The 57157-nt window shown below is 71.9% G+C and carries 54 protein-coding genes and 1 other RNA gene (1 of these 55 cut by a window edge); 30 read left to right on the top strand and 25 right to left on the bottom strand.

All coding sequences use genetic code 11. The features are described 5' to 3' along the window. From FXO23_RS15820 to FXO23_RS15840, 5 genes are all read left to right on the top strand, one after another. Positions 1–1010 (top strand): hypothetical protein (locus tag FXO23_RS15820; protein WP_343034485.1); only part of this gene is annotated, 1010 nt, incomplete at its 5' end. Further along, complete coding sequence (locus FXO23_RS15825) at positions 1007–1651, top strand: DUF4129 domain-containing protein (RefSeq protein ID WP_158885456.1); 645 nt, start codon at positions 1007–1009, stop codon at positions 1649–1651. The genes FXO23_RS15820 and FXO23_RS15825, both read left to right, overlap by 4 nt. Beyond that, a complete protein-coding gene (locus tag FXO23_RS15830) occupies positions 1648–2784 on the top strand; it encodes a DUF4350 domain-containing protein (protein WP_179956782.1) in 1137 nt (378 codons plus the stop codon). Before FXO23_RS15825 ends, FXO23_RS15830 begins: the two co-directional genes overlap by 4 nt. Continuing rightward, entirely contained in the window at positions 2781–3758 is a 978-nt protein-coding gene (locus FXO23_RS15835; RefSeq protein WP_179956783.1) for an AAA family ATPase, read from the top strand. Before FXO23_RS15830 ends, FXO23_RS15835 begins: the two co-directional genes overlap by 4 nt. Before the next feature lies 1 nt (position 3759). Further along, complete coding sequence (locus FXO23_RS15840; protein ID WP_158885458.1) at positions 3760–5055, top strand: DUF58 domain-containing protein; 1296 nt, start codon at positions 3760–3762, stop codon at positions 5053–5055. On the opposite strand, the gene FXO23_RS15845 is transcribed toward FXO23_RS15840, so the two are convergent. The 7 genes from FXO23_RS15845 to FXO23_RS15875 all read right to left on the bottom strand — a co-directional run bounded on the left by FXO23_RS15845 (position 5033) and on the right by FXO23_RS15875 (position 9413). Beyond that, positions 5033–5896 carry a helix-turn-helix domain-containing protein gene (locus FXO23_RS15845; protein ID WP_158885459.1) on the bottom strand — a complete coding sequence of 288 codons (864 nt, stop codon included), beginning with the start codon at positions 5894–5896 and terminating at the stop codon, positions 5033–5035. The two genes, FXO23_RS15840 and FXO23_RS15845, sit on opposite strands and share 23 nt — an antisense overlap. Further along, a complete protein-coding gene (locus FXO23_RS15850) occupies positions 5896–6456 on the bottom strand; it encodes a DUF6879 family protein (RefSeq protein ID WP_158885461.1) in 561 nt (186 codons plus the stop codon). Before FXO23_RS15850 ends, FXO23_RS15845 begins: the two co-directional genes overlap by 1 nt. Continuing rightward, positions 6443–6634, bottom strand: coding sequence for a hypothetical protein (locus FXO23_RS15855; protein WP_158885463.1), 192 nt, complete (start codon positions 6632–6634; stop codon positions 6443–6445). Before FXO23_RS15855 ends, FXO23_RS15850 begins: the two co-directional genes overlap by 14 nt. A gap of 82 nt (positions 6635–6716) precedes the next feature. Further along, positions 6717–7724, bottom strand: coding sequence for an isoaspartyl peptidase/L-asparaginase family protein (locus FXO23_RS15860; RefSeq protein ID WP_158885465.1), 1008 nt, complete (start codon positions 7722–7724; stop codon positions 6717–6719). Positions 7725–7821: 97 nt separating this feature from the next. After that, complete coding sequence (locus FXO23_RS15865) at positions 7822–8085, bottom strand: hypothetical protein (protein WP_158885467.1); 264 nt, start codon at positions 8083–8085, stop codon at positions 7822–7824. 16 nt (positions 8086–8101) lie between these two features. Continuing rightward, complete coding sequence (locus FXO23_RS15870; RefSeq protein WP_158885469.1) at positions 8102–8359, bottom strand: hypothetical protein; 258 nt, start codon at positions 8357–8359, stop codon at positions 8102–8104. A 46-nt stretch (positions 8360–8405) separates the two neighbouring features. Further along, the gene (locus FXO23_RS15875) at positions 8406–9413 is read right to left on the bottom strand and encodes a stage II sporulation protein M (RefSeq protein ID WP_158885471.1); all 1008 of its coding nucleotides are present in this window, start codon (positions 9411–9413) and stop codon (positions 8406–8408) included. A 187-nt stretch (positions 9414–9600) separates the two neighbouring features. On the opposite strand from FXO23_RS15875, the gene FXO23_RS15880 reads away from it, so the two are divergent. Further along, positions 9601–10590 carry an RDD family protein gene (locus FXO23_RS15880; RefSeq protein ID WP_158885473.1) on the top strand — a complete coding sequence of 330 codons (990 nt, stop codon included), beginning with the start codon at positions 9601–9603 and terminating at the stop codon, positions 10588–10590. A 13-nt stretch (positions 10591–10603) separates the two neighbouring features. Here FXO23_RS15880 and FXO23_RS15885 read toward each other — a convergent pair whose 3' ends face one another. Both FXO23_RS15885 and FXO23_RS15890 read right to left on the bottom strand, forming a co-directional pair. Further along, the gene (locus FXO23_RS15885) at positions 10604–11917 is read right to left on the bottom strand and encodes a neutral zinc metallopeptidase (protein WP_343034486.1); all 1314 of its coding nucleotides are present in this window, start codon (positions 11915–11917) and stop codon (positions 10604–10606) included. Between the two features lie 108 nt (positions 11918–12025). Beyond that, entirely contained in the window at positions 12026–13141 is a 1116-nt protein-coding gene (locus FXO23_RS15890; protein WP_246257307.1) for a neutral zinc metallopeptidase, read from the bottom strand. A gap of 328 nt (positions 13142–13469) precedes the next feature. On the opposite strand from FXO23_RS15890, the gene FXO23_RS51045 reads away from it, so the two are divergent. The 6 genes from FXO23_RS51045 to nudC all read left to right on the top strand — a co-directional run bounded on the left by FXO23_RS51045 (position 13470) and on the right by nudC (position 20973). Then, positions 13470–13676: a hypothetical protein gene (locus tag FXO23_RS51045; protein ID WP_218952066.1), complete on the top strand. Its 207-nt coding sequence runs from the start codon at positions 13470–13472 to the stop codon at positions 13674–13676. Positions 13677–13903: 227 nt separating this feature from the next. After that, the gene (locus FXO23_RS15895; protein WP_246257309.1) at positions 13904–15664 is read left to right on the top strand and encodes a DUF2207 domain-containing protein; all 1761 of its coding nucleotides are present in this window, start codon (positions 13904–13906) and stop codon (positions 15662–15664) included. A gap of 3 nt (positions 15665–15667) precedes the next feature. Further along, positions 15668–17275, top strand: a complete 1608-nt coding sequence (locus FXO23_RS15900) for a DUF2207 family protein (RefSeq protein WP_158885477.1) — start codon at positions 15668–15670, stop codon at positions 17273–17275. A gap of 10 nt (positions 17276–17285) precedes the next feature. Continuing rightward, entirely contained in the window at positions 17286–18569 is a 1284-nt protein-coding gene (locus FXO23_RS15905) for a M16 family metallopeptidase (protein ID WP_158885479.1), read from the top strand. Between the two features lie 2 nt (positions 18570–18571). After that, entirely contained in the window at positions 18572–19957 is a 1386-nt protein-coding gene (locus FXO23_RS15910; RefSeq protein ID WP_158885481.1) for a M16 family metallopeptidase, read from the top strand. After that, entirely contained in the window at positions 19954–20973 is a 1020-nt protein-coding gene (gene nudC / locus FXO23_RS15915; protein ID WP_158885483.1) for an NAD(+) diphosphatase, read from the top strand. Before FXO23_RS15910 ends, nudC begins: the two co-directional genes overlap by 4 nt. A 247-nt stretch (positions 20974–21220) precedes the next feature. Here the strand turns inward: nudC and FXO23_RS15920 are convergent, their stop codons facing one another. Continuing rightward, on the bottom strand, positions 21221–22588 hold the full coding sequence (locus FXO23_RS15920; RefSeq protein WP_158885485.1) for a GntT/GntP/DsdX family permease: 1368 nt from the start codon (positions 22586–22588) through the stop codon (positions 21221–21223). Next, positions 22585–23082, bottom strand: a complete 498-nt coding sequence (locus FXO23_RS15925) for a gluconokinase (RefSeq protein ID WP_158885487.1) — start codon at positions 23080–23082, stop codon at positions 22585–22587. Before FXO23_RS15925 ends, FXO23_RS15920 begins: the two co-directional genes overlap by 4 nt. A 126-nt stretch (positions 23083–23208) precedes the next feature. On the opposite strand from FXO23_RS15925, the gene FXO23_RS15930 reads away from it, so the two are divergent. Further along, positions 23209–23877 carry a FadR/GntR family transcriptional regulator gene (locus FXO23_RS15930; RefSeq protein ID WP_158885629.1) on the top strand — a complete coding sequence of 223 codons (669 nt, stop codon included), beginning with the start codon at positions 23209–23211 and terminating at the stop codon, positions 23875–23877. A gap of 35 nt (positions 23878–23912) precedes the next feature. Next, positions 23913–24848: a cobalamin biosynthesis protein CobD/CbiB gene (locus tag FXO23_RS15935; RefSeq protein ID WP_158885489.1), complete on the top strand. Its 936-nt coding sequence runs from the start codon at positions 23913–23915 to the stop codon at positions 24846–24848. A 337-nt stretch (positions 24849–25185) separates the two neighbouring features. Here FXO23_RS15935 and FXO23_RS15940 read toward each other — a convergent pair whose 3' ends face one another. The 4 genes from FXO23_RS15940 to FXO23_RS15955 are packed head-to-tail and all read right to left on the bottom strand — an operon-like array spanning position 25186 to position 27948. Continuing rightward, positions 25186–26022, bottom strand: coding sequence for an SURF1 family cytochrome oxidase biogenesis protein (locus FXO23_RS15940; RefSeq protein WP_158885491.1), 837 nt, complete (start codon positions 26020–26022; stop codon positions 25186–25188). 32 nt (positions 26023–26054) lie between these two features. Then, positions 26055–26915, bottom strand: a complete 861-nt coding sequence (locus tag FXO23_RS15945; RefSeq protein WP_158885493.1) for a fructosamine kinase family protein — start codon at positions 26913–26915, stop codon at positions 26055–26057. Next, complete coding sequence (locus FXO23_RS15950) at positions 26912–27370, bottom strand: low molecular weight protein-tyrosine-phosphatase (protein ID WP_158885495.1); 459 nt, start codon at positions 27368–27370, stop codon at positions 26912–26914. Before FXO23_RS15950 ends, FXO23_RS15945 begins: the two co-directional genes overlap by 4 nt. 11 nt (positions 27371–27381) lie before the next feature. Further along, entirely contained in the window at positions 27382–27948 is a 567-nt protein-coding gene (locus FXO23_RS15955) for a chorismate mutase (RefSeq protein ID WP_158885497.1), read from the bottom strand. A gap of 32 nt (positions 27949–27980) precedes the next feature. Between FXO23_RS15955 and FXO23_RS15960 the strand changes: the two genes are divergently transcribed. From FXO23_RS15960 to FXO23_RS15970, 3 genes are read left to right on the top strand one after another with little or no spacing between them, the layout of a single operon-like run. Continuing rightward, positions 27981–28793: a Nif3-like dinuclear metal center hexameric protein gene (locus tag FXO23_RS15960; protein WP_158885499.1), complete on the top strand. Its 813-nt coding sequence runs from the start codon at positions 27981–27983 to the stop codon at positions 28791–28793. A 16-nt stretch (positions 28794–28809) separates the two neighbouring features. Further along, positions 28810–29547: a zinc ribbon domain-containing protein gene (locus FXO23_RS15965; RefSeq protein ID WP_158885501.1), complete on the top strand. Its 738-nt coding sequence runs from the start codon at positions 28810–28812 to the stop codon at positions 29545–29547. Continuing rightward, on the top strand, positions 29544–30641 hold the full coding sequence (locus tag FXO23_RS15970; RefSeq protein ID WP_158885503.1) for a bifunctional RNase H/acid phosphatase: 1098 nt from the start codon (positions 29544–29546) through the stop codon (positions 30639–30641). The genes FXO23_RS15965 and FXO23_RS15970 overlap by 4 nt, the downstream gene beginning before the upstream one ends. 87 nt (positions 30642–30728) lie before the next feature. On the opposite strand, the gene sfnG is transcribed toward FXO23_RS15970, so the two are convergent. Beyond that, on the bottom strand, positions 30729–31868 hold the full coding sequence (gene sfnG, locus FXO23_RS15975; RefSeq protein WP_158885505.1) for a dimethylsulfone monooxygenase SfnG: 1140 nt from the start codon (positions 31866–31868) through the stop codon (positions 30729–30731). Between the two features lie 113 nt (positions 31869–31981). Between sfnG and rnpB the strand changes: the two genes are divergently transcribed. From rnpB to FXO23_RS16020, 9 genes are all read left to right on the top strand, one after another. Further along, positions 31982–32383: RNase P RNA component class A (rnpB, locus tag FXO23_RS15980), an RNA gene on the top strand. A 58-nt stretch (positions 32384–32441) separates the two neighbouring features. Beyond that, positions 32442–33305 (top strand): SCO6745 family protein, encoded by an 864-nt coding sequence (locus tag FXO23_RS15985; RefSeq protein WP_158885507.1) that lies wholly within the window; start codon positions 32442–32444, stop codon positions 33303–33305. 791 nt (positions 33306–34096) lie between these two features. Further along, entirely contained in the window at positions 34097–34363 is a 267-nt protein-coding gene (locus tag FXO23_RS15990) for a hypothetical protein (protein ID WP_158885509.1), read from the top strand. A gap of 18 nt (positions 34364–34381) precedes the next feature. Then, positions 34382–34843 (top strand): hypothetical protein, encoded by a 462-nt coding sequence (locus tag FXO23_RS15995; protein WP_158885511.1) that lies wholly within the window; start codon positions 34382–34384, stop codon positions 34841–34843. Positions 34844–34846: 3 nt separating this feature from the next. After that, complete coding sequence (locus FXO23_RS16000) at positions 34847–37774, top strand: ATP-binding protein (protein WP_246257314.1); 2928 nt, start codon at positions 34847–34849, stop codon at positions 37772–37774. Continuing rightward, positions 37771–39846 carry a magnesium transporter gene (locus FXO23_RS16005; RefSeq protein WP_158885513.1) on the top strand — a complete coding sequence of 692 codons (2076 nt, stop codon included), beginning with the start codon at positions 37771–37773 and terminating at the stop codon, positions 39844–39846. Before FXO23_RS16000 ends, FXO23_RS16005 begins: the two co-directional genes overlap by 4 nt. Positions 39847–39849: 3 nt before the next feature. Continuing rightward, the gene (locus FXO23_RS16010) at positions 39850–40446 is read left to right on the top strand and encodes a hypothetical protein (RefSeq protein ID WP_158885515.1); all 597 of its coding nucleotides are present in this window, start codon (positions 39850–39852) and stop codon (positions 40444–40446) included. A 5-nt stretch (positions 40447–40451) separates the two neighbouring features. Next, a complete protein-coding gene (locus tag FXO23_RS16015; RefSeq protein WP_158885517.1) occupies positions 40452–41450 on the top strand; it encodes a C40 family peptidase in 999 nt (332 codons plus the stop codon). A gap of 28 nt (positions 41451–41478) precedes the next feature. Next, positions 41479–42840, top strand: coding sequence for a hypothetical protein (locus FXO23_RS16020; RefSeq protein ID WP_158885519.1), 1362 nt, complete (start codon positions 41479–41481; stop codon positions 42838–42840). A 30-nt stretch (positions 42841–42870) separates the two neighbouring features. On the opposite strand, the gene FXO23_RS16025 is transcribed toward FXO23_RS16020, so the two are convergent. Both FXO23_RS16025 and FXO23_RS16030 read right to left on the bottom strand, forming a co-directional pair. Then, positions 42871–43056, bottom strand: coding sequence for a DUF397 domain-containing protein (locus tag FXO23_RS16025; RefSeq protein WP_158885521.1), 186 nt, complete (start codon positions 43054–43056; stop codon positions 42871–42873). 11 nt (positions 43057–43067) lie between these two features. Further along, positions 43068–44033 carry a helix-turn-helix domain-containing protein gene (locus FXO23_RS16030; protein WP_246257317.1) on the bottom strand — a complete coding sequence of 322 codons (966 nt, stop codon included), beginning with the start codon at positions 44031–44033 and terminating at the stop codon, positions 43068–43070. A gap of 16 nt (positions 44034–44049) precedes the next feature. Here FXO23_RS16030 and FXO23_RS51575 point away from each other — a divergent pair, with 16 nt between their 5' ends. Genes FXO23_RS51575 through FXO23_RS16045 form a run of 3 tightly spaced genes read left to right on the top strand, consistent with a single transcriptional unit; the run spans position 44050 to position 46925 of the window. Further along, positions 44050–44382: a hypothetical protein gene (locus FXO23_RS51575; RefSeq protein WP_246257319.1), complete on the top strand. Its 333-nt coding sequence runs from the start codon at positions 44050–44052 to the stop codon at positions 44380–44382. Then, positions 44379–44792, top strand: a complete 414-nt coding sequence (locus FXO23_RS16040) for a hypothetical protein (protein WP_158885523.1) — start codon at positions 44379–44381, stop codon at positions 44790–44792. The genes FXO23_RS51575 and FXO23_RS16040 overlap by 4 nt, the downstream gene beginning before the upstream one ends. Positions 44793–44846: 54 nt before the next feature. After that, a complete protein-coding gene (locus tag FXO23_RS16045; RefSeq protein WP_158885525.1) occupies positions 44847–46925 on the top strand; it encodes an ATP-binding protein in 2079 nt (692 codons plus the stop codon). On the opposite strand, the gene FXO23_RS16050 is transcribed toward FXO23_RS16045, so the two are convergent. Genes FXO23_RS16050 through FXO23_RS16060 form a run of 3 tightly spaced genes read right to left on the bottom strand, consistent with a single transcriptional unit; the run spans position 46912 to position 49362 of the window. Continuing rightward, positions 46912–47856 carry a carbohydrate kinase family protein gene (locus FXO23_RS16050; protein WP_158885527.1) on the bottom strand — a complete coding sequence of 315 codons (945 nt, stop codon included), beginning with the start codon at positions 47854–47856 and terminating at the stop codon, positions 46912–46914. The genes FXO23_RS16045 and FXO23_RS16050 overlap by 14 nt on opposite strands. Then, the gene (locus tag FXO23_RS16055) at positions 47853–48161 is read right to left on the bottom strand and encodes a hypothetical protein (protein WP_158885529.1); all 309 of its coding nucleotides are present in this window, start codon (positions 48159–48161) and stop codon (positions 47853–47855) included. Before FXO23_RS16055 ends, FXO23_RS16050 begins: the two co-directional genes overlap by 4 nt. Then, positions 48151–49362, bottom strand: a complete 1212-nt coding sequence (locus tag FXO23_RS16060; protein WP_158885531.1) for a hypothetical protein — start codon at positions 49360–49362, stop codon at positions 48151–48153. Before FXO23_RS16060 ends, FXO23_RS16055 begins: the two co-directional genes overlap by 11 nt. A 221-nt stretch (positions 49363–49583) precedes the next feature. Between FXO23_RS16060 and FXO23_RS16065 the strand changes: the two genes are divergently transcribed. After that, complete coding sequence (locus tag FXO23_RS16065) at positions 49584–52556, top strand: ATP-binding protein (RefSeq protein ID WP_158885533.1); 2973 nt, start codon at positions 49584–49586, stop codon at positions 52554–52556. Positions 52557–52790: 234 nt separating this feature from the next. Here FXO23_RS16065 and FXO23_RS16070 read toward each other — a convergent pair whose 3' ends face one another. From FXO23_RS16070 to gabT, 4 genes are all read right to left on the bottom strand, one after another. Continuing rightward, positions 52791–54194 carry an RNB domain-containing ribonuclease gene (locus FXO23_RS16070; RefSeq protein ID WP_158885637.1) on the bottom strand — a complete coding sequence of 468 codons (1404 nt, stop codon included), beginning with the start codon at positions 54192–54194 and terminating at the stop codon, positions 52791–52793. A gap of 85 nt (positions 54195–54279) precedes the next feature. Then, entirely contained in the window at positions 54280–54486 is a 207-nt protein-coding gene (locus FXO23_RS16075; RefSeq protein WP_158885535.1) for a hypothetical protein, read from the bottom strand. Positions 54487–54887: 401 nt separating this feature from the next. Beyond that, positions 54888–56315, bottom strand: coding sequence for an aldehyde dehydrogenase family protein (locus FXO23_RS16080; protein ID WP_158885537.1), 1428 nt, complete (start codon positions 56313–56315; stop codon positions 54888–54890). Continuing rightward, positions 56312–57157, bottom strand: partial view of a 4-aminobutyrate--2-oxoglutarate transaminase gene (gene gabT / locus FXO23_RS16085; RefSeq protein WP_158885539.1) — the 3' portion only. The gene runs 498 nt beyond the window's last position; 846 of the gene's 1344 nt are visible here — the last part of the coding sequence; its start codon lies beyond the right edge, outside the window; it ends in the stop codon at positions 56312–56314. Before gabT ends, FXO23_RS16080 begins: the two co-directional genes overlap by 4 nt.

Raw genomic sequence — 57157 nt, forward strand, 5'->3', positions numbered from 1 at the left:
AGCCCGAACAACCTGCTCAGCCGGGGCAGCCCGGTCCACCGGGCCAGTTCGCTCACCCGGGCTACCCCGGTCAGCAACCGCCGCCGGGTCAGCCGCTGCCCGCGGCGCCCCCTCCCGCGCAACACGGGGGCTGGGGGCGCCCCGGGTACGGCAAACCGGGCGTCATCCCGCTGCGCCCGCTGAACCTCGGCGAGATCTTCGACGGCGCGATCAACACGATCCGCCGCCACCCGGCCCTGGTGTTCGGGGTCTCGGCCGCGGTGGCCGTGGTCAACGCCGCCCTCAGCTTCGTCGCCCAGCTGTTCACCCTGGACGATCTGCGGAACCTCGCGGACCGGACGAACTCCGCGATGACCCCGGACGAACAGCTGGACGCGGCCATGTCCACGCTGGGGCAGACCGCGCTGAACACCAGCCTGCCCCTGGTCGTGACCGTGCTCACCACCGCGTTCCTCGCCGGATTCCTCACCGTCGTGGTGGGCCGGGCGGTGCTCGGCCGGCCGATCGGCTTCGGCGAGGCGATGGCCGAGATCAAACCGCGGCTGCTGCCGCTGCTCGGCCTGGCCGTCCTGCTCACGCTGATGACGGCCGTCGGCCTGTTCCTGTGCATCGTGCCGGGGGTGTGGGTCTGGGTGCTGTTCGGCCTGTCCACCCCGGCCCTGGTGCTCGAACGCGGCAAGGTGGGCACCTCGCTGACCCGGTCGCGCCTGCTGGTGAACGGCTCCTGGTGGCGGGTGTTCGGCATCCTGCTGCTCGCCGGGATCATCAGCTACATCATCACCTCGGTCATCCAGATCCCGTTCGACGTGAACGGTTTCCTGGACGCGTTCTCCGGCCGGGTCACCGTGCCGTCGGTCGGCACGCTGCTGCTGCAGCAGGTCGGTGCGCTGGTCGCCACCACGCTCACCGCCCCGTTCGTCGCCTCGGTGACCGCGCTGCTGTACATCGACCAGCGCATGCGCAAGGAGGGCATGGACATCCAGCTGGCCCGCGCGGCGGGAACGGCTTGAGAATCCCGTTCCCCGCGGACGTCCCGGTCGGCATCGACCGGGACGACGCCCGCGCGGCCGCCGCGGCGGAACTCGCCAAGCCGGAGTACCGCGCGGCGGAGCCGTCGCCGCTGGACCAGGCGCTGAACTGGATCGTCCGGAAGTTCCTGGAGTTCCTCGACGCGACCTCCGGCGTGGTCCCCGGCGGGCCGCTGGGCCTGCTCGTGCTGCTGGTTCTCCTGGTCGTCCTGGTGGTCGTGATCCGGCTCCGGGTGGGCCGGACCGCCCGCGGCGCGCGGGAACGGCACGTGGTGTTCGCGGAGACGTCCCGTTCCGCGAGCGACTACCGGCGGGCGGCCGGGGAGGCGGCGGCCGCGGGCGAGTTCGCGGTGGCCGTCCGGGAGCAGTTCCGGGCGGTGGTGCGCGGCCTCGAGGAACGCGGTGTGCTGGACGAACGGTCCGGTCGTACCGCCGACGAAGCCGCCGCCGAGGGCGGGCGGCGGCTGCCGGGGTGCCGCGACGAACTCGCCGCGGGCGCGGCCCTGTTCGATCGGGTGCACTACGGCGGGCACCCCGCCACCGAGGAGACCTACCGGCGCCTGGTCGCCCTGGAGCAGCGGTGCCAGGCGGAACGTCCCGTGCTCGCGGGAGTGTCCGGGTGAGCACGACCTCGGTTTCCCCGGATGCCCGCCGGATCTGGCGCGCCGCCCGGATCCCGGTCGCGATCTTGGTGGTGCTCGTGCTCGGCGCGGTGTTCCTGGTGCTCGTGCGCGGCGACGCCGACCACGGCGCACTGGAGCCCGGCGCCGCCGATCCGCAGGGGTCCAGGGCGCTGGCGAAACTGCTGGAAGCCCAGGGCGTGCGCATCGAAACCGCGCGCACCGCGGGCGACGCCGAGCGGGCGCTCACCGGCCCCGGCGGCGCGACCCTGCTGGTCACCGCGCCCGACCTGGTGGATCCCCCGCGCCTGGCGGGGCTGCGCCAGCGCGCGGCCGAAACCGTGCTGATCGCGCCGAACCAGCCGACCCTCGACGCCGTGCGCCCGGGAACCCGGGTCGTGGGCTCGTCGGAGGTGAGTGTTCGCTCACCGGACTGCACGATCGCCGCCGCGGTCGCCGCGGGCGACGCCGTTCTCGGCGGTACCCGCTACCACGCCGGTCCGCGGGACCGCCGCTGCTACGGCGACGCGCTCGTGCAGGTGTCCGACGAGCGCGGGCACACGATCCTGCTCGGCGCCGGCGCCCCGCTGACCAACGAACGGCTCGCCGAACAGGGCAACGCCGCGCTCGCCATGCGGCTGCTCGGCGGGCACCAGCGGCTCGTCTGGTACCTGCCGTCGCCGGGCGACCCGGCGATGCGCGCCGGGGAACGGCCGCTGACCGAACTCATCCCGCCGGGCTGGATCTTCGGCGCCGTCCAGCTCGCCGTCGCGTGTGTCCTTTTCGGACTGTGGCGGGCCCGGCGGCTGGGCCCGGTGGTCGCCGAACCGCTGCCCGCCGTGGTGCGCGCCGCCGAGACGACCGAGGGGCGCGCCCGGCTCTACCGCCGTTCCGGCGCCGCCGGGCACGCCGCCACGCTCCTGCGCCAGGCGACCCTGCACCGGCTGGAACCGGTGCTCGGGCTCGGCACGGGCGCCGAACCCGCCGCGGTCGTCGCGGCCCTCGCCGCGCGGAGCGGCCGGAACCCCGCCGAACTGGGTGCGCTGCTCTACGGTCCGCCGCCGGAAACCGACCCCGGCCTGGTCCGGCTCGCCGGCGCACTGGACGAACTCGAGAAAGAGGTAACCGGATCTTGACCAGTACCGAGACGCCCATCAGCGCCGCCGAGGCCCGGAACGCGTTGATCGCGCTGCGGTCCGAGGTCGCCAAGGCCGTGGTCGGGCACGACGCGGCGATCACCGGGCTCATCATCGCGTTGCTGTGCCGCGGGCACGTGCTCGTCGAAGGCGTGCCGGGGGTCGCCAAGACGCTGCTCGTGCGCGCCCTGGCCGCCGCGCTGGACCTGCGGACCACGCGCGTCCAGTTCACCCCGGACCTGATGCCCGGCGACGTGACCGGCTCGATCGTCTACGACGCGCACAGCGGCGAGTTCTCCTTCCGCGAGGGGCCGGTGTTCACCAACCTGCTGCTCGCCGACGAGATCAACCGCACGCCGCCGAAGACGCAGTCGTCGCTGCTGGAGGCGATGGAGGAACGGCAGGTGTCGCTGGACGGGCGCTCCCGGCCGCTGCCCGATCCGTTCATCGTGATCGCCACCCAGAACCCGGTGGAGTACGAGGGCACCTATCCGCTGCCGGAGGCGCAGCTGGACCGGTTCCTGCTGAAACTCACCATGGCCTCGCCGTCCCGCGAGGACGAGGTGGGCATCCTCACCCGGCACGCGCAGGGCTTCGACCCGCGGGACCTGGCCGCCGCCGGGCTCGCCGCGGTCGCGGGCCCCGCGCACCTGGCCGCCGCGCGGGTCGCGGCGGGCGCGGTCACCGTGCGGCCCGAGGTGATCGGCTACATCGTGGACATCTGCCGGGCGACCCGCGCGCTGCCGTCGGTGCGGCTCGGGGTCTCGCCGCGCGGCGCGACCGCGCTGCTGGCCGCGACGCGGGCGTGGGCCTGGCTGGCGGGCCGGGACTACGCCACCCCGGACGACGTGAAAGCGTTGGCGCGCCCGGCTTTGCGGCACCGGCTGGACCTGCGCCCGGAGGCCGAGCTGGAAGGCGCCACCGCCGACGGCGTGCTCGACCGCGTCCTCGCCTCCGTGCCCGTTCCCCGCTGACATGGCGCTGACCGGACGGGCCGGGCTCGTCGCGCTGATCGGCGTGGTCTTCGTCGCGCTGGCGGTGCCGTCGTGGACCGGGGTGCTGATCGTGGCCGCCGTGGTGGCGGCCGGGGTGCTGGCCGATCTGCTCCTCGCGGGCGGGGTGCGCCGGTTGACGTTCACCCGCTCCGGCGCGTCCTCGGCCCGGCTCGGCGAACCGGCCGAAGTGACGCTGACCGTGGGCAACCCGGGGCGCACCCGGGTGCGCGGCATGCTGCGGGACGCGTGGCCGCCGAGCGCGGGCGCGGTCACCGATCGGCACCGGATCGCGATTCCGCCGGGAGAGCGGCGGAACGTGGTGACCACGCTGCACCCGGTTCGCCGCGGCGATCGGCAGGCGCACCGGGTCACCGTGCGCTCGATCGGGCCGCTGGGCCTGGCGGCGCGGCAGGGGTCGCACGAGGTGCCGTGGACGGTCCGGGTGCTGCCGCCGTTCCACAGCCGCCGCCACCTGCCCTCCCGGCTGGCGCGGCTGCAGCAGCTCGACGGCCGCCAGGCCGCCCGGATTCGCGGGCAGGGCACCGAATTCGACTCGCTGCGCGAGTACGTGATCGGCGACGACGTGCGGTCCATCGACTGGCGGGCCACCGCGCGGGCGGCGGATGTCATGGTGCGGACCTGGCGCCCGGAACGCGATCGGCATCTGGTGCTCGTGCTGGACACCGGCCGGATGTCGGCGGGCCGGGTCGGGGACAGCCCCCGGCTGGACGCGGCCATGGACGCCGCGCTGCTGCTCGCGGTGCTGGCGTCGCGGGCGGGGGACAAGGTGGATCTCATCGCCTACGACCGGCAGGTCCGGGCGAACGTGTCCGGCGCCTCGGCCACCGAGTTGTTGCCGTCGCTGGTCAACGCGATGGCGCCGATCGAACCGAGCCTGGTGGAGACGAACGCCCGCGGCATGGTCGCCGAGGTCCTGCGCCGCACCCGGCGGCGGTCCCTGGTCGTCCTGCTCACCGGCCTGGACGCGGCGCCGCTGGAGGAAGGGCTGCTGCCGATCCTGCCCACCCTGACCGCGCGGCACCGGCTCCTGCTCGCCGCCGTCGCCGACCCCCGGGTCACCGAGATGACCCGCGGCCGCGGCGACGCCGAAGCGGTCTACGACGCGGCCGCCGCCGAACGGACCCTGGGCGAGCGGCGGCACGTCACCGCGCTGCTGGGCCGCCACGGCGTGGACGTGGTCGACGCGGTGCCCGAAGACCTGCCCCCGGCCCTGGCGGACCGGTACCTCGCCCTCAAGGCCGCCGGTCAGCTCTAGCCCGGAACTCGTCGGCGATCCCGCGCAGCAACTCCCGCGCCTCCTTGCCTTTCACAGCATGCGACCAGAAGTACTCGAACAACTCCAGATGCTCCTCCACCTGCGCCGGATCCCGCAGATTGATCACCCCGGCATGGGTCTCCGTGTAAACAGCACGCTGGTCGTAAACGATGAAGGTGTTCCCTGGGGGCAACTGAATCTGCCTCTCCGCAGGAATGATCGCGAGATCGACAGCGGGCAGCGTGCTCATTCTCTTGAGGTACTCGACCTGCTCGGCCATATCTTCGGGGCCGACTATGGGAACCCGTACAGCGGCCTCGGTGAACAGCATGCTGAACCGGGTTTTCCCGCTGTGCAGCATTTCGTGCTGCCCCAGCTTGGCGGCGATGATCTCTTCCCTGCGGGGCACTGAATTCTTGCTGAGCGGATGGTAAACCACCCCGCGCACGTAGGCTGGAGTTTGCAGGAAGCCTGGGAGCAAGGCGGGGAAAACGCAGCGCACCTCATCCGAGTGCATGAGCATCGAGCCGAGACTCTGCTGGTAAACTCGCGCGCTGATCTGCCGCACACGCTTGCGGCTGAGGAAATCGATATTCGCCGCTCTGGCCAGTTTCAGAAGCTCCGCGGCGCGATCCGGTGGCACCTCAAGCGCACGCAAGATCCTTTGCACGTCGGCGACTGTGGGGATGATCTTGCCGGTCTCGATCCGGGAAACCTTGCCTTGGCTCATATGTGCCTTGACGCCGAGTCGCTCTCCGGAAAGCCCGGCCGCCTTGCGTAGGGCGCGCAGAACCCCGGCCAGGTCGTCGCGATCCTGGCCGAGGTTCGCGGGCTGAACCATCAGGCGGGCATCGACCTCTCGTATTCCAGGAACGGGACCGAGTGTTCCAAAGCGTAGTCTCGGTACCGGCGATACTCGGCAATATCAGCGTCGGGAAGAACCTCGCGGCCGACTACGCTGCCATCCTCATCCGCGTAGTGCAACTTGATCACCGTTTCGTCGTCCAGTAGCTGGAAATCGAACTCGGGTAGCTGATCGATCGCGGTCTTGCTCGCATCGAGTATGCGAAGGTCTTCGCCTTGCCGAGCGCTCTCATGGAAGAAGCCGAAAGCATGTCGCAGGTAATCGGATATTGGGTGGCGTACCACCTGAACTCGCTGGGTGGTACGGCCTCGGGTTCGTTTGGCTTTCATTCTCACTAACCGGGGGTCATTCGGGTCGACCTCTCGTTTCCCGGTTTTGAGGAACTCCTGGAACGACGGTTGCTCGTGTGGGATGCCGTAGACTTGGAGCGCTTGGAACCGGAAAGTCGTCCGTCGGAAATTGTCCATCCGGTCGTAGTAGTCCTGCGCCGACAGCCAGTTGCCGCCGACCTCGTGAGTGCCTTCAACAGGCTGCACGTGCGGCCTCCTTCAACAGTTCGACCGGAATCTCCACCACGGCTTCACCCGGTGGGACCTTTCTCCCTTCGAGTAGATCGCCTTGTACCGCGATCGTGCCGCGATCGGTCATGAACACCTTCGGGCAGGTGTAATCGTCGGTGCAGTTACCGGCTATGCAAGTGAAAGTTCGGTCCACGACTCCTCCTTGTCTCCCTCGGTAGCAAGATATCGGCGGAGGGTGACAATCCGGGAGGTTCAGTCAGGTCCGTGCATGGCCGTCACCCGGTCGGGCGCAGCGTGAACCGGCCGTCCGCGGTCACGTAACCGAAGATCATCGACTTCGACGAATACGGCGTGGCCAGCACCCCGTTCCGGTCCAGCGCGATCACCCCGCCGGTGCCGTTCGCGGCCGGAACCTCTTCGCGGACGACCTTCTCCGCGGCCTGCCGCACCGGCATGCGCCCGTGCTCCATCAGCGCCGAGATCTCATGCGCCGCCGACGTCCGGATGAAGCTCTCCCCGGTGCCGGTGCAGGAGATCGCGGCGGTCGCGTTCTTCGCGTAGGTGCCCGCGCCGAGCAGCGGGGAGTCGCCGATCCGGCCGACGAGCTTGTTGGTCAGCCCGCCGGTCGAGGTGGCCGCCGCCAGATCGCCCGCGCCGTCCAGGGCCACCGCGCCGACCGTGCCGAACTGCAGCTTCTCCCGGTTCGGATCGTTCTTCTTGGCCTCCAGCAACTCCTTCCAGCGGCGCTCGGTGAAGAAGTAGTCCTGCGGCACGGTGGTCACGCCCTGCTCCCGCGCGAACATCTCCGCGCCCTGCCCGGCCATCAGCACGTGCGGGCTCTTGTCCATCACCAGCCGGGCCAGCGAGATCGGGTTCTTGATGTGCTGGACCCCGGCGACCGCACCGCCCCGCAGATCGCGGCCCCGCATCACCGAAGCGTCCAGTTCGTGCTGCGCGTCGGTGTTGAACACCGCACCCTTGCCCGCGTTGAACAGCCCGGAATCCTCCATGTTCCGCACCGCGGCCTCGGTGCCGTCCAGGCTGGACCCGCCGGACCGCAACACCTTGAACCCGGCTTCGAGCGCGGCGCGCAACACCTGCCGGTAGGTCTCCTCCTGCTCCGGCGGCACCGCGGTCCCGGCCCCGCCGTGAATCGCCAGCACCACACGATCCCGTTGTCCCGCAACGGGATCCGCCGCCTGTCCCGATCCGGGGAGCAGCACTCCGGCCGCCACCGCGAGCGTCGCCGCCGCGAGAATCCGGCCACGTCCGAGCTTGCGCATCAGGTCTCCTCCGTGGTTCGCACGCCTCAATCGCCGAGGTCATCGTCTCGGCGGCGACCCGGTCCCGGAAGGGCCGATCGGCGGAAGGAGCCCGGCTTCAGCCGGTCGCGATCACCATGAACAGGCGGGTGTTCAGGGTTTCCATCACTTCCCGGGGCAGCTCGGCGACCTGCTCGCGCAGCGTGCGTTTCGGCACGTGGTCGAGCCGGGTGTAGGCGATGCGCAGCCCGTCCGGGGACGTGATCTCCAGCGGCTCCGGACGGTCCACGATCTCCATGGTGATCACATAGGGGACGTCGTCCAGGTCGTTGAACATGTCCCCGCTGTAGATCAGCACTCGGCGCGGCTGCCCGCCCGCCACCGTCCAGACCTGACCCCTACGCGGCTGAGGAGCCACGGTCCCGTTCGACCTGGGCGCGCAGTTCCTGGCGGCGCTGGTGAGCTTCCTTCTCCGCCGCCACGGCTTCGGGACGCGCCGCCCACCAGTCGTTGGCCCGCTCGCAGAGCCGGCGGAACGCCTCGCGTTCGACGGCGGCGACGATCCACGCGTGCAGGTCCGTTCCCGCCTCCGCGGCACAGGCCTCGAGCTGGGCATGGGTGTCGTCGGAAAGCGTCAACGCGAGCCGTTTCGACATCGCGTCACTATAAGACGCCACCGGACGCCACGCCGGGAGGACACACCTAACCCGCCTCCGGCAGCACGTCCCCGGCGAACCGCGCGTCCACGTCGCCGGTCTCGCCGAGGCGCGCGGCGCGGCGGCCGAACACGAAGACGTAGGCCAGGAAGGCGACCTCGGCCAGCACGCCGATGCCGATCCGCGCCCAGGTGGGCCAGCCGGACGGGGTCACGAAAGCCTCGATCACGCCGGACACCAGCAGGACACCGGCCAGCCCGAGCGCGAGCGCGACGACCGCGCGGCCCTCCTGGGCGAGCGCCACCGCGCGCGAGCGGCGGCCGGGGCTGAGCACCGCCCAGCCGAGCCGCAGCCCGGCGCCGGCCGCGACGAAGACCGCGGTCAGCTCCAGCAGGCCGTGCGGGATCAGCAGGCCGAAGAACAGGTCACCACGCCCGGCCCCGCTCATCAGGCCGATGCCGACGCCGAGGTTGAGCGCGTTCTGCCAGAGCGCGAGCACGACCGGAATCCCGGCGAGCACGCCCAGGAGCAGGCAGGTGGCCGCGACCCAGGCGTTGTTGGTCCAGACCTGCGCGGCGAACGAGCCCGCGGGATTGCTCGAGTAGTACGCCTCGTACGCGCCACCCGGTTCGGTGAGTTTGCGGATCTCGTCCGGGGCCGCGATGGTCGCCTGCACCTGCTGGTCGCCGGCCACCCAGGCGCCGAGCACGCCGGTCACCAGCAGGGTCAGCACGGCGGTCGGCACCCACCAGCGCCAGCTGCGGTACACCGCCGCCGGGAAACGCCGGGAGAAGAACAGCCCGAACTCGCGCCACGCCGGGCTGTGCGTCCCGGTCACCGCGGACCGCGCGCGCACGACCAGCCCGGAGAGCCAGGACAGCAGTGCCGGATCCGGGGCCACCGAGCGCACGATCGACAGGTGGGTCGCGGCGCGCTGGTAGAGCGTGACCAGTTCGTCGGCCTCGGGGCCGGGCAGGGTGGCGCTGCGTCGGGTCAGCTCGTCCAGCCGCTGCCATTCGGCACGGTGGCTGGCGACGAACACGTCCACGTCCACGCGGTACCTCCCGGTCGATTTCCTGGGGTCAACCTTAGGCGGACCTGGGCGGACGGGTTTTGTCGGTGGTGCGTGCCATCCTTCGGAGCAAGGTGATTGGTCCTTCGAGGAAGAGGGGGTGGGAGATGTAAGCAAGGCCTCGCGACTTCGGCCTTTCCGGCCGTCGCCGGGTACTAGAGTTCGCGTCGTGCAGCCTGAGTCCGAACTCGTCACCGGGGATGCCGTGGTGCTGGAGCTCCGGCTCGCCACGCTCGCCAGCCGCGGCGTTGCCTTCGCCCTGGACGTACTGGTGCAGTTCGCCGCGCTGTTCCTGTTCTTCCTGGTGCTGGGCGCCGTCGGCTTCGCCGACCAGGCGCTCGCGATCGCGGTGATGCTGACGCTGTTCGTCCTGGTGCGGGTCGGCTATCCGGTGATCTTCGAGACGCTCGCCGGTGGGCGGACGCTGGGCAAGATGGCGCTCGGGCTGCGGGTCGTCCGGGACGACGGCGGGCCGATCCGGTTCCGGCACGCGCTCGCCCGCGGGCTCGCCGGTGCGATCGTCGACTTCGGTCCGGTGCTGCTGTGGAGCGCGGTGGCGATCGTGGTGTCGTTGTGCTCGGGCAAGTCCAAGCGGGTCGGGGATTTCCTCGCGGGCACGGTGGTGATCAGGGAGCGGGTGCCGCAGGCGTCGGCTCCGATGCTGATGATGCCGCCGCCACTGGCCCCCTGGGCGTCCCAGCTCGACCTGTCCGGGCTGAACGACGACCTGGCGCTGGCCATCCGGCAGTACCTGGGACGGATGGCCGAACTGCGCCCGGAGGCCCGCGACGCGCTGGGCTACCAGCTGGCGCAGGAGGTGGGCGCACGCCTGAACGCACCGCTTCCGCCGGGGGTGCCGGTCTGGGCGTACCTGACCGCGATCCTCGCCGAGCGGCGAGCGCGCGACCAGGCCCGGATGCTCGGCTACGCACCGGCGGCGGGGGTCCAGCCGGGTGGGATGCCGCCTTACAGGCAGCAGCCGACCGCGCCGGGGACGGGAAGCGGGTGGGCGCCACCCGCGCCGGATCCGGGCCACGGTTGGGCGCCATCGGCGACGGATCGGGGGCACGGTTGGGCGCGGCCACCGGAGGGTTCGCGGCCGGAAGGGGCCGCGCCGGAGCAGCCGGTCGTGGAGAACCCGTTCACGCCGCCGAGCTGAGCCGTTCCGCGGGTCAGCTCACGTCACCGCTGGACGCGGCGAACGTGTTGCACGACGAGGTGCGGTTGCTCTTCGCGCCCGCACGCCACCAGCCGGCGTAGTGCGCGTTGGTGCCGTGGTCGCGGGTGCCGGATGTGTTGTCGCCCCGGGTTTCCTGGTCGTTCCAGGCCGTGTCGAACACTTTCTGCGTCACGGTGCCGCCCCGGTTCGCGGTCGAGCCGAGGTACATGCCGGAGAAGCACTGCGCCTGCAACTCCTTGCGGCGCGCCATTTCCAGACCGGCGGCCGAGTTCTGCCCGGCGTCGTAGATGACGTTCCAGGCGGCGGTCATCAACCCGGTCAGGTCCTGGACGTGGTGGCCGTACTCGTGCGCGAACAGGGCGAGGTAGACGCCCGGCTGGTTGCCGTACTGGTCGGTCTGCAGGCCCTGGAACGGCACGTACAGGTGGTCGCGGCAGTAGTAGGCGGCGTAGTTGCGCGTGTTGAAGGTGCCGCAGTCGGTCTGGAAGGTCGCCCCGGTGGGGAAGTGCAGCTTCGGCGCGTGCCAGGGCAGGTTCAGCGCGGTGAGGGTCTGGGACCACTGGGCGTCCAGGCAGCGCGTGGCCGCGGTGAAGAACGCCTCCGACGCGGCGGGATCGCTCGGCCAGCCGGGCAGTGCGCACGGCGCGTTCTGCAAGCCCGCGTTGCGGTTGGTGAGCAGCGGATGATCGGCCAGGGCCAGCACCTGGCGCGGCCCGCTCGGCGCGCTTTCCGTACTGCTGCGCGAGCTGCTGCTGGAGCTGGAGGTGCTGGCGGACGTGCTGGTGCTCGTCTCGGTTTCCGAGGACTCGGTGGTGCTCATCGTGGCCGGGGCGTCGCGGTAGCCCGCATCGGCCACCCGGTCGCGACCCGAGGACGCGAGCCCTACGGCGACCACCACACCGAGGCCGAGCAGGACCACCGCGGCGAGGCAGACCGCGACGATCGGTCCCACGTTGGAGCGCTTCGCGGGGAACGTCCCCGGGCTCTCGAAGGAGCCCCACGGCGGCGGTCCCGGTGGCATGCCCGGCGGGCCGGGTGGCGGCGCCATGGCGTGCGGCGGCGGTAGCGGCTGCGCCGGTCCGGGTACCGACCGGTGCGGCGGCCCTCCGGGCGGGGGATAGCCGCCGGGTGGTGGCCCGGTGGGCGGCGCCGGGTGTTGCCCGCCCGCGGGGCCGAACCGGGTCGCGCCGGAATGCGGGGGCAGGGCCTGGGCGGCCGGGGGCGGCTGGGGTGGAAGCGCGCCCGGCACCGGACGTGGGCCGGGCGGTGGGCGGTTCGGATCCCACGGCCCCTGCGGCTCGGTCATGTGGGTGCTCCCCCAGGGGGCTCGCTTCCGGCGGACCGCACCTGAATACCACAGCGATGGGCTCAGGCGCGGCGGTTCCGCCGGATCACCCCGGTGCCGTGGGGACGATCAGGAGACGTCCCCGGACGAGGACGCCCAGGTGTTGCACTGCTGTGTCCGGTTCTTGCTCGACCCGTGCTGCCACCAGGCGATGTTGTGGTTCGCCGAACCGTGGTCCCGGCGGCCGGTCGGGTTGTAGTCGTCGCCCCGGTTCTGGCTGTTGGCGGCCTCGTTGAAGATGTTCCGGTCCACCGAACCGCCCGCGACCGAGGACGAGCCGACGAACATCCCGGAATAGCACTGCGCCTGCAGTTCGAGCCGCCGGGAAAGTTCCAGCCCGGCCGCGGAGTCGGCGCCCGCTTCGTAGCGCTGTTCGGCGTAGGCGTCCATGACCCCGCTCAGCGTTTCCACGTGGTGGCCGTATTCGTGCGCGAGCATCGCCAGGTACGGCCCGGGGCGGTTGCCCCACTGGTTGAGTTCGATCCGGTCCATGGGCATGTAGATGGTGTTGTTGCGCGGGCAGTAGAACGGTGTGCGCCCGGTGGTGGTGCCCCCGCCGCCGCACGGCGTGGACGATTCCGACACCGAATTCGGCACGGTCAGCCGCGGGCTGGAGAACGGCAGGTTGAACCCGGCGAGCAGCGGCTGCCACACCCGGTCCAGGCACGCGATCGCGCTCTGGAAGAACCGCTGCGCGCTCGCCTGGTCGGTGGCCCACCGGGACAGCGAGCACGCGATGTTCTGCAACCCCGCGGTGCTGCTGGCGAACATCGGGTGGTCGGCCAGCCGTTTCACCGGTTGCGGGCCGCGCGGCCGTTCCGGCTCGTCGTCGGCCGTGCGACGAGTGCTCGATTCGCGGGAGGAGGTCGATTCGTCGGTCTCGCTCGTGGCGGTGTCCGAACTGGACTCCGTGGAACTGGACGACTCTTCGCTGCTGGACGAGGTCGGGTACTCGCTGTACCCGGCGTCGGCGACCCGCTGGTGGCTCGAGCCGGTGAGCCCGACCACCGCCACCACGCCGAGGCCGAGCAGCATGACCGCGGCGAGGCAGACCGCCACGACCGGGCCGGTGCTGGACTTCTTCGCGGGCAACCGTCCGAAGTGGCCGTACCCGAACTGGCCCCAGCCCGGTGGTGGCGGGCCGAAACCGGGCGGCGCGCCGACCGGCCCGGGTGGCGGTGCCACCGCACGCGGCGGCGGCAACGGCTGGGCGGACGGGGGTGGAAGCGGCTGGGCTCCCGGCGGTGGCAACGGCTGGGCCGCGGACGGCGGGAGCGGTTGGGCCGCCGGAGGTGGCAACGGTCGGGCCGCCGGAGGTGGCAACGGTTGGGCTGCCGGAGGTGGGAGCGGTTGGGCCGCTGGAGGCGGAAGCGGCTGGGTGGACGGCGGCGAAGTCGGCTGCGGTCCGGTGGGCGGCCCAGGGGGACGGCCCGGCGGAGGGGATCCGGCGCCGGGTGGCGGCAAGGGTCCGCCCGGTGCGCCCGACGGCCCGGTGGCGCGCGGCGGAACCGGCGTGGCGGGTACGGAGCCGGGCGTGGGCTCGGAGCCGGGGACGGGCCTGGCGCCGCGCGGCGGGAGCGGCCGGGCCGCCGGGGGAGGCAGGGGACGCGCGGCGGGCGGTGGCAGCGGGCGGCCGCCGGTCGGCGGAACCGGTCGCCCGGTGGGCGGCTGGCCGCCTGCCGGGGTGGCCGGGTGGCCGCCTGCCGGAGTGGGCGGCTGACCGCCTGCCGGGGTGGCCGGGTGGCCGCCTGCCGGGGTGGCGGGGTGGCTGCCCGTCGGCGGGTGTGGGTGCGCGCCGGAAGGCGGGCCCGCCGGGCGCCCGGCGCCGTGCGGCCACGGCGGTTGCTGCGTCATCTGTGTCGGATCCCCCGGGAGGTCTTCGGCGCCGCACCCCGATTGGCGTGATCGCGTCCGAAAGCATATGCCGGTGCACTATCGTCTGGCACCGTGTTCAGGAACTTGGGGGTCCTCGCCGCGGCGGCGACGCTCGCCACGGTGAGCGGCCTCGCGGCGCAACCGGTCGGCACCACGCCGACCGGGGAGCCCCCGGCGCCCTCGCGAGCGGATGTGGCGCCGTCCACCGCACCCGACGCGCTGCTCAAGCAGCAGGCGCCCACGGCGCCGGTCGTGGTCGACTCGTTGAAGGTCCAGCGCGACGGCGCGCTCGCGGTCACCGAGAAGATCACCGTGCCCGGCGGGCAGGAACTCGCTCGGCGGGTGCCGTTGCGGGTGCCCGCCGACGACGACCGCGACCGGATCTACACGGTCCGCGACGCGAAGGCCGAGGGCGCCGCCACCGTGGAGACCGCCGACGGGCAGTTCGTCGTCCACGCGCGCGGCGGCGAGTCCACGGTCACCTACACCGTGGACGGCGCGGTCGCCGATCTCGCCGATCAGCAGCAGGTTCGCTGGCAGGTCGCCAGCGGCTGGGACGCCGACCTGTCCCGCCTCCAGGTCTCCTTCATCGCGCCCGCGCAATCGTCCACAACGGACTGTTTCGCCGGGCCGATCGGGTCCAGCGCGCGGTGCACGCTCGCCGAGGTCGACCACACCGGGATCGTGCGGGTCGACCAGGACGGAGTGCGGGCGGGCGACCGGGTGGACCTGGTGGTCGGCCTGCCCGCGGGCACCGTGCCCGCGAACGCCCGCTTCGAACAGGTCGCGTCGGTGGCCACCGCGTTCGCGCTGACCCCGGTCACCGCGATCGGCCTCGGCATCCTGGTGCTGCTCCTGGCCGCCGGATTCGCCGTGCTCTGGTGGCTGCGCCGCCGCGACGCCCGCGCGCTCGCCGCCGGGTCCGGTCCGGTCGAGGTCCTGATGCGCGACGGCGACCGGGTCTCCTTCGCCTCGCCCGACGGCGTCCTGCCGGGCCAGGTCGGCACGGTCGTGGACGGCACGGTCGACGTGGTCGACGTCAGCGCGACCGTGGTCGATCTCGCGGTGCGCAACTACCTCTGGCTCGCCGAGATCCCCGGCCCGAACGGCTTCGCCGATTGGCAGCTGTCCCGCCGCAACCCGCCCGACGAGCACCTGCACGACTTCGAACGCGCGGTCTTCGAAACCCTGCTGCCCGCCGGCCGGGACACCGCCCTGCTCTCCGAACTCCGCTCCGGCGGCGCCCTCGACCTGACCCCGGTCCGCGAAGCGATGTACGCCGACGTGGTCCGCCAGCGCTGGTTCACCCGCCGCCCGGATCTCGGCCGGAATTCCTTGACCTGGGCGGGAATCGCGGTCGCCGCCCTGGGCGTGCTCGGCACCGCCGCGCTCGCGTTCACCGTCGGCCACGCGCTGCTCGGCGTCGCGGTGGCCCTCGCCGGGATCGCGCTCGCCGCCGGGGCGAGCTGGCTGCCGTCCCGGACCGCCCGCGGCCGCCTGCTCGCGGGCCAGGTCCGCGGCCTGCTGCAGTACCTGCACACCGCCGATCCGGTGGCGATTCCGCCCGCCGACCGGGAAATGGTGTTCTCCCGGTCCCTGCCCTACGCGGTCGTCCTCGGCGAGACCGAGCGCTGGCTCGAGGCCTTCGCGGCCCTCGATCCGGCCGCGGACGGATCCCCGGGGCTGTACTGGTTCGGCGGCCTCGAGGGCGACGCGAACCTCCAGCGCTTCCGGAGCCACTTCCCGGCCTTCCTCACCGCCCTGGACGGCCTGCTCGCCGAAGCGGGCCACCTGCGTTCGATCCGCCCCACCGGCGACCCGGTCCCCGCGTAGCCCGTGCGGCGGCTCGTCCTCCCGGCCGTGCTCGTCCTGATCGGCCTGCTCGCCCCGCCGGGAGCGGCCGCCCAGGACCAACCGCCCGTACCCGGATTGCCGCAGAGCGCGGAGATCGCGCTGAAACTGGAACGCGACGGCGCGCTCTCGGTCACCGAAGCCGTTTCGGTGCCCGAAGGCACGCGGATGAACCGTCGGGTGCCGCTGCGCCTCCCGGCCGGGAACGACCGCGACCGCGTGCTTTCCGTCCGCGACATCGCCATCGAAGGCCGCGGTGACGCCCAGGTCGCCGAGGACGCGTTCACCGTGCGGCTCGACGGCGGCACGGCGCTCGTGCGGTACACAGTGGACGGTGTAGTCGGTGACGTCGACGGGCTGCCGACCGTGCGCTGGCGGATCGCCGGGGGCTGGGACACCCCGCTCAACCTGGTGCGCGGTTCGTTCGCGGCGCCGAAGATCCCGCGCACGGTCCGGTGCGCGGCCGGGCCCGAAGGCGGCGAGCGGACCTGCGACGCGGCGCAGTTCGACCACGCCGGGCTCACCCGGTTCACCCAGCAGAACCTCGCCGCGGGCGACCGGATGGACCTCACCGTCGAACTGCCCGGCGGCACGGTCCCCGCGAACGAACGGCTCGAGCCCGCGGACACCGTGGCCGGAGCGTTCCTGCTCACGGCGCCGGTCGCCTGGACCTGGGGCGGGTTCGCGGTGCTGCTGCTCGCGGGCCTGCTGGTCGCGCTCTGGCTGCGGCAGCGGGACGCGCGTCCGGGCGCCCCGCTCCCGGTCGACGAACTCGCCGCGGACGGGGTGTTCGCGTCCCCGGAAGGCGTGCTGCCCGGTCAGGTCGGCGCGGTGCTGTCCGGCCGGGCGGGCACCCTGGACCTCGCGGCGACCGTGCTCGACCTCGCCGTGCGCAACTACCTGTGGGTGGCCCCGGTGCCGGGCGAGCTGCCGGACTGGACCCTGACCCGCCGCAACCCGGCGGACGACCAGCTCACCGGCTACGAACGGATCGTCTTCGAGACGCTGTTCGCCGGTGGCGACTCGATCACGCTCTCCGGACTGCGCGCGGCCGGGGGCATCGACCTCGCCGCCGTGCGCGATCCGCTGCACGACGAGCTCGTGCGGCGGCGCTGGTTCGCCCGCCGCGGCCGCTGGCTCCGGGCCGGGGTCCGGGTGGCCTGCTGGGGCGTGTTCCTCACCGTCCTGCTCGCCCTCACCGTGGGCTACGCGCAGCTCGGCCTGGTCGTCCTCGCCGCGGGCGGGGCGCTCGCGCTCGGCGGGCGCCTGCTCCCGGCGCGCACCGAACGCGGGCGGATCCTGCGCCGCAGGCTGCTCGGCCTGCACGACCGGCTCCGCGCCCCGCGGGTCCGCGGAGTGGGAAAACCCGAACGCGAACTGGTGTTCTCCCGCGGCCTGCCGTACGCGCTCGTCCTCGGCGAGGCGCCCGCCTGGATCGCCGCGTTCGGCGAGCTGAAGCGCCCCCCGGCGGTGTACTGGTACGCCCTCGGCGAACACGAGAACGGGGACGAGCTCGCCGGGGCGGGCGAGTTCGCCGCCCTCCTGCCCGGGGCGATCTCGGGCACGCGCCCGCGCGTGCGCACCAGCCCGTAGGGTGGACGCCATGGCCGCACCCGAGCTCATTCGATACACCCTCGACAACGGTCTGCGCGTGGTGCTCGCGCCCGACGCGACCGCGCCGGTGGTCGGCGTCTCCGTGCACTACGACGTCGGCTTCCGCTCCGAACCGGAGGGACGCACCGGCTTCGCGCACCTGTTCGAGCACCTGATGTTCCAGGGCAGCGAGAGCCTGGAGAAACTCGCGCACTTCCGGCACGTCCAGTCCAGCGGCGGGACCTTCAACGGGTCCACGCATCCGGACTACACCGACTACTTCGAGGTGCTGCCATCGGCCGCGCTGGAGCGCGCGCTGTTCCTCGAGGCCGACCGGATGCGCGCCCCCAAGCTGACGCCGGAGAACCTGGCCAACCAGATCGACGTGGTCAAGGAGGAGATCCGGCTCAACGTGCTGAACCGGCCCTACGGCGGGTTCCCGTGGATCCTGCTCCCGCCGGTGCTGTACTCCACGTTCCCCAACGCGCACAACGGGTACGGCGACTTCACCGATCTCGAGCAGGCTTCCCTGGACGACTGCGCGGCCTTCTTCGACACGTTCTACGCCCCGGCGAACGCGGTGCTCACCGTCGCCGGGGACTTCGCCATCGACCGCGCGCGCGAGCTGATCGAGAAGCACTTCGGCGACGTGCCGGCGCGCCCGGCGCCGCCGCGCCGCTCGTTCGCCGAACCGCCGCCCGCCGGTGAGCTGCGCGGCACGCACGCCGATCCGCACGCGCCGCTGCCCGCGCTGGCGGTCGGCTACCGGATGCCGGACCCGATCAACGAACTCGACGGCTACCTCGCCCATCTCGTGCTCGCCGGGGTCCTCTCCGACGGCGACGGATCCCGCCTGCAGCAGCGGCTGGTGCACCGCGAGCCGCTGGTCACCGACGTGGGTGCCGGGGCCGGGCTGTTCGGCCCGTTCGAGGCGCGCGATCCGGACACCTTCACGATCACCGCGATCCACCCGGCGGAGGTTTCCGCGGACCGGCTGCTGACCGCGGTCGACGAGGAGCTGGACAAGCTCGCCACCACCCCGCCGGACGCCGAGGAACTGGCGAAGGTGACCGCGCGCTGGAGCGCGAGCGTGCACTCCGAACACGACCGGCTGGTGTCGCGGACCCTCGCGCTCGGCGCGTTCGAACTGCTCTACGGCGATCCCGCGCTGGTCTACCAGCTCACCGACCGGATGGCCGCGGTCACCTCGGCGGACGTCGCCGCGGCCGCCAAGGCCCTGCGCCCGGATTCCCGTGCGGTGCTGGTGATCGAGCCCGGAAATGGAGGCAAGTAGCAGTGACTTCAGTGGATCACCGCAGCGCGGAGGAGATCGGCCGGACCGCGGCCGGGCCGCGCCCGGTCCCGCCGCTGGGCGAGCAGAAGGCGGCCGCCGATCTGTCCCATGTGGACACCGTGCTGGCCAACGGCCTGCGCGTGCTCGCGGTGCGCAAGGCGACCGTGCCGCTGGTCGAACTCCGGATGTGGATTCCCTTCGGGGGCACCGATCGGCTGCATCCGGCGACCGCCGAGGTGCTCGCCGAGACCATGCTCACCGGCACCGCCCGGCGCGACCGGATCGCGATCGACACCGAGCTCGCGCTGATCGGCGGCGAGCTGGGCACCGTCGTCGACCCGGAGCGGCTCGCGTTGAGCGGCAGCGCGCTGTCGGGCGGCCTGCCCACCCTGCTGGACGTGCTCGGTGACGTGCTCACCTCGGCGTCCTATGTGGACACCGAGGTGGCGCGGGAGTCGGCGCGGCTGATCGAGCGGCTGGCGATCGCGCGCACCCAGCCCCGCACGATCGCCCGGGAAGCCCTGCAGAAGCACCGCTACGGCGATCATCCGGCGACCCGCGAGGTGCCCGAGCCCGACGACGTGGCCCAGGTCGATCCGGAGCGGGTCCGGCGGCTGCACGCGGATTCGGTGCTGCCGCGCGGTTCGATCCTGGTGCTCGTCGGTGACGTGGACCCGGAGCGGGCCGTCGCGGACGTCGAGCGGGCGCTCGGCGGCTGGGCGTCCGACCGGGCCGCCACCCCGCTGCCGGAACTGCCCGTGCTGCCCGGCGGCGACCTGCTGCTGGTGCCGCGGGCCGGTGCGGTGCAGTCGCAGATCCGGCTGTCGGCGCAGACGCTGCCGCGGACCGATCCGCGGTACCCGGCGCTGCAACTGGCGAACCTGGCGTTCGGCGGGTACTTCTCCTCGCGGCTGGTGGAGAACATCCGCGAGGACAAGGGATACACCTACAGCGCGCATTCCGGGTTCGAGTTCAGCGACGGCAGCGCCGTGGTGAACGTGGACGCGGACACCGCGAACGAGGTGACCGCGGCCGCGCTGCTGGAGACCCGGTACGAACTCGGGCGGCTCGGCCTGGTGCCGCCGACCGAGGAGGAGGTGGAATCGGTGCGGCAGTACGCGATCGGCTCGCTGCTCATCGGGACCTCCTCGCAGGCCGGGCTGGCCAGCCAGCTCTCGGCGCTGTCGGCGTACGGCCTCGGCGCGGAATGGCTGGCCGAGCACCCGGCCCGGCTGGCCCGGGTCACCCGCGACGAGGTGGCCGCGGCCGCGCTGGAGTTCTTCGCGCCCAGCAAGTTCACCGGGGTCGTGATCGGGGACGCCGACGTCCTCGCGCCGCAACTGACCGCGCTCGGCGGGGTGCGCGTGGGGGAGCCCGGCACGCGATGAGCACGCCGTTTCGGCTCGGCGCCCTGCCGACGCTTTCGCGGTCCACTGTGGACCGTCAGGAAACCTTGCGCACCAACCCCGAACGGCTGCACGCGCGCTGGCCGGACGCCCGCGTCGTGCTGCTCTCGGACGAGGGCCGCACCCCGGTCCGCCGGGGAGAGGACGCGCTCGCGACCCGCAAGGCGCTGAGCTTCGGCGACGCCCCGCCCGAGGACGCGGTGTTCCTCGGGCAGTGGCAGGACACCGACTACTGGACCCTGCCGGGCGATCCCGGGGGCGCGGGCGAAACCGTGCGGATCCGCGGGAGCTGGGGCTTCTGGGAGGAGGCGCCCGAGGTCGACGGCGAGGTGTGGGTCGAGCTGCGCGGGCACGGCGACCTGCTCGACGACACCTCGGCGGGCCTGTTCACCACCGCCCAGGCACTGCGCAACTGGCGCCGCGGCGCGCGGTTCTGCACGCGCTGCGGTGGCGCCACCGAACTCGTCCAGTTCGGCTGGGCGTCGAAGTGCGTGCAGTGCGGCCGCGAGGAGTACCCGCGGACCGATCCGGCGGTGATCTGCCTGGTGCACGACGACGTCGGCGTGAACGGCGAGCACGTCCTGCTGGCCCGGCAGCCGATCTGGCCGGAGAACCGGTTCTCGATCCTCGCCGGGTTCGTCGAGGCGGGCGAATCGCTGGAAGGCTGCGTCGTGCGGGAGATCCGCGAGGAGGTCGGCGTCGAGGTCCGGGATGCCCGGTACCTGGGCAGCCAGCCGTGGCCGTTCCCGCGGTCGATCATGCTCGGGTTCGCCGCCCGCGCCGACGCGGGAGCGCCGCTGCGCCCCGCCGACGGGGAGATCGAGCAGGCGCACTGGGTTTCGCGTGCGGAGGTCCGCGCGGCCTTCGAGAACAGCCAGCTGCGTTCCGGCGACGCGGTGCCCACCCCGATCGGCGGCGGCGCGGCGAACCTGATCCTGCCCGGCAACTCCTCGATCGCCCGCGTGATGCTGGAAGCCTGGTCCCGCGCGGAACCCTGATGGGTCGTGAGTGTTCAGACCGGTTCTAACCGGCCTAGCCGCTCACGACCCCCAGAACCCGGTTCCCCTGCCCGTGCTGGGGCAGGTGGGGTCAACGCACGTACCGGAACCGCCAACCTGCCCGGGCCGGGCGGGTTGACCGTTGGCGCGCGTGTGCTGGCGGTTCCGGTACGGGCGTGTGAGACGGGAGACGATAAGGCGCGAGCCCCGGCGACTCGGCGCCAAGAGTGTCGTCCCGCGCGGAACCCTAGAGCAGGGCGCCCAGGGGCAGGATGAGGGCGATGGCGACCACGGAGATCACCGTCTCCATGATCGACCAGCTCTTCAGCGTCTGGCCCACGGAAAGGCCGAAGTACTCCTTCACCAGCCAGAAACCGGCGTCGTTGACGTGCGAGAAGAACAGCGAGCCCGCGCCGATCGCCAGCACCAGCAACGCGCTGTGCGTCGGGTCCAGGGTCGCCGCCAGCGGCGCCACGATGCCCGCGGCGGACACCGTCGCCACGGTCGCGGAGCCGGTCGCCAGCCGGATCGCCACGGCGACCAGCCAGCCCAGCAGCAGCGGCGAGAAGTTCGCCCCGGTCGCCAGCCGGGTGATCACGTCCCCGACGCCCGCGTCCACCAGGGTCTGCTTGAAACCGCCGCCCGCGCCGACGATCAGCAGGATCCCGGCGATCGGCCCCAGCGCGGAGGAAAGCGTGTCCGACAACCGGTTCCGGTCGAAACCGGCGGCGCGGCCCAGGGTGAACAGGCCGAGCAGCACCGCGGCCAGCAGCGCGACGAGCGGGTCGCCGATGAAGTCGAGCACGCGGCGGAGGTGACTTTCCTTGGCCAGCAGGATGTCCGAGAGCGCCTTGGCCAGCATGAGGACCACCGGCAGCAGCACGGTGGCCACTGTGGACAGAAAGCCGGGCTGCCGGTCGCGCTTTTCCGATCGGCCCTCCGGGACCAGGTGCGCGGGCGGGGTCGCGTGCGGCACCATCCGGGCGGCGACCCGGCCGAACAGCGGGCCCGCGATGATCACCGTCGGCACCGCGACCAGCACGCCGAGCGCCAGCGTGATGCCGATGTTCGCGTTGAGCGCCCCGGCCGCGGCCAGCGGGCCCGGATGCGGCGGGACCAGCCCGTGCAGCACCGACAGCCCGGCCAGCGCCGGAATTCCCAGCAGCAGCAACGGTTGCCCGCTGCGCTTGGCCACCAGCAGCACCACCGGGATGAGCAGCACCAGCCCGATCTCGAAGAACATCGGCAACCCGAGCAGCGCGGCCACCAGGGCCATCGCCCAGGGCAGCGTCCGGCGGCCCGCGCGGTTCAGGATCGTGTCCACGATCTGTTCCGCGCCACCGGAATCGGCGAGCAACTTGCCGAGCATCGCGCCCAGCGCGATCAGCACCCCGACCGACGCGACCGTCGACCCCACGCCGTTGGTGAAGCTCTTGATCAGCTTGTCCACCGGCATCCCGGCGACCAGGCCGAGCAGCCCGGAACTCAGGATCAGCGCGAGCAGCGGGTGCAGTTTGAGCCGGGTGATCAGGACGACGATGAGCGCGATCGCGAGGACGGTCGCACCGATCAACCGGGTGTCGTGCCCGGTCCAGCCGGCGGCGATGACGGTCATGGACGCTCCTTCCGAAACGCGATGAGCGCGGTCCGCACCAACTCGTCCGCCGGGCGGGTGATGTCCACGGTGATCCCGGATTCGTCGTCCCGCAGCGGTTGCAGGGTGGCGAGCTGGGAGTCCAAAAGGGACACCGGCATGAAGTGCCCGGACCGGGTCTTCATCCGTTCGGCGAGCAGATCGCGGGGCCCGTCCAGGTGCAGGAACCAGACGCGGCCCCCGGAGCGCAGGATGTCGCGGTAACTCCGCTTCAGCGCCGACGAGGTGACCACGCCGCCGGTCTCCTGGTGGGCGGCGATCCAGTCGGCGATGGCGTGCAGCCACGGCCGGCGGTCCTCGTCGGTCAGGGCCACGCCCGAACTCATCTTGGCGATGTTCGAGGCCGGGTGGAACGAGTCCGCCTCGGCGTATTCCACGCCCAGTTCCGCCGCGAGGGACGTGCCGACCGTGGTCTTGCCCGATCCGGACACACCCATCACCACGATGACGGTCATGGCTCCTCCTGACCTCGATGTCGCCGCAGAGTCAAACTCAAAAGTACTACTTAATCAAGAACAGGTACTACTTAATCGAATAAGGGGTATAGGGTCGGTGAGGTGGCAGACGGCAGGCACGAGCAGGTGCTGGACGCCCTGGGGACCACCATCGCCTGCGGCGACCTCCCGCCGGGCTCGGTGTTGCGGCTGGAGGAACTCCAGGCGCGGTTCGGGGTTTCCCGCACGGTCGCGCGCGAGGTGGTCCGGACCCTGGAGGCCATGCGGCTGACCAGCAGCCGGCGCCGCGTGGGCGTCACCGTGCAGGACCCGATCGAGTGGAATCACTACGACCCGCGGCTGATCCGCTGGCAGCTCGACGGCGCCGGGCGGCAGGCCGCGCTGCGCACGCTCACCGAACTGCGCTCGGCGGTGGAACCGAGCGCGGCGCGGTTCGCCGCGTTGCGGGCCACCCCGGAGGAGCGCGGGCAGCTCCGGGCGCTGGCGGCCCGGCTGGAGGGCACGGCGCGGGCCCGGGATCTGCAGACCTTCCTCAGCCACGACATCGCCTTCCATCATCTGGTGCTCGGCGCGTCTCGCAACCCGATGTTCGCCCAGCTCTCGGCCGTGGTCGCCGAGGTGCTCACCGGCCGCACCGGCCACGGGCTGATGCCCGACGAACCGCAACCGGAGGCGGTCGCGCTGCACGTCGAGGTGGCCGCCTCGATCGACGCGGGCGACGGGGACCGGGCCGAGCGGGCGATGCGGGACATCGTGGTGCAGGCACGCGACGAGATGGCCGCGCTGTTCGAGTAACCTCCCCGCAGAGACCATCGACTTGGGGAGCCACGGTGAGCGCGGCACGCGCGATCGGACTGTTGCTGGGGGTGGCCGCGGACGGGGTGATCGGCGACCCGAAACGGGGTCGTCCGGTGGCCGGAATCGCCCGCGTGGCCCGTGTCCTGGAGAGCAAACTGCCCGCCGACCGGCGGCTGGCCGGTGCGGTGCACGCGGGCGGCCTCGCCGGGGGCGCGGTGCTCCTCGGCGTGGCCGCCGAACGGCTGGGCCGCCGCGGCCCGGTGTCGCAGGCGCTCGCCACCGCGGTGACCACCTGGGCCGTCCTCGGCGGGGCCGGGCTGGCGCAGGACGGCACCGCGCTGGCCCGCGACCTGGAGGAAGGCGAGCTCCAGCAGGCGCGCGAGACCCTGGCCCACCTCGATCCGCGCACCACCGATTCGCTGGACCTGCGCGCGCTGTCCCGCGCCTCGGTCGAGGCGGTCGCGCAGAACACCTCGGACGTCGTGGTCGCGCCGCTGTTCTGGGGCGCGGTCGCCGGGGCGCCGGGGTTGATCGGCGCGCGCACGGTCAGCCTGCTGCGGCGGCTGCTCGGGCACCGCTCCCGGCCGTTCGGCTGGTTCGCGGCCCGGCTGGACGACGTGGTCAGCCTGGCGCCGACCCGGTTCGCCGCCCTGCTCACCACGATCGCCGCGCCGGTGGTCGGCGGTTCGGCCGGGGGCGCCTGGCGGGCGTGGCGCCGGGACACGATCGCCCACCCGGCCCCGAACGAGGGCCGGGTGGAAGCCGCCTTCGCCGGGGCGCTGGAGATCCGGCTCGGCGGGCGGACCGTCTACCCGCACGGCGTGGAGGAGCTGCCGGTCCTCGGCGACGGCCGCAACCCCGACGCCGGCCACGTGACCCGCGCGGTCGAACTGTCCCGGGTGGTCGGCTGGCTGGCCGGGGCGAGCACGGCCGTCCTGGCCACCCTCACCGCCCTCCGCCGCCGCTGACCCCGCGAGTCGCACACTCAGCCAAGCGAGTCGCACACTCGGGTAAGCGAACTACACACTCGGGTAAGCGAATTGCACGCTCGGGTAAGCGAGTTGCACATTGAGGTTTCTCGATGGGCTTCTCGGATAGTGCTCGGGGGCACCCAATGCGGCGTTGGGCGCGCAGTCCCCCGTTTCGGACGTGCGAGTTCCCCATTTCGGTAGGCGAGTTCCACACCCGGGCACCGGCGAGCACGGTGCGAAGCCGCATACCGAGGAAACCTCAATGTGTAACTCGCGTGCGGGAATGTGTAGTTCGCGTGCCCGAGTGTGTATTTCGGGTGCCGGGGCGTGGAACTCAGGTGCGGACTTGGTGGTCTTCGGCGGCTTCGTCTTCGGCGAGGATCTGGGCCACCGACTTCCGGCGCTCGCGGGAGGGTTTCGGGGACGTCAGCGCCCCGCCCGGTTTGAGTTCGCGCACGGTGAAGTACAACCAGCCCAGGATCGCCATGGTCCCGAAGGCGATCCACTGCAGCGCGTAGGAGAAGAAGGGGCCCGAGTCCGTCTGCGGCAGCGGCAGCGCGCCGAGCACGCCCGGCTGGCCGTCGTCGAGCTGGAAGTAGCCGGGCCGGATGCCCAGCCCGCTGGCCCGGGCGACCACCCGCGAATCCACGGTGTAGCTGTGCAGCTTCCCGTCGGTGGACTCGTCGGCGAAGGCGTCCCGGTTCTTCGGGTCGTTCTCGTCGACCCGGATGCGGGCGACCAGCGGAACCTCCCCGGCCGGGGGCGCCGCGTACGGCGGCACCCGGGTCCGGGAATCCGGGCGCACGTAACCCCGGTCGACCAGGATCACCTGGCCGCCGGTGGTGCGGAACGGGGTGAGCACCTCGAACGCCGGTTCGCCCTGCACGGTCCGCAGCCGCGCGACGACCTCACCCTGGGGCAGGTAGCTGCCGGTCACCGTCACGCGGTCCCACTGCGTGCTCCCGTCCGGCGCGACCCCCGGGGGCAGCACCTCGGCGAGCGGCCGCGGCTGCGCGGTGAAGGACGCCTGCAAGGCGGCGTTCTGCGCCGACCGCTCGTCGTCCCGGCGGAACTGCCAGGGCGCGAGCAGCGTGTAGCACGCGATGGCGAACGTGAACACCACCAGCGTGAGCGCCAGCCAGCTCGGCCGGAGCAGGAACTTCAACCGCACCCCTCAACGGTAGGCCGTCCCGCGAACCCGCGTCACAGAGCCCCGCGCGCGGCCGACAGCGCCTGCCCGGCGTACGAGCCGCCGAACACCGCCGCGTGCACCAGGATCGGGAAGAGCTGGTGCAGTCCGGTCCGGTCCCGCCAGCCCGCGGCGAGCGGCGTGCCCGCGTCCGCCGCGGCTTCGGCGTAGGCCCCGAGGATGCGGGCCACGTGCGGGGTGCCGAACAGCTGGAGCATCGCGAGATCGCCCTCGCGGTGACCGCCGTGCGCGGCCGGGTCGATCAGCCACACCCGGCCGTCACCGGCCCAGTGCACGTTGCCGCTCCACGCGTCGCCGTGCAGGCGCGCGGGCGGTTCCGGCGGTCCGGCCAGCTCCGGCAGCCGCGCGCACAGCTCGTCGAAGACGGCCACCTCTTCCGTGCCGAACAGGCCCTGGTCGGCGCACATTCGCACGTACGGCTCGATCCGGTGTGCCGCGTAGAACTCCGCCCAGTCGCCGCACGGCTCGTTGCGCATCGGGGCCAGGCCCATCCACGCGTCGGCCGGGCCACCGGGCGGCGGGCAGCCGAAGGCGGGCGCACCGCGCCGGTGCAGCGCGGCCAGGCCGCGGCCGAACTCCTCGGCGGCGGCCCGGGTGGACGGTCCGGCGGGCACGTACTGCAGCACCAGCCACTCGTCGTCCCGCGTGTGCACCCGGGGGACCGGCACGTCACCGTGCTCGCCGAGCCAGCGCAGCCCGGCTGCCTCGGCGGCGGTCGCCCCCGCACCGGCGCCCCGCTTGGCGATCACCACGTCGTGGTCGGCGAGCGTCACCAGGAACACCGAGCCACCGGCCTGGCGGACCCCGGAGACCGGCACGCCGCGCAGGCGTTCGACGGCCTCCTTCGCGTTCATCGGTGCTCGCGAACCCAGTCGAGCAGGCCGGGCACGGCTCGTTCGATCATGCCGAGCACCTCGTCGAAACCCTGCTCACCGCCGTAGTACGGATCCGGGATCTCCGCCTCCGGCGGCGCGGAGGGGTCGAACTCGCGCAGCAGCCGCACCCGGTCCGGGTCGCCGGTCAGCCGCCGCAGCGTGCGCCGGTGCCCGAGATCGGCGGCGAGCAGCAGGTCGGCCTTCAGGTGCTCGTCGCCGACCTGTGCGGCGACGTGGTCGCCGCGGTAGCCGTGCGCGTCCAGCGTCGCGCGGGCGCGGGAATCGGCGGGCTCACCGACGTGCCACGGGCCGGTGCCCGCGCTGGTGACCCGCACCTCGTCGCCGAGCCCGGCCCGGTGCAGGTGCTCGCGCACCACGAGCGCGGCCATCGGCGATCGGCAGATGTTGCCGGAGCAGACGAAACACAGATGCATCGCCGACGAACCTAACCGCAGACCGAGACGACCGCGCGGTCGAGTGCCCGTTCGTGCAGGCGGTCGAGGTGCCGCCGCAGATCGGTCACCCGCACCGCGACCGGCAGCCGGTGCGCGCAGCCCTCGCTCGCCCGGGTCGCCACGGTGTCGGCCAGCTCGGCCAGCAGTTCGGCGTTGAGCCGGTCGATCACCGGGCGGACCTCGGTGGGCAGATCGGGTTTGGTGGTCGGCGCCTGGTCGGGGTGGGCCGTCCACCAGGCGAACAACCCGTACTGGACGACCTTGGACGCCTCGATCTGGTCGCGGAAGAAAGTGACCGTGGCGTCCGGGTCCAGGCCCAGTTCGACGGCCTTGGCCCGGGCCATGTCCAGGACCTGCTGTTCCCGCGCCGGATCGGTGATCGGCTGGTCGGGGAACTTGGCCGCGGCGACCTTGTCGGCCACCAGCACCCGCCGCGCGGCCGAATCGGTGAGCGGCAGGAGCGAACCGCGCGCCGGGGACGCCGACGCGGGGGCGGCGGTGACCACGGAGACGGTCAAGGCGGCGAGGGCGCCCGCGAGCAACGACCGAAGCTGCATGTCGCCCGAGCGTACATGCGAGGATTCTCGGCATGCCCGTTGTGTCCGACGTGATCGCCGCCCTGGAAACCGCCTACCCGCCCGAACTCGCCGAGTCGTGGGACGCGGTCGGCCTGGTGTGCGGTGATCCGGCCGAGCCCGTCGACCGCGTCCTGGTGTGCGTGGACCCGGTGCGGGCCACCGTCGAGGAGGCGATCGAACGCGGCGCCCAGCTCGTCGTCGCGCACCACCCGCTGCTGCTGCGCGGGGTGCACGGCGTCGGCGCGGACACCGCCAAGGGCGGCCTGGTGCACCGGCTCATCCGGGCCGGGGTGGCGCTCTACTGCGCCCACACCAACGCCGATTCGGCGCGGCCCGGGGTGTCCGACGCGCTGGCGTCGGCGCTGGGCCTGAACATGCTGCGCCCGCTCCAGCCGCACGCGCCGGAGGCCGAGACCGGCATCGGGCGGATCGGTGAGCTGGCCGAACCCGAGCCGTTCGCCGAGTTCGTCGGCCGGGTCGCCGCGGCCCTGCCGAAGACCACGCCGGGCGTGCTCGGCGCCGGGGACCCGGACCGTCTGATTAGGACGGTCGCGGTGTCCGGCGGGGCCGGGGACGGCTACCTCGCCGCGGCGACGGGCGCCGGGGCGGACGCGTTCGTGACCGCCGATCTGCGCCACCACCCGGCCGGGGAGCACCTGGAGGCGCCGGGCCGGGTGCCCGCCCTGGTCGGCGTGACGCACTGGGCCAGCGAGTGGCCGTGGTGCGAGCAAGCCTCGGACGTCATCGCGGCCGCGCTGGGCGGTACCGTCGATGTTCACGTCTCGACGCGGTGCACCGATCCGTGGAACTTGAGAGCAAGCTAGTTAAGGGGAACGCTCAGTGAAGGCAGAGCCAGCCGTACAGCGTCAGATGCTCGAGCTCGCGAAGGTGGACGCGGACCTGTCCAGGGTCGAGCACCGGCGCCGCAACCTCCCCGAGCTGGCGGAGATCGCCGAGGTGGAGAAGACGCTGCGGGAGCGGCGGGACGCGCTGGTCGCGGTGGAGACCTCGGGCTCGGACCTGGACCGGGAGATCGCCCGGCAGGAGAAGGAGATCGAATCGGTCCGGGCGCGCGAGGACCGCGACCGCAAGCTGCTGGCGTCCGGGACGATCTCGGCCAAGCAGCTGACCGACGTCGAGCACGAGTTGGAGACGCTGCAGCGGCGGCAGACCGCGCTGGAGGACGACCTGCTCGAGCTGATGGAGCGCCGGGAGGCGATCGAACTCGACGCGCAGCGCACCGGGGCCGAGGTCGACAAGGCCGAGCAGACCCTCGCCGACGCCGCGAAGCGCCGGGACGAGGCGGTCGCCGATCTGGACGCGACCCAGGCCCGCCGGGACGCCGACCGGGCGAACCTGCTCCCGCGGTTCCCGGACGACCTGCTCAAGCTCTACGAGCGGGTCCGCGCGCACAAGGGGATCGGCGCGGCGCTGCTGCGGTCCCGCCGGTGCGGGGCGTGCCAGCTCGACATCGACCGCAACGCGATCGCCGAGATCAAGGCGGCCCCGGAGGACGAGGTCATCCAGTGCGAGAACTGCGGGGCGATCCTGGTGCGCACGCTGGAGTCCGGCCTGTGAACGTCGTCGTGGAGGCCGACGGGGGTTCGCGGGGCAACCCCGGGCCCGCGGGGTACGGCGCGGTGGTGAAGGACGCGGCGACCGGTGAGGTGCTCGCCGAGCGGCAGGACGCGCTCGGCGTCGCGACGAACAACGTGGCCGAGTACTCCGGCCTGATCGCCGGGCTGCGCGCGGCCGCGGAACTGGGTGCGTCCACTGTGGACGTCCGGATGGACTCCAAGCTCGTCGTGGAGCAGATGTCCGGGCGGTGGAAGATCAAGCACGCGGCGCTGCAGCCGCTCGCGCAGGAGGCTCGCGAGCTCGCGGCGGGGTTCGGCCGGGTCCGGTACGAGTGGATCCCGCGCGCCGAGAACGCGCATGCCGACCGGCTGGCGAACCAGGCGATGGACGCGGCCGCGAAGGGGACGGAGGCGCCCAAGGCGCTGGATCGCAGCTCCCCGGCGCGCTGGACCGGCGCCCAGGGCACGCCGACCAAACTGCTGCTGCTGCGGCACGGCCAGACCGAGATGTCGGTGGAGCGCCGGTACTCGGGCCGGGGCGACGTCCCGTTGACCGAGCACGGGCGGGAGCAGGTGGCCGCGGCGGCGAAGCGCCTGGCCGGGATGGACGGCCTGCTGGCCGATGGCGTGGCCGCGCCGATCGTGGCGTCGCCGCTGCTGCGGACCAAGCAGACCGCGCAGGCGGTGGCCGACGCGCTCGGCGGGCGGGTGCGGACGCATCCCGGGCTGCTGGAGACGGACTTCGGCGAATGGGAGGGGCTGACCTTCGCCGAGGCGGCCCGGCGGGATCCCAAGCTGCACCGCGCGTGGCTCGGCGACATCTCGGTGGCCGCGCCCGGCGGGGAGAGCTTCGAGGCCGTGCACCGGCGGGTGCGCGCGGCCCGCGACGAGCTTCTCGAGGAGTTCGCGGGGCAGACCGTCATCGTGGTCAGCCACGTCACCCCGATCAAGTCGCTGCTCCGGCTGGGCCTCGACGCGGGCCCGTCGTTGCTGTTCCGCCTGCACCTGGACCTGGCGTCGCTGTCGATCGTCGAGTTCTACCCCGACGGGAACGCGTCGGTCCGGTTGGTGAACGACATCTCGCACCTCGCCTGAACCTCGCTTGACCGGTTTCATGAGGGGACCCCTCCAGACAAAATTTGTCTGGAGGGGTCCCCTCATGAAAAGGGGGCGGCTACCGGGTCAGGCGTGCACGGGTTCGGGGGTGGCGGCGCCTCGGGCCAGGTCGGCTTCCTTCGCGCGGATGATCGGCAGGACGTTCTTCCCGAAGTACTCGACGTCCTCGAGGTAGTGCAGGAAACCGAGCAGCAGCAGGTTCGCGCCGCGCTTCTTGTACTCGATCGCGCGGTCGGCGATCTGCTCCGGCGTGCCGATCAGCCCGGTGCGGAAACCGTCGTTGTACTGGACCAGATCGGCGAACTCGGAATCCGCCCACATCCCCTTCTGGTCCGAAGTGGACTTACCGGCCTGCTTGACCGCCGAGCGGAACCCTTCGACCGCCTCGACGTTGGCCTTGGCGACGATCTCCCGCAGCACGTCCTTCGCCTCGGCCTCGGTTTCGCGGGCGATCACGAAACCGTTGAGCCCGAAGCGAACCGCGTGCTCGTTCTCCGCCGCGTAGCCGCGAACCTCCTCGACCTGCTCGCTGAACCCGTCGAAATCCTTGCCGTTGCTGAAGTACCAGTCCGACACCCGCCCGGCGAGCTTGCGGGCGGCCGTGGAGTTGCCGCCCTGGAACACCTCCGGATGCGGGCGTCCCTCGGACGCCACGGGCTTGGGTTTGATGTCGAAATCGTGGATCCGGTAGAAGTCGCCGGTGAACTCGGCGTGGTCGTTCGTCCAGAGTTCCTTGAGCACCCGGATGAACTCCTCCGAACGCCGGTAGCGCTCGTCGTGCTCCAGCCACGGCTCGCCGAGGCCGGTGAACTCGCCTTTGAACCAGCCGCTCACCACGTTCACCGCGGCCCGCCCGCCGGAGAGCACGTCCGCGCTCGCGACGAACTTCGCCAGCACCCCGGGATGCCACAGCCCGGGGTGGATCGCCGCGATGACCTTCAGCCGCTGGGTCGCGAGCAGCAGCGCGAGGCTGAACCCGGTCGACTCGTGCTGGTAGGCGGCGCCGTAGCTGGCCGTGTAGCGCACCTGGGACAGCGCGTACTCGAAGCCGTTGTTCTCGGCGAGCACCGCGAGGTCCCGGTTGTAGTCGTAACCCCAGTCGGTGCGCTGCTCGATGTCGCTGGTGACCAGCCCGCCGCTGACGTTGGGCACCCAGTAGGCGAACTTCAGCGGTTCGTGCAGACCGGATTGATCCTGTGTGGACACACTGACTCCAAGGAAAACGTGGTTGCGGGGGCGACGGCGCGAGTACAACAGCGGCTCGCCGGGAGGGGCAACGCCCGTCCACGGCGTGGGAACGACTACCCTGGAAAGGCGGACGAGTTGGCAGGGCGGTCGCGAGATCGTGCCGGAAGGCGCGGTTTCGAGGAAAGTCCGGACTCCGCAGGGCAGGGTGGTTGTTAACGGCAACCCGGGGCGACCCGCGGGACAGTGCCACAGAAAACAGACCGCCTCGCGCGCGAGCGCGGGGTAAGGGTGAAACGGTGGTGTAAGAGACCACCAGCATCCCGGGTGACCGGGATGGCTCGGTAAACCCCACCCGGAGCAAGGCCAAGAGGACGCCGTGTTCGCACGGCGTCTGCGCAGGCGTTCGAGGACGGCCCGTCCGAGCCTGCGGGTAGGCCGCTAGAGCCTGCCGGTGACGGCAGGCCGAGATGGATGGCCGCCCACCGCGGCGTGTGCCGCGGGGACAGGATCCGGCTTACATGCCAACTCGCCCGCCTCCTCTTCCGGCACAGAGGTTTCCGGGTTGTCTACTGCGCGGTAGGGTCCCGGGTCATGGAGCAGGCTTCCGAACTCGCCGCCCGCGCGCACAAGGCCCTCAACGCCCTGCATTCGATGATCTACTTCGTGCCGGAGGCCGAGCAGTTCCTGACCGAGGCGGGTCTGCGGCCGGGGCGCATGGGGTACTTCGCCAGCCGTGCGGCGCCGTGCGGGGCGGTCGGCCCGGGCACGGTCGCGGCGACCTTCTACAACTTCAACCCGGATCTCGTCGCCAAGTACATCCCGCGGGCGTGGACCCTGGCCAGCCCGGACCGGGTGGTGGAGGCGCGGTTCGAGGCGGTCGACGCGGCGCTGCGCAGACTGCTCGGCGACGAGGTGGTCGCGTCCGCCGAACTCGCCGAGGCCGCCGAACTGGCCCGCGCGGCCACCGCCGGTTGCTCCGGGGACGGGCGGCCGCTGTACGCCGGGCACGCCGATCTCGACTGGCCCGACGAACCGCACCTGGTGCTCTGGCACGCGATCTCCCTGCTGCGCGAGCACCGCGGCGACGGCCACATCGCCGCCCTGGTCGTCCACGGCCTCGGCGGGCTCGCCGCGCTGGTCTCGCACACCGCGACCGGTCAGGGTTTCCTGCCCGCGGCGGCCAAGGAGACCCGCGGCTGGTCCGACGAGCAGTGGGACGCCGCGGTCGCCGCGCTGCGGGAAGACGGGATCCTGGATGCCGCGGGCGCGCTCACCGAACGGGGCGTCGCGCTGCGCGAGCGGGTCGAGGAGGCGACCAACGCCGCGGCCGCCGACCCCTGGCGGCACCTGGGCGCGGAGAAGGCGGACCGGTTGATCACCCTCGGCAAGGGGCTCAGCCGCCGGGTCGTCGAGGCGGGCGCCTTCCCCGACGGAATCTTCGCGTCCTCCCGGTGACCTCTCCGGATGGGCCGTGCCGATCGGGGGAGCGGTTTCGGCCGACCGGAATACGTTTCGCGAACGGTGAAATCGCTGTTTGGTTTTGGAGAATGTGAAAGCAGTTCAATGACGGGAGACGTGGCCCTACCGCGCGGTAGGATTTGCGCTGGCAACGAGTTTGGGCGGGATGATCACGGCTCGGGGTGGGCCGTCGAGGCGATCGTGCGTCCGGCCGGAATTCCTGCCGTCATACCGCAAGATCTTGGAATAGAATTCATGTTCGGGCTTTCTTGGTGGAATCTTGTGCGGCCGCAGAACCACCGTTCCGGGGCATTGTCACGGAGGGTGGCGAAAAATCGGGCAAAACACCCCATTCTGTTACTCGGCGCGCTCGATCGGCTGTTACGGCGGACGAGAACTCCCGTCACCGCACCTGTCACACAGCGGACGCGCGGTCTGCCGCCATCCGGGGCATGGAAGACTGTGCGCGCTACCGCCGGTCGGGAGTCGCTCCCACCCAGAGTGATCAAGATCCACGCGAGTGAGTGAGTCCACTAGCACACTACGAAATCCGGGTGGTCGGGGTTAATCCTTGGCCGGTTGGCAACGATGATGGAGACCACGAGTTTCAGTGAGATTGGCCGTAATGTGCGTCCGGCGGATGAGCCCACTTCAACAGAACGCGCTTTGACCGCTACAACTCGTAACGTCATGATGTTGTAGGGACGGCGCAGTATGTTCTGGAACGACCGTGGGGCCCGCGGCGCGGGGCCCCACCTGACCACGCTCCTCGCACCCGGGAGTACGCGATGACCATGTTGACGCTTGTGCAGGACCTGGCACAGGGCGAGATCAAGACCAAGGGCGTCCGAGACTGGATGCTCGAGAACATCATCCCGCTGGTGTTGCTCGCCGTCGCGCTGTTGCTGCTGTGGCTGGGTGGCGGCAAGGGCGACAACGCCGGGGTGATGCGCCGCCTGGCCGGCGTGGTGATCGCGCTGGCGATCATCGGCCTGGCGGTCAGCGGCCTCGGGGTGAACGTCGGCGAATGGATCGCCGGCCTGTTCACCGGCTGAAGCCGGAGACGACCGGCAGTGCGCATTCGAACCGATGACGAGGTTTACCGGGTCGATGCCGTCTGGCTCGGCCCGCCCAAGGCCACGTTCCCCTGGCGGGCCCGTTACGTCGCCTGGGGCGTCGGCATCCCGGTGTTCCTGATCGTCCTGACCGTCGAGCGCCAGCTCGGCCTGGGATTCGGGTTCTTCACCACCGCGTGGGCCTTCGTCGCGACGATCTTGATCACCCGGTTGATCACGGCCAAGATCAGCCACGAGCGGCCGCTCGGCGCGGTCATGGCCATGTGGGTGCGGGAGCTGCACACGCCGCGGGAGCGCACCAGCGCGACCGGCGGCGCGGTCAGCGCGAGCAAGATCCGGGTGCGCGCGCAGCGCCCGCGGCCGAAGAACCGCCGGGGCAGGCGCGGCGGACAACAGAACATGGCAAGGCAGGCACCACGAGCGCGCCGTAGCCGCACCGCGGTACCGGCGGGGAGGTAGTCGTTGTTCGGTCGCGGCGCACGCCGGAAGAACCGGGAACAGGACCTGTCCCCGGGGGCCGCCCCCTGGCTCCCGCAGCAGGCCCGATCCATGCCGGCGCCCCCGAAGCAGCCGGGAAGAGGCCGTCGCCTGCCCGGCGAGCAGGCGATCCCCAGCTACACGCCGTCGATCGCGGCGCGCAGCATCGACGGGCACCTGCTGCGCACCGGGCACGAGGTGTACGCCTGGTACCGGCTCGCGCCGCAGCGCTGGTCCTTTCGTTCGGACTCGCAGCGCCGTGACCTGATCGCGGCGATCGCCGGGCAGTACGCGGAACTGCAGGGCCGCTGGCTGCACCTGCGCGTGACCACCCGCCCGTACCCGATCCGCATGTGGGCCGAGGCGCACGTGCACAACGCGCTGGGCCGGCCCGCCGACACCCCGGGCGCGCTGTCCTTCGACGACTACCTGATCGGCGAGCAGCAGCAGCTGATGGGCCGCTCGATGGCGGAGAAGGAGGTCTACATCGGGGTCCAGGTGCAGACCCGCCGGATGATGGACCGCGCCGTCGAACGCGCCGCCCCGGTGCTGCGCAAGATCCTGCCCGAGGCCGTCGACGCCGAGCTGACCGCGCTGGACTCCGAGGTCGAGCACCTCGACCAGGTGATCGGCTCGGCCGGGCTGGACGGCCGCCCGGTGCACGCCGAGGAGATGTCCTGGCTGATGCACCGGTCCTGCTCGCTCGGCCTGCCCGCGCCGCGGAACATGCCCGCGGTGCCCGGCGCGGCCTGGGAGCCGGAAGACCTGGCCAGTTTCACCGACGCCGCCGACTTCCACTCCGAGCCGTACGCGCCGACGGTCACCGTGCGCGGGCGCACCGGTTCCAACGCCGGGGTTTCGCGGCACGTCGCGATCCTGACCGTCGGGCAGATGCACGGCCTGCAGATCCCCGAGGTCGACGATCCGTGGGTGCAGCACGCCGACCGGCTGCCCGCGTCGGTCGAATGGTCCGCGCGGATCTACGTGCGCCGCCCGGAAGAGGTCGCCGGGGAGTTGCAGCGCCAGATGAACAAGGTGCGCTCGCAGGTCAAGCACTACACCGACGAGCACGAGCTGGAGCCCCCGCAATCGCTTGCGCGCCAGGCGACCCGGGTGCTCGAGATCGACGACGAGATGACCTCGGGCTTCACCGCGCTGGCCACCCGGGTCCGCTCCTGGTGGCGGCTGGCGGTGTCCGGCCCGACCGAGCGGGACGCGCTGCGCCTGGCCCAGCAGTTGCTCGACCTGTACAAGCCGAAGATCGCCATCGAGCACCCGGAAGCGCAGTACGCGATGGCGCGCGAGTTCATCCCGGGCGAACCGCTGGCCTCGGCCGCGTACATGCGCCGCGGTTCGGTGGTGTGGGCGGCGGCCTCGGTGCCCACCGCGACCGCCGAGGTCGGCGACCGGCGCGGCATCCTGCTCGGCGAGACCTGCACGGCGACCCGGCGCCCGGTGGCCTGGGACCCGTGGATGGCGCAGGAGATCCGGGACGGTTCCGGGCTCACCGCGATGGTCGCCGGGCTCGGCGGCGGCAAGTCGTTCCTCGGTGGCGGCATCGTCTACAAGACGCTGCGGGCCGGGGCGCACTGGACGATCCTCGACCCGTCCGGCCCGCTGTCGCGGCTGTGCGACCTGCCGGAGATCCGGCCGTACGCGCGGCCGATCAACCTGCTCAACGCCCAGCCCGGCATCCTCAACCCGTACCGCGTGGTCGCCGAGCCGCTGCTCGAGCACTTCATGGACGAGGACGATCCGGAACGCGCGTGGCGCCGCGAGAAGGCGCTGGCCGGGGCGACCCGGCGGCGGCTCGTGCTCGACGTGCTCACCGGGGTGCTGCCCTACGAGGTGGCCCGCATGGCGCAGAGCCGGATCGTGCTGCTGCGCGCGGTGCGCGCGGTCGGCGGCCGGTTCGACGCCGACCCCGGGCAGGTGATCGACGCGCTGCGGCGGGATTCCAGCGAGCACCACGAGCACGCGGTGGTGGTCGCCGACTTCCTGGACGAGATGCGCGAGCGGATGTCCCTGCTCATCCCGGAAACCGACGCCGACCCGTACGCCGAGACGCGCGACGACCGGATGACCGTGCTGACCATGGCCGGGCTGACCCTGCCCAAGGACGGCGTCGGCCGCGAGCACTGGACCGACGCCGAGGCGCTCGGCGTCGAGATGCTGAACCTGGCCGCGTGGCTGACCCAGCGCTCGGTCTACGAGAAGCCGAAGGACCTGCGCAAGGGCGTCTGGATCGACGAGGCGTTCTTCCTGTCCGAGGTGCCGACCGGCCGGGTGCTGATGAACCGGTTCGCGCGCGACTCGCGGAAGTGGAACGTCCGGGTGCTGCTGTCGTCCCAGATCCCCGCGGACTTCCTGAAGATCCAGGGTTTCGTCGCGCTGCTGGACTCGGTGTTCGTCGGCCGCCTGGACGACGACGATGCCCAGGCGGACGCGTTGCGGTTGCTCAAGGTGCCGGTCGGCGTCGGCTACGAGCAGGTCGTCGCCGCGCTGGGGCGGCGGCCGGGCGCCCAGCGCAGCGGCCTGGAGCGCGACCGGGAGCCGCGGCAGTTCATCTTCGGCGACGGCGCCGGGGGCGTGGAGCGGATCCGGGTGGACTTCTCCGGGCCGCATCTGGAGCACCTGCGCAACGCCATGGACACCACGCCGGGTTCGGTGCCGGAGGCGCGCAGCGCCCCGCCGACGCCGCCGGAGGACCCGCAGCCGTACGTGCCGACGCCGCCGGACGACGAAGAGCTGGAACAGGACCTGGAACTGGCCGCCGAGCTGGAGGTCGGGCTGACCGAAGAACAGGTGCTCACCGAAGCCGCCGAAGCGTCCAACGGAAAGCACGAGGAGCGCGCCCCCAGCGGGGCCGGTGGTAAGGGAAAAAGTAGTGGCACCGGCAGGGACGCGGCATGACCGTGCTTACCCTGCTGGGCGTGTTGTCCGTCGCCGGGGGATGGCACGTGCTACGCCACAACCGAACCCGGCGCGATGCGGTGAAGGGGCGAAAAAGACCGGGCAAGCTCGCGACCATGGTCATGGTCGTGCTGGTGCTCGGCCTGCAGGCGGTGGCCACCGCCCCGGCGGCGTCCGCGGCGGCCTGCGGTGAGGCCCCCAATCCGGAGCGGCCCGGCTCCGGCATGGTCGGGGCGCTGGACCCGCCGCGCCAGCACGGTCTGAACGGCAGCGCGTACCTGGACTACAGCTACGCCGGGATGGTCTGGAACGTCTTCGAGACCAACTGCGGCCCGCTGGCCGGGATCACCGACCCCAACTCGACGATCGACACGTGGGCCGGGAACCAGCTGTTCAACATCGGCAAGAACATCGTCGGCGCCACCAACTCGCTGCACTACACCGTGATGGAAGGCGGGCTGCTCAACCCGATCTACAGCGCGGTGAAGTCCGGGGCGGAGAAGGTCTACAACAACATCTACGGCCAGCTTTTCGGCCTGGCCGCGCTGTTGCTGGCGATCTTCATGTTCCGCAACATCTGGCGCGGGGACCTGTCCGCGGTCAGCAAACGCGCGCTGTACGCGCTCGCCGGGGTCTGGCTCGCGGCGTCCTCGTTCGCGATGCTGCGGTACTTCGATCCGATCGACAAGGCGATCGTGCAGACGACGACCAACATCCAGGCCGGGTTCATCGACAGCTCGGGCGACACGATCGCGCACGAGGTGCTGCCCACCGAACTGCACAACAAGGTCGTCTACGACAACTGGCTCCGGGGTGAGTTCGGGGCGCCGGACGCGGCGCAGGCGCAGCAGTTCGGCCGCCCGCTGCTGGACGCGCAGGCGTTCACCTGGACCCAGATGAACAACGACGAGGACGCGAACCAGGCGGTCGTGGACGGCAAGAAGGCCGCCTTCAAGAACATCTCGACCCAGCTCGGCCCGGCGACCGGGTACTTCACCGGGGAGGACGGCAGCCGCACCGGCGCCGGTTTCCTGTCGCTGGCCCAGAGCCTGGTCTACGCGCTGTTCCAGTTGCTGGCCAAGGCTTCGGTGCTGCTGGCCCAGGTGCTGATCCGGTTGCTGACCCTGACCGCCCCGCTGCTCGGCCTGGTCGCCCTGCTGCACCACGACATCCTGCGCCGGGTGGCCAAGGTGGTCGGCGCGGTCGCGTTCAACCTGATCGTGCTGTCGGTGCTCGCCGGGATCCACGCCTTGCTGCTCAAGGCGATCTTCGACGCGGGCAACTCGCTGTCGATGCTGGTGCAGATGGCGATGGCCGGTCTGGTCACCATCCTGCTCTTCCTGGTCGGGCGCCCGGTACGGCGGTTGTGGCAGATGGTGGAGATGTCGGTCAGCATGGTCGGCGCGTCCATCCCGTCGCCCAGCGGCGGCCTGTTCTCCAAGTTCCGGCGCAAGCAGGGGCCGACGCCGCAGGACGAGTTCTGGCAGAAGATGCGGGATTCGGACGAGGCCATCGAGGGCGAGGCGCGCGGCCCGATCGGCGCGACCGCCGGTGGCGGCCGGTTCCGGCCCGAGGCGACCGTGTTCGCCAGCGCGCAACGCCTCGACGGCGGCGGCGCCGCGCGTCCGGCGGCGGCCTGGTCCGGGGCGCCGTGGCCGGGTGGCGCGGGCGCGGTGTCCGGCGGGGCCCTGCCCGCGGGTGGCGGCCCGAGCGTGCTGTCCGGGTTCGCCTCCGACGGCCGGGAGGGCGGCGACTACGTGCTCGCCGGTGGTGGCCCGCCGGGTGGCGGGCGGACCGACGGGGCCCAGGTGCCGCCGCAGAGCCGCCGGGTCGACACCTCGCCGGTGTTCGATCGCCGCTGGGGCGACGAGCCCGAACCGGTCGTGGTGCCGTCGCGGATGGGGTCGGTGGGGACCGAGGCGCCGCCGGCCTGGACCGTCCCGGCCACCCCGCGGCCGCGCCGGGTCGAACCCGAGGTGGTGGCCGGGAAACCGGTGTTCACGCTGTACCGGCCCTCGCGCGGGATCGAGGTGCGGGAAGACCTGCGCGACACGGATCGGGTGGTGAGGTGAGTCATGCCGATTCGCACCAACCGCGGCCGCGCCGCGGTGTACCGGAGGCTGTGGGGATGGCCGCTGCGTTCCCCGAAGCACCTGGTCTTCGCGATCGTCCTGCTGGTCGTGCTGATCACCGCGATCGGCATCATCCTGCCGAAGGTCCTGGTCGACCGGAACGGCCGGAACCTGCCGCCGGGTAGCGCGTCCTCGGCGGAGACCACCAGCACCCGCTCGCCGCAGGCCCCGGGCGCGGCCCCGCAGTCGACCCGGCTCACCAGCCCGCTGAAGTCGCCGACCTCGGCGCCGCCGAACCCGGAGGCGCTCACGGTCGCCAAGTCCTGGGCGGCGGCCTGGGTGAACCACCCCGCCGGGATCACCAACGAGCAGTGGCTGCAGGCGCTGCGCCCGCTCACCACCGACGAGTACCTGCCGCAGATGTCCACTGTGGACCCGGCGAACATCCCGGCGACCAAGGTCACCGGCGATCCCACCCCCACGACTTCGTATACCAGCTCGGTCGAGGTGCAGGTGCCCACCGACGGACCCAAGCTGACCATCACCGTGGTGAACACCGGCGCCGGTTGGCGGGTGTCGCGCTACGACCAGGCGGGCTGATCGCCATGCGCCTCGGACCGCTGATCGGATGCCTGGTGGCGGCGGTGTTCGCCGTGATCGTCGGGGGCGTGACCGTGATCAAGGTGGTCAGCAACCAGCAGGAGGCGCAGGCCCGCGGCTACTCGAACCTCAGCTGCGACGCCGGGATCGGGCCGTCCCAGCCCGGCCAGCAGAACAAGGGCGCCGCCGACGCCGGGAACCTGAACGACGAGCAGCGTCAGATCGTTTCGCTCATCGTCGAGATCGGCAAGCAGCGCAACCTGTCGCCCCGGGCCTGGCAGATCGCGATCCAGGCCGGGATGACCGAATCCGGTCTGCGCAACCTGAACTACGGCGACCGCGACTCGCTGGGCATCTTCCAGATGCGCCCGTCGATGGGCTGGGGCACGGTCGAGCAGGTCACCAACCCGCCCTACCAGGTGAACAAGTTCTACGACGTGTTGTCCGCGGTGCCGGACTGGGAGAAGCGGCGGCCCGGCGAGTCCGCGCAGGCGGTGGAGCGTTCCGGTTTCCCGGACCGCTACCACAAGTGGGAACCGATGGCCGTGCACCTGGTGGAGAACGTCGGCCAGGTGACCGATCCGGTCGGCTGCGGCCAGGGCGTCGGCACGGCGCTGCCGCCGAACCAGGCGGCCGCGGCGGCCATCCAGTTCGCGCTGGGCGAGCAGGGCAAGCCGTATGTCTGGGGCGCCACCGGCCCCAACTCCTACGACTGCTCGGGCCTGATGCTGCGGGCCTACGAGAAGGCCGGGATCACGCTGGACCGGGTCTCCCGCGATCAGTTCCGCGACGGCGCGATGCTGCCGGTCAAGGACGCGCAGCCGGGTGACCTGCTGTTCTGGGCCTACGACGAGTCGAATCCGAACACCATCCACCACGTGGCCATGTACCTGGGCGACAACAAGATCGTCGAGGCGCAGCAGACCGGCGTCCCGGTGCACACCAGGTCGGTGTCCTGGGACGAGGGCGAGCTGATGCCCCAGGCCGTCCGACCGGGCGTGTAGGCCGCTCCGGCGTTTACTATCGGACCCGATGGCCAAGAAATTCGGCAAGCGCCGCAAGCCGGGCGCGGGCGATCCCGGGGACGACCCGCGGGATCTGTTCGGCACGCCCCAACTGCCGCGGCACGCCGGCCCGCCCGCCTCGAGCACGCCACTCGCGGACTACCTGTCCCGCGGCTGGCCGGGGGTGGACGCCGGGTATGTGGTGCTGCCGCGCTCGCTCGCGGAGTCGATGCCGTTGCCGTGGCAGCAGCAGCTGACCGGGCTGCTCGCGCAGTTCCACGAGGTGCACGGCCGGTTGTCGTGGCCGATCTACCGGGTGGTGCCCTCGCGGTACGAGAAGCTCGTCGATCTGGACGAGGAGCAGCTCGCCGAGGCGGGCTACCTGGTGGAGATCGACACCGAGGGCGAGATGGTCTACCGGGAGCGCAGCGGCCGCCGGGTCGAGGATCCCCGGAACACCACGGTCCTGGTCTCCTGCCTGGATCCGATCCCGCGCCAGGGGCCTGGTCAGCGCCCACCCGCTGGGCCGCCGCCACCGTCCCGCGAGCCGGACCGCCCGCGGCCCCCGGCGCCGATGAACATCGGCCCGCAGCCGGTGTGGCGGAGCACGCCGACCCCGCCGCCCCGCTCGGCCCAGTTCCTCGAGCCGCCCACGCAGGGCGAGGCCGCTCCGCCGCCGACCCCGGCCCGCCCGCCGGTACCACCCGCGCACGCGGCGGCGCCGGAGCCACCGGTCGCTCCGGGACCGCCCGCGCCCGCGGACTCCGCGCGCCCGCCGGAGCCGCCCGCCCGCGCGGAGCCCGGACCCGTGGTTTCGGCGGAACCGCCCGCTCCGGAACCTCCCGCGGAGCCTGCGCCCCCGCCGGAACCGCCCAGCCGCACGGAACCCGTGCCCGCGCCCCCGCCGGAACCGCCTCCGCGCGCGGAGGCGCCGCCCCCGCCCGTCCGTGCGGAGTCCGAGCGCCCGCCAGTGCCTCCGGAACCCGTGCGCCCGCCGCAACCCGCGCAGCCGGAAACCCCGCTCGGGCCCGCCGCGGCCGCGGAACCCGGGCAGCCGCCCGAACCGCCCAAGCGCCCCTCGGACGTGCTGAAGCCGCCGGAATCCCCGAGCGCGCCGGGAATGTCGAGGCTCTCCCGGGCCCTCGGCCCGGAGCCCGCCGAACCGCCGAAGCCACCGATGCCCCCGAGCGCTTCGGAATGGGTGAGCAAACCCCCGGCCAACCAGCCCGACACCGACACCCCGCCGCGCGGCACCCCGGCCCCGGACACCGGAAAACCCCGCGGCTGGTTCGACGACTTCACCGACCAGGAACCCGAAAAGCCCGCCGAGAACGGTGGATTCGGGCCTACGGGTGAGCCTACGGAGATTCCGTACCGGTATCGCCCCTGAAGCCGGGTGGGGTGGGTCGGTCCGGCGGTGCTATTCGGCGCCCCGGCGCACTTCGCCGACGAAGTGCGCCCACGCGGAGGCGGGCAGGAGGAGGGTGCCGCCCTCGGGGAGCTTGGAATCCCGCACGGCGACCGAGGGAGCAAGGAAGGCGACCTCGACGCAGTCCCCGTCCTTGTCATCGGCTACGGATCGGCTGGATTTGCGCCACTCCGGCATCGCCGCTCCTTTCACGGACCGTACAGTTCGGCGAGCACCTCCTCGATCAGCCGAATCGACTCCTCCGGAGACAACGCCATCGCGGTGAGGCGCTCGAAGACCAGCCTAACTTCTTTCACTCGATCGGGGTTGTCGATCTGGAGCGAGCCACCCGGGTACTCCACGTACTGAATCTCAGGCTCGTCAGGATCGGCGAAGCTCAGGACCGTGAACGCTCCATTCATGGCACTGTGGGCACCGGTGTTCGTCGGGATCACCTGCAGGGTGACTGTCGGCAATCTCGCCATCTCGAGGATGTGCCGTAACTGCTCGCGCATGACCTCGCGGCCGCCCACCGTCCTGCGCAATGCCGACTCATCGAGCACAACATGCAGGTGCAGTGGTTCTGTCTCGTCGGACAGTCGTTCCTGGCGGCGCTGTCGCACGGCCACGATCTTGTCGGCGTTGGCTTTCCCGGAAGCCTTATGCGAGCTGGCGTAGTTTGCTCGCATGTAGTTCTCGGTCTGCAGTAGCCCGGGGATCGTGATGACCTGGAAGGTGCGCACCAGGTTGGCGTCGTGTTCGTGTTCGACGTAGGTGGGTTCTTTGGTGGGGCCGAAGTAGGTGTACCACCAACCTCTCTTCCTGGCTTCGCGGGAGAGGTCGAGCAGGGAGTCGTCGCGCTGGTCGTAGATGTCCATCATCGTGCGGATCAGGTGCACGTCGGCGAGCGTCTCGCCGACCTCGATCCGGTGCAGGCTGCTGCTGGTCTTGTCCAGGCGGGCGGCGGCTTCGGCCAGGGTCATCCCGGCGCGCTCGCGCATCCGGCGCAGCTTGCGGCCGAGCTGGCGTTTGCGGCGTGTGAGATTGCCGTGTCCGGACAATGGAGACCCCTCTGCGCGTCGACAAGGCATTGTCGCATCGGGATCGGCAAAACCGGAATTCCCGATTTCCCGCGTGCCGAAATAGCCGATCCCGTCAGGATACTCACTCTCCACAGTGGATGGAGGGGAAATGCGACCCGTTGTGGTACCTGGGGGAGTACCCGAAACTTTCACCGACAGCAAGGGGCGGGAACATCTCGTCTACCGCGCGCCCCTGCCGAGTGAAGGTCCGGTGGAAGCCGTCACGCGATCCGGCCGCCGGGTGTGGCTCTACATGTTCGCGCACTTCGTTTTCTCCTGGGAGGAGAACACCCACCGGCTGACGATCGCGCACGGGACGATTCAAGGCCCGCGAATGCTCCTGTGGCAAGGGATCCCGATCGACGAGCACTGGTCGGCGGGCGGGCTGTCCCGGTTCGGGCGGGCGTGGGTCGGCGAACACCTCGCCAAGTTCCGCGCATGACCGCTGCCTGGCGCGCGCCCGGATTGCACTGGCATGCCCAAGTTTGCCGCGGCGACGCGAAAGTTGCCGCGCCGGAGGCCGTGTTGTACACGCCGTACGCCGTCGCGGCCTGGACCGCGCACCGGATCCGGCGGTCCGCGGGGCAACTCTCGGTGTGGGCGGCCGACGAGAACCGGTGGCGCGGAATCGGTGACCCGGCCGACACCGCGCGCATCCGGTTGGAGCTGCTGCTCATCGCCGCGCGCGGGGAAAGCGTTCACCTGTCGGTCACCTCGCCCGCGCAGCACTACCTGATCCAGGCGGTGACCAGCCGGGAATGCGCGGAGCACGGGGTCTTCCCGGAAAGCCTCGCCGAGCACTGCCGCAACCCGTGTGATGACTACTTGTCAGTTGCCTGGGACGCCTTGTAATCGTCTGGCGGTATCCGGGCGGCAAAAGAATCCGTACGGTCGTTATGGGGAGCGATGAATCGGGAGCGAGGGCAGCGGAGCGAAATCTCGGGCGACGTCACCGGACCCGTCGTCCAAGCCGGTGCTGTCCACGGGGACGTGCATGTGCATCACGGCACCGGGGAGCCGGTCCGGCCGCGCCAGTTGCTCCCGCCGCCCGCGCGTTTCGCGGGCCGGGCCGCCGAAGTGGCGGCCCTGGACCGCGTCCTGGCCGAACCGGGGACGAACTCGTCGCCCGTGGTGGTGCTGAAGGGACCGGGCGGGGTGGGCAAGACCGCGCTGGCCCTGCACTGGCTGGACGGCCTGGCCGACCGGTACCCGGACGGCCAGCTCTACGCCGATCTCGCCCATCCCACCGGTGAACCGGTCGCCCCGGAGGACGTGCTCGGGCAGTTCGTGCGTTCGCTCGGTGTGGCACCGCAACGGGTTCCGGCCGGGCTGACCGAACGGACCGGGCTGTACCGGTCGGTGACCGCCGGGCGCGAGCTGATCGTGTTGCTGGACAACGCCGTTTCCGCCGGGCAGGCGCGGGTGCTGCTGCCCGCCTCGCCCCGCGGGCTGACCGTGGTCACCAGCCGGTACACCCTGCTCGGCCTGCTCGCCGACGGCGCCCACGTGGTTCCGGTCGCGCCGCTCGACGAGGCCGGATCGCTGGACCTGCTGGCCTCGCGGATCGGCGACGAGCGGATGGCCGCCGAACGGCCGACCGCCGAAGCCCTCGCCGAGCTGTGCGGCGGGCTGCCGATCGCGCTGTGCGTGGCGGGGGCGCGGGTGGCGGCCCGGCCGCGGCGGTCGCTGGCGAACCTGGCCGCCGAGCTGGCCGACGAACGGGAACGCCTGGATGCCTTGTCCGCGAAGGGAGATCTCTCGGTGCGTTCGACATTCGACGTCGCCTACGCCGGGCTCGACTCGCGGCTGCGCCACCTCTACCGCACGCTGGGGCTGCATCCCGGCGGGACGTTCCGGGTCGAGGTGGTCGCCGCGATGGTCCGCGCCGCGCCGCGCCCGACCCGGGACGCGCTGGAGGAGCTGGTCGACGCGAGCCTGCTCGAAGAACTGGACGAGGGCCGGTACCGCTTCCACGACCTGATCCGGGTGCACGCCCTGGAACAAGCGCTCGCGGACGAGGACGAGGAGACCAGGACCGCGACGATCCACCGGGCCGTCACCTGGTACCTGTTCGCCGCGCAGGCGGCCGATCGCGCGGTGATGCCCGCGCGCCGCGTGCTGACCCACGACTTCGGCGCGGCGGCGGAATTCCCGCTGCCCGCCGACCTCGACCAGCATTCCGCGGCGCTCGGCTGGCTGGAAGCGGAGCGGCCCAACCTCATCGCCGCGACCCGGGAAGCCATGCAGCGCGACTGGTTTCTCGTCGCCTACCACCTCGCCGACGCGCTGCAACCGTTGTTCATCCTGCACCGGCACGGCCAGGACGCGATCGAGATCGGGGAACTCGCCCTCAACGCGGCGCGGCAGCTGGACGATCCGGTGGCCGAGAAACGCGTGCGCAAGAGACTCGCGCGCGTCTACACGGCACTCGGCCAGACCGATCGGGCCGAACGGCACATCAGCGATCTGCTGCTGCTGAGCCAGGAACGGGGTGACCGCCGGGGCGAGGCGAGCGCGTTGAAGAGCCGCGGTCTGCTGTTCGCCGAAGCCGGACGGTTCGCCGAGGCCGCCCGGGTGCTGGCGCGGACCGTGGACATCTTGCGGGGACTGGGAAAGCGGCGGGGCGAAGCGCTCGCGCTGATCAACCTGGGGGAGACGCTCGTCCGGCTCGGCGAGCACGAATCCGCCGTGGTGGAGCTGGGGCGGGCCCGGGAACTGCTCACCTCGCTGCACGTGCCCGATCCGTACAACGAGGCGCGCGCGGCGCGGGCGCTCGGGCAGGCGCACCTGGCGGGCGGGAACCTCGAGGCCGCCGACGAACTGCTGCGGCACGCGCTGGTGGTGTTCGCCGATCAGGGCGCCGACCACGAACGCGGCCGCACCCACCGCGCGCTGGCCGACCTGTGCGAGCGCACCGGGAAACCGGAGGAATCCCGGCAGCACGCCGAGGCTGCCGGGACCTTTCTCGACCTCAGGCCACGGTGACCACCTCCGGCAGGCCGTGCCGGGTGCGCAGGTCCCGCAACTCGTCGGCGGGCACGCCGGGGTCGTCGTCCGGGGTGCCGCCGACCTTCCAGCCCGCGGTCAGCACCGCGTGCCGCACGGCGGCGACCGGATCGCCGAGCGCGAAGTAGTGGTGCGTGAACGAACCGAGCAGGGTGTCCCCGGCGCCGCTGGTGTACCGCACACCGCGCGGCACGGCCGGTTGGATGTGCCAGATCCGCCCGGTGGCCCGGACGCCGAGCACGGCGCCGCCCGGCCCGCAGCCGACCAGGACCAGATCGGTGCCGAACCGCTGCCACACCGAACGGACCCAGTCCTCGGCGCGGCAGGGCAACCGCTCGTGCGAGCAGGCGAGCACGTGCGCGGACGCCATCCAGTCCCGGTTGTACGCGCAGTCGACCGCGCCGACCAGGTGCAGATCGGTCACGATCGGGATCCCGCGATCCGCCGCGACCGGGATCAGCGAGCGGGTGAACCCGATGTTGGTGAGCACCGCCGCGGCACACGGCGGACCACTGTCCACAAGGGACTGAAACGAGTCCGCCGGGTACCGCAGGTCCGGTGTGGACCGCAGATCCGAGGCGCTGGCCCGCCTGCCGTCGGCGTCGTAGAGCACCATCACCCGCGGCTGGACGTCGCAGACCTGGGTGGCGGGGCCGTACATCCCGCACCGCCGCAGGCCGCCGACCGCGAGCTCGCCGAGCGCGTCCGCCCCGACATAGGTGGCGAAGGTGACGTCCGTGCCGAGCAGTTGCAGCGTGCGGGCCAGCGTCCAGCCCGCGCCGCCCAGGCGGACGCTGATGCCGCCCGTTTCGCACGTGCTGGACACGTACGGGATCGGGAACGAGTCGAAGCCGCGCGCGACCCGGACGGTGACCACCCCGGCCACCGCCACTCGCTGTGCCGTGGTCATCGCGTCACCAGCCCATCGTGGACGCCGCGGGCGAGCGCCGCGACCGTGTGGCGGAACAACCGGCCGCGCGCGCCCGGCGTCACCAGCACCGGCGCGCCGTCGCGGACGGCCAGCAGGCACCACCGCCCGCGCCGGTGCCGGGCGGCCGCGACGAGGCAGCCGGGATACCGGGTGAACACCGCGTCGAGCCAGCGCCCGCCCTCGGCCCGGGTCCGGACCTCGCCGAGGACGACGTCGGCGCACTGCACGGCGGATCGCGCCCCGGTGCCGTCCACGGCCACCCGGGTTTCGTCGTCACACAGCATGGCGGTCACCTCCGGGCAGGGGCACCGGGTCGAGCACGGGCGGGCCCGGCGGCTCCGGGAGATCCAGGAGCCGGTACATCTCCTTGCGCAGCAACGCATGCGCCCGTCCGGGCCGGGAGGTCACCCGGGACGCGACCGCCTCCGCCCAGCCGTCGGGTGGTGTCCCGGTCAGCTGCGGTTCGATCGGTTCCGCGGGCCGCAGCCGTGGGGCCCGTTCGGCGACGAACGCCTGCGCCGACGCGGGATCGAGTTCGTCGAGCGGCGGATCGGTGTGCAGCACGGGTTTTCCGGCGGCCGCCGCGTACGCGGTGACCGAGCCGTGGTCGCCGACGACGTGGTCGGCCGCGAGGACCACGCCACGCCAGTCGACCTCCGGTTCGACGAGCAGCAGGCCCGCCGAGCGTTCCCCGCGCAGCCAGGCGCGCAGCTGCCGCCGGCCGTGGGCGCCCCAGACCGCGGGGTGGAACAGCGCGGCGACCCGGTAGCGCCGCGGATCGAGCTGCCGCACCAGTTCCCCGGGGAGATCGGGATGCTCGCCGAACAGCGAACGCGGGCCCCAGGTGGACGCGACCACCACGAGCCGCTGGTCGCCGCGCACCCCGAGCGCTTCGCGGCAGGCGGCGCGCCGCCCCGCGCTCGCGCGCAGCCGGTCGTGACACGGATCCCCGGCGACCAGCGCGAACTCCGCCGCCCGCGGGCACTGGCGCGCCAGCCGCTCGCGCTGGTCCTCGTGGGACAGCACGATCGACGCGGGCACCACCCGGCCGTCGCGGATGAGATGCTCGGCGCCCAGCCCGTAGACGCCGCGTTCCACCAGGCGGCCGGCGGCCTCGGCGCGCGGGGTCCGTTTGGCGTACCCGGCACCGTGCGGCAGCACCATGATCGGCGCGTGCAGCAGCGGCAGGCCGCCGTACGCGGCGGCGAGGGCCAGGTCGAACCGCTCCCGGACGGCTTGCTGCCAGGGAATCTCCAGGGCCCCGATGGACCGCACGAAGCCGTCGGCCCCGTGCCGGAACACATCCGGCGGGCGGGTGTAGCACACCTGGACGCGCCGATCGGATTCCACCAGGCCGGTCACGTCCAGCAGCCGCTGACCGGCGACCAGGGTGTGCACGGCGACGAGGACCTTCCGGCACCCGGTCCGCGTAACCCAACGTTCACCGTCGATGCCGAGCACCGACAGCCACTCCGACTCGCTCACAAAACGCTCCCCTCGATAACGGGCGGAAACACGACGCCAGACACCGTCCGGGAGGAACTCGCCAAACTGGTTGCAATTCGCTTGACAAGGCGCTTTTACTTCGAGTAACGATGCGATATCATATAGTGATCAATTTTTCCGGTGCAGTTAGGCTGCGTTTCGAAGGCTGAGCCGATCCAGTGCGGGGGCGGGTGCTGGTGGAATTTCGGATCTTGGGCCCCGTGCGGGTGGAGCAACGGTCCGGTGTCTTCGACCTGCGCTCGGTGAAACTCCGTGCGCTGCTGGCGGTTCTGCTGCTGCACGCGAACTCCGCGGTGCACGCGGACAGCCTGGTGAACCGGCTGTGGGACGAGGAAGGGCAGCCGGAAGACGCGCGGAAGAAGCTCCAGACTTATGTGTCTCGCGCGCGAGGGATTCTGAAGAAAGCCAAGTCGCACGCCGAATTGATCACCGAACATGGTCACTACCGGCTGCGGGTGGAGCCGTCGCTCGTCGATTATTACCGTTTTCGTCAACTTGCCGACGAAGGCAAGAATTTGGTCAAGAACGGGGATCATCGCGGCGCGGTGGCGGTTCTGGACGAGGCGTTGGAATTGTGGCGGGAGCCGCCGCTGGCCGACGTGTACACCACCTGGGCGTACGGCAAGCGCGACGAGCTCGTCAGCCAGGTTCTGCTGCCCGCCTACCGCACGCTGTTCGAAGCGCATCTGGCGCAGGACCACCACGAACTGGTCCTCAAGCGACTCCGTCCCCTGCTGGACGAGCACCCGCCCGACGAAACCTTCGCCGCTCAGTACCTGAGCGCGCTGGCCGTGGTGGACGAGGTGGGGAGCATGACCAGCTTCTTCCACGACTTCACCCGCCGGATGCGCGAGTCGCTCGGCGCGCAGCCCGCCGAGTGGCTGGTGCGGCACTACCGCAAGCTGGTCGACGAGCAGCCGCTGCCCAGTGCGTTCGGGGTGCCCGCGACCGCGGCGCGGCACCGCGTGCCGCCGCGCCAGCTGCCCCGGGACACCCCGCACTTCCTCGGGCGGGACGGCCTGATGCGCCGCCTGGACGCCCTGCTGGTCACCTCGAACGGGCCCGCGCTGGTGGCGCTGGACGGGTTGCCCGGCGTCGGCAAGACCGCGCTGGCCACGCACTGGGCGCACAGCCGGATTCAGGACTTTCCGGACGGTGACCTGTACGCCGATCTGAACGGGTACGGCCCGGGCGCGCCGACGAGCCCGGCCTACGTGCTGGCCACCTTCCTGGAGGCGCTCGGATTCACGGTGCCCGCGGACACCGAGGAACGGGTGGCGCTGCTGCGGTGCGCGCTGGCGGGGCGGCGGATCCTGGTCTTCCTGGACAACGCGCGCGATTCCGAGCACATCCGCCCCCTGCTCGCGGCGACCTCGCCGTGCCCGGTCCTGGTCACCAGCCGGCAGCAGCTCACCACGCTCGCCTACCGCGAGGGCGCCGAACGCATCACCGTGCCGCCGTTCCTGATCGAGGACGCGATGGCGTTCCTCCGGCACCGCATCGGCGACACCCAGGAGCAGCTGCGGATGACCACGCTGCACGATCTGGCGACGCTGTGCGCCGGGCTGCCGATCGCGTTGCAGATCGCCGGTGAGCACATCGCCGCCCGGCCGGACGTGCCCAGCGACGATCTCGTGGCGCACCTGCGCGGGCAACTGCTCGACGCGGGCGGCCACGGCGACGGGGACGCGCCCACGCTGCGCGCGGTGTTCGCGTGGTCGTGCGACGCGCTGTCCGCCGAGGCGCGGCGCCTGTTCCAGTTCCTGGGCCTGCACCCGAGCGCGCGCATCACGACCCCCGCCGCCGCGGCCGTCGCGGGGCTGCCCGCCGACGAGGTCGAGAAGGTGTTCGGGAAACTGATCGGCGCCCACCTGCTGCACCAGGAGACCGGGGACGGTTACCGGCTGCACGACCTGCTGCACCAGTACGCCACCGACCGCGTGCGCGAGCGGGAGGACTGGACCGCCTGCCACGACGCGGTGCACCGGATGGTCGACTGGTATCTGGGAACGGTCATCAACGCGCTGCGGCTGATCTTTCCCCAGCAGCCCGAAGTTCCGCCGCTGAGCCTGCGCACGGCGGTGCGCCCGCAAACCTTCGGCGACAAGGAAGAGGCCATGCGGTGGTGCGTGCGGGAACGCGCCCAGGTCCTCGAGGTGGCGCGATTCGGCGCGGAGTACGGATTCCACGAGCACGTCTGGCGCATGGTCGGGATCTTCGGCGACCTGCTCCACCTGTACGGCGATCCGCGCGATCTCATCGAAATCCACCACGTGGCGCTGCGGTCGGCCCGCACGGTCGGTTCCCGGTACGGTGAGGCCGCGCACCTGAACAACCTGGCCTGCTTCCAGCTCAATCTCCGCGAATACGCGGAAGCCGAACGGAACTACCGGCGGTCGCTGGCGATCTGGCGCGAGAGCGACAATCTCGTTTGCGAGGCCACGAGTTTGCACAACATCGGCACGACCTATCTCGAACGAGACGACTTCCGGGCGGCGATCAAGTCCTACCAGGCCGGGCTCGACCTGTACGAGAAAGCGGGCTACGAGGCGGGACAGGCGCGGGCACACCTGCGGCTCGGGGATGCCTACCGCGGCCTGGGAAAACACGATCTCGCCGTGGCCAGCTATCACCGGGAGCTGGAGGTCCGGCAGCGCAGCGGGCAGTCGGAGGGCCGTGGGCAGACCCTGGTCCGGCTGGGCGAGCTGGCGTTGGAGCGGGGGGACGAGCTGGGCGCCCTGAAGCTCTGCCTGGAGTCGCTTTCCCTGCACCGGGCCGCCCGGGCGCACCGGCGGGCGGCCGAGACGCTGCGGGTGCTCGCCAGGGTTCGGGAGCGGCTCGGGGAATTCGACAAGATGCTCGCATGCGCCCGCGAGGCGATCCGGTTGTCGGGCGACTCCTGCGATCTGCGGGGAAAGGCGGAAGCGCTGGAGATCTCCGGTCGTGGGCACCACGCCCTCGGGCAGAACGAAGAATCACACGAATGCTGGCGGCAGGCGTACGAGCTGTATCGCGAACTCGGTGATGTGCGGGCACAAAAAATGCGGCTCCGCCTGGAAGAACCGGCGGAACCGCGAAAACTGATCCCGGGGCAGCGGACCGATTCGGCGCCGCCGCCCTGGTGGTCGGATCAGGTGATGATGACGCAGAGAGGCGCGACGTCCGGGGACTGAGGTGCCGCGGGTTCGGCGGAAGCCGCGGTCGCGAAGGCGATCATCAGGGCGGGCGCGGCGGCGGCCACCGTCAGCATGCGGGCGCGTCGACGTCGCGCACGGGCCTCAGTGGACGGTGTCGCATCAGGACGCTCTGAATCGATCTTCGTCTGCACGGCGGAGATAGTTCCACACGCGAGAACAGCCGCCACTATCGGGGGTAACCCAAGCGGGTTACTTTGCGTACAAGATCCACTACTGCGTGCGTTCGAAGGAAATCTTGCGTTTGTCCACGTCAACCGCGGTAAGCCGGACCGTGATCCGGCCGCCTTCCGGGAAGTTCGTGCCGGTGCAGCGGCCCATCACCGGTGGGTTCTCGACCATGATCTCGGCGCGGGTCTCCTCGGCGCGCAGAACCACCGCCTCGAAGTGCTCGCCGATACGCGGGGCCAGCATCCAGGCTTCGACTTGATCTATGCAGGCGCGTTCGACGCGGGCGGCCAGGGTGTCCGAGGCGCTCATCAGGTCCGGCATTTCGGCGAGTCCGGCGCGGACCCACTCCGGCACCGGACGGTCCGCGCCGACCGCGAGGCACACCTCGGTGGCGAACCGGTCGACCAGGCGGCGGATCGGGGCGGTCACGTGCGCGTACGGTCCGCCGATTCCCGCGTGGGTGCTCAGTTCCGGCGCCTCGCCGTCGAACGCGGTGTACCCGGCGCCGCGCAGCAGCCGGGTCGTGTCCGCGTAGAGCGCCATCGCCTCCGGTTGCCCGGGGTCCAAGCCGGACAGCAGCTCGGCCACGCTGGCGCCCGCGGGCCAGTCGATCCCCAGCGCGTGCGCGGAGCGGCGCAGCCAGTCCACCGCCTCGGGCTCCGCGCCGGGCAGGGTCCGCAGCACCCCGACCCCGGCCTCGATCATGATCGTCGCCGCGGACATCCCGGTGAGCAGCGAGATCTCGGCGTTCCAGGCTTCGATCGGGTTCCGCGGCCGCATGCCCAGCGCCCAGCCGCCATCGGGGTCACCACCGATTTCCTGTTCCGGAAGCTGCAGCTCCAGCGCGCCGCGGCGCACGGCGAGCTCCCGCCGCAGGCGGCCGATCTCCGGTAACGCCGCGATCGACGGGTGCGGGTCGTCCAGCGTCGCCTGCACGCTCTCGTAGTCGAACTGCCGGACCGAGCGGACCATGGCGCGGCGCACCCGGGCACCGGTCGGCACGCCGGTGGCGTCGAGGTCGATGGTCCACAGCACGGCGGGCCGGACCTCGCCCGGGAGCAGGCTCGCCGCGTCCTCGGAGAGCACCGGGGGATGCAGCGGCACGTTGCCGTCCGGAAGGTACAGCGTCTGCCCGCGACGCCGCGCCTCCAGATCGATCGGGCCGCCGGGCGCCACGAAGGCCGCCACGTCCGCGATGGCGTAGTGCACCCGGAACCCGCCGGCGACGCGTTCCAGCAGCATCGCCTGGTCGAGGTCCTTGGCGCCGGGCGGGTCGATCGTGACGAACGGCAGGTCGGTGGCGTCCTCGCGGGCCCCGGCCGGTTCGCGGGGATCCACCGCGGCCGCCTCCGCCTCGGCCAGGACGTCCGCGCCGAACGACTCCGGCAGCTCGAACTCGGCGCGCAGCCGACCGAAGTCGCCGCCCGCCGCCTGCGTGGCGATCACGAGGGGACGCACACCATGACCCTAACCCGACCGGGCCCGCCGAATCCTCCGTTCGGATGTGGTATATCCGGGTGTTAGCCGGGCTTCAGCCGTCGTTCCAGCGGGCGTCCTCGGCGTCGGCCTGCCGGGTGCGCTCGCGCGCGATCTCCAGTGCCCGCTTCGCGGTCGCCTCGTCCGGATACGGGCCGAGCAGGTCGATCGACCTGCCGCGATCGTGGTGTTCGACCTGGTTGGTCCGGGTGTTGTAGTACCACCCCTGGTCCGGGTTCGGATCCTTGTCTTCGCCAGCCATGCTCCGAGCCTCGCACCAACCGCCCCCGCTTGTCATGTCAGGGATGTTCCGGCCGGTACTTCCCGCCCACACTGGTTCCTTCGCACCCTTTGCGCTGTGCGGTGACGGGGGTTGCCCTCGGTCGGCACGGGACCTCTCAGCAGCCGAGAGCTCGCAACTCGTCGCCGAATCGCGGTCGGCCAGGCGACCCCCGAAAGCGCGCGCACTTTCCGGCCCCGCTTAGCCGACGAAGTGGGACGTCACCGAAGACGCCCGCCGAACGGCGTCGACCGGGGAGCACCAGGTCACGGGCAGGTGACCTAATGAGGGGCCGCGCTAACCGGCCAAAACGCTCACGACCGGACGAGCGCGGCCGCAGCCCGCCGGACGGCACCCGGAAAGTGCCGCCACTTTCGGGAGGATCAGAGCGGGAGGCCGGTGAGGACGGTGACGCGGGGTTCGGTGAAGTCCTCCATCGCGGCCGCCGGGCCTTCGCGGCCGACGCCGGAGTCCTTCACCCCGCCGTAGGGGGCCTGGTCCGCGCGGAAGCTCGGCACGTCCCCGACCACCACGCCGCCCACGTCCAGCCGCGCCGAAGCGTCGAACGCGGTGGCCAGGTCCCGGGTGAACACCCCGGCCTGCAGGCCGAACCGGGAGTCGTTGATCCGCCGCAGCCCCTCGTCCACCGAGGAGACCGGGTTCAGGGTCACCACCGGCCCGAACACCTCGTCCGCCAGCACCGCCGCCGCTTCGGGGACACCGGTCAGCACGGTGGGCGCCAGCGTCGCGCCGTCCCGGGCGCCGCCGGTCAGCAGGTTCCCGCCCGCGGCGACCGCCTGGCTGACCCACGACTCCACCCGTTCCGCGGCGGCGACGTTGATCATCGGGCCCACCTCGGTGTGCGGGGAACGCGGGTCGCCGGTGCCGAGGGCGCGCACGTGCGCGAGCACGCGATCGGTCAGTTCGGGGAAGACGTCGGCATGCGCGTAGACCCGCTGGACCGAGATGCAGGACTGGCCCGCCTGGTACATCGCGAAGGTGGCGATCCGCTGCGCCGCGTAGTCCAGGTCCGTCCAATCCGGACAGACGAGGACCGCCGCGTTGCCGCCGAGTTCCAGGGCGACGTGCTTGCGCGGCACCGAATCCCGGATTCCCCAGCCGACCGGGACCGAGCCGGTGAACGACACCACCGGCAGCCGCGGATCGGCGACCAGCCCGGCGGCGGCCTCGTTGGGCACCGGCAGGATCGACCAGCTGCCCGCGGGCAGGTCGGTTTCCGCGAGGATCTCGCCCAGCGCCAGGGCGGTGAGCGGGGTCGCGGGCGCCGGTTTGAGCACGATCGGCGCGCCGACCGCGATCGCCGGGGCGACCTTGTGCGCCACCAGGTTCAGCGGGAAGTTGAACGGCGTGATGCCCAGCACCGGGCCGCGCGGCACCCGCCGGACGAGCGCCATCCGGCCGGTGCCGCCCGGATCGGTGTCCAGGCGCTGGAGTTCGCCGGAGAACCGGCGGGCTTCTTCGGCCGCCCAGCGGAACACCGACACCGCGCGGCCCACCTCGGCGCGGGCCCAGTTGATCGGTTTCGCCGATTCCGCGGTGATCAGGTCGGCGAGTTCGGCGGAGCGGTCGGCGAGCGTGCGCGACACGTGGTCCAGGGCCGCGGCGCGGACGTGCGCGGGCAGGGCGGCCGCCTCCGCGCGCACCTCGTGCGCGGCCCGCACCGCTTCTTCGGTGTCTACTGTGGACGGTACGAAATGGGCGCCCGCCTCGCTGCCGTCGAAGGAATGGCGCACGACGACGGTTTCTTCGCTGGTGCGGGGTTTTCCGGCGACCCAGAACGCGGCGGTCATCGGTTCACCTCCGCGCGGACGGCGTGCTCCAGCACGGACAGCCCCTCGTGCAGCAACTCGCTGGACAACGAGAGCGGCGGCAGCAGGCGCACGACGTTGCCGTAGGTGCCGCAGGTCAGCACCACCACCCCGGCCGCGTGGCACGCCCGCGCGACCCGCGCGGTGAGCCCGGGATCCGGTTCGCGGGTACCGGGTTCGACGAATTCCGCGGCCAGCATCGCGCCCCGCCCGCGCACGTCGCCGAGCACCCCGGTCTCCGCGGCGAGCGCGCGCAGCCGGGGCAGCACGACCTCGCCGATCCGGCGGGCGGAGGCGGCCAGGTTCTCGTTCCGCATGGTCTCGATCGAACCCAGCGCCGCGGCGCACGCGATCGGGTTGCCGCCGTACGTGCCGCCGAGGCCACCGGGCGGCACCGCGTCGACCAGTTCGGCCCGGCCGGTCACCGCGGCGAGCGGCAACCCGCCCGCGATGCCCTTCGCGGTGGCGATCAGGTCCGGGACCACGCCCTCGTGCTCGCTGGCGAACCAGTCGCCGGTGCGGCAGAAGCCGGTCTGCACCTCGTCGGCGACGAACACCACGCCGTTTTCCGCGCACCAGCGCGAGAGCGCGGGCAAGAACCCGGGCGCCGGTTCGATGAACCCGCCCTCGCCCTGGATCGGCTCGATCACCACCGCGGCCACCGAGTCCGCGCCGATCTGCTTCTCGATCTGGTCGATCGCGGTCCGCGCCGCCGCCTCGCCGGTCAGTCCGGGCGCGTCGCGGAACGGGTAGGAGCCGCGGACCCGGTACACCTCGGGGGCGAACGGACCGAAACCGTGCTTGTAGGGCACCGATTTCGCGGT

It is taken from the genome of Amycolatopsis anabasis (genome assembly GCF_009765355.1).
Lineage (GTDB): Bacteria > Actinomycetota > Actinomycetes > Mycobacteriales > Pseudonocardiaceae > Amycolatopsis > Amycolatopsis anabasis.

Bases quoted from the DNA above. Each gene is read 5' to 3' on its own strand.
- FXO23_RS15905 (WP_158885479.1), top strand. From the start codon at position 17,286: ATGGCCGCACCCGAGCTCATTCGATACACCCTCGACAACGGTCTGCGC.
- FXO23_RS16055 (WP_158885529.1), bottom strand. From the start codon at position 48,161: ATGCTGTGTGACGACGAAACCCGGGTGGCCGTGGACGGCACCGGGGCG.
- FXO23_RS15920 (WP_158885485.1), bottom strand. From the start codon at position 22,588: ATGACCGTCATCGCCGCCGGCTGGACCGGGCACGACACCCGGTTGATC.
- FXO23_RS15990 (WP_158885509.1), top strand. From the start codon at position 34,097: ATGACCATGTTGACGCTTGTGCAGGACCTGGCACAGGGCGAGATCAAG.
- FXO23_RS16045 (WP_158885525.1), top strand. From the start codon at position 44,847: ATGAATCGGGAGCGAGGGCAGCGGAGCGAAATCTCGGGCGACGTCACC.
- FXO23_RS15945 (WP_158885493.1), bottom strand. From the start codon at position 26,915: ATGAACGCGAAGGAGGCCGTCGAACGCCTGCGCGGCGTGCCGGTCTCC.
- FXO23_RS16050 (WP_158885527.1), bottom strand. From the start codon at position 47,856: ATGACCACGGCACAGCGAGTGGCGGTGGCCGGGGTGGTCACCGTCCGG.
- FXO23_RS15960 (WP_158885499.1), top strand. From the start codon at position 27,981: ATGCCCGTTGTGTCCGACGTGATCGCCGCCCTGGAAACCGCCTACCCG.
- FXO23_RS15955 (WP_158885497.1), bottom strand. From the start codon at position 27,948: ATGCAGCTTCGGTCGTTGCTCGCGGGCGCCCTCGCCGCCTTGACCGTC.
- FXO23_RS51575 (WP_246257319.1), top strand. From the start codon at position 44,050: ATGCGACCCGTTGTGGTACCTGGGGGAGTACCCGAAACTTTCACCGAC.
- FXO23_RS15925 (WP_158885487.1), bottom strand. From the start codon at position 23,082: ATGACCGTCATCGTGGTGATGGGTGTGTCCGGATCGGGCAAGACCACG.
- FXO23_RS16075 (WP_158885535.1), bottom strand. From the start codon at position 54,486: ATGGCTGGCGAAGACAAGGATCCGAACCCGGACCAGGGGTGGTACTAC.
- FXO23_RS15845 (WP_158885459.1), bottom strand. From the start codon at position 5,896: ATGGTTCAGCCCGCGAACCTCGGCCAGGATCGCGACGACCTGGCCGGG.
- FXO23_RS16025 (WP_158885521.1), bottom strand. From the start codon at position 43,056: ATGCCGGAGTGGCGCAAATCCAGCCGATCCGTAGCCGATGACAAGGAC.
- FXO23_RS16015 (WP_158885517.1), top strand. From the start codon at position 40,452: ATGCGCCTCGGACCGCTGATCGGATGCCTGGTGGCGGCGGTGTTCGCC.
- FXO23_RS16010 (WP_158885515.1), top strand. From the start codon at position 39,850: ATGCCGATTCGCACCAACCGCGGCCGCGCCGCGGTGTACCGGAGGCTG.
- FXO23_RS15840 (WP_158885458.1), top strand. From the start codon at position 3,760: ATGGCGCTGACCGGACGGGCCGGGCTCGTCGCGCTGATCGGCGTGGTC.
- FXO23_RS15950 (WP_158885495.1), bottom strand. From the start codon at position 27,370: ATGCATCTGTGTTTCGTCTGCTCCGGCAACATCTGCCGATCGCCGATG.
- FXO23_RS15870 (WP_158885469.1), bottom strand. From the start codon at position 8,359: ATGTCGAAACGGCTCGCGTTGACGCTTTCCGACGACACCCATGCCCAG.
- FXO23_RS16005 (WP_158885513.1), top strand. From the start codon at position 37,771: ATGACCGTGCTTACCCTGCTGGGCGTGTTGTCCGTCGCCGGGGGATGG.
- FXO23_RS15985 (WP_158885507.1), top strand. From the start codon at position 32,442: ATGGAGCAGGCTTCCGAACTCGCCGCCCGCGCGCACAAGGCCCTCAAC.
- FXO23_RS15860 (WP_158885465.1), bottom strand. From the start codon at position 7,724: ATGCGCAAGCTCGGACGTGGCCGGATTCTCGCGGCGGCGACGCTCGCG.
- FXO23_RS16020 (WP_158885519.1), top strand. From the start codon at position 41,479: ATGGCCAAGAAATTCGGCAAGCGCCGCAAGCCGGGCGCGGGCGATCCC.
- FXO23_RS15885 (WP_343034486.1), bottom strand. From the start codon at position 11,917: ATGACCGAGCCGCAGGGGCCGTGGGATCCGAACCGCCCACCGCCCGGC.
- FXO23_RS16080 (WP_158885537.1), bottom strand. From the start codon at position 56,315: ATGACCGCCGCGTTCTGGGTCGCCGGAAAACCCCGCACCAGCGAAGAA.
- FXO23_RS16040 (WP_158885523.1), top strand. From the start codon at position 44,379: ATGACCGCTGCCTGGCGCGCGCCCGGATTGCACTGGCATGCCCAAGTT.
- nudC (WP_158885483.1), top strand. From the start codon at position 19,954: ATGAGCACGCCGTTTCGGCTCGGCGCCCTGCCGACGCTTTCGCGGTCC.